Here is a 54,450-nt window from a genome sequence, read left to right as displayed (position 1 = left end):
GAGAACCAGGTGCGCGACATGCTGATCTTCGCCCGCGGCGAGCTGCCGTTGCCGGACCGCCTCGGTCCGCAGGCGCTGTTCGCCGCCCTGCGTGCCGCCGCCGAACCCCATGTGACCGGCATGACGGTGCGTTGGCAGTGCGACGTTCGCGCTGGTGAACTGTTGTGCAATCGCGACACCCTGGTCGGCACCCTGCTCAACCTGATCGACAACGCCATCCAGGCGGGCGGACGCGAGGCGCGGCTGAAGGTCCACCTGTATCGCCGCGACAATCAGTTGCGCCTGTGCATCAGCGACAACGGCCCGGGGATGGATGCCGCCACCCTGGCGCGCCTGGGCGAACCCTTCTTTACCACCAAGACCACCGGCACCGGCCTCGGCCTGGCGGTGGTCAAGGCCGTGGCGCGCGCTCACCAGGGCCAGCTGCTGCTGCAATCGCGGGCCGGTCGCGGCACCTGCGCCATCCTTTCCCTGCCGCTGCTCGATGCAGCGCCCAGTTTGAATCAGGAGTGATCCCCATGGCTGCCAAAGTCCTGTTGGTCGAAGACGACCGCGCCCTGCGCGAAGCCCTGGCCGATACCCTGTGCCTCGGCGGGCACGACTACCGCGCGGTGGACTGCGCCGAAGCGGCGCTGGTCGCCCTGACCGAGGAGCCCTTCGGCCTGGTGGTCAGCGACGTCAATATGCCGGGCATGGACGGTCACCAGTTGCTGGCGCAGATCCGCGGCCGCTACCCGCAATTGCCGGTGCTGCTGATGACCGCCTTCGGCGCGGTGGAGCGGGCGGTCGATGCGATCCGCCAGGGCGCCGCCGATTACCTGGTCAAGCCGTTCGAGCCGCGCACGCTGCTGGAGCTGGTGGCGCGTCATGCCCTGGGTCGGTTGAGCGCGGCCGAGCGCGACGGCCCGGTGGCGCTGGAGCCGGCCAGCCTGCAGCTGCTGGAGCTGGCCGCGCGGGTGGCGCAGAGCGACTCGACGGTGATGATCACCGGCGAGTCCGGCACCGGCAAGGAAGTGCTGGCGCGCTATATCCACCAGCAGTCGCCGCGCGCCGGCGGCCCGTTCATCGCCATCAACTGTGCGGCGATTCCCGACAACATGCTCGAAGCCACGCTCTTCGGTCATGAGAAGGGCGCCTTTACCGGCGCGGTGACGGCGCAGCCGGGCAAGTTCGAGCTGGCCGACGGCGGCACCATCCTCCTCGACGAGATTTCCGAGATGCCCCTTGGCCTGCAGGCCAAGCTGCTGCGTGTGCTGCAGGAGCGCGAGGTGGAACGGGTCGGCGCGCGCAAGCCGATCAGCCTGGATATCCGCGTGCTGGCCACCAGCAACCGCGACCTGGCCGGCGAGGTGGCGGCCGGGCGCTTCCGCGAGGATCTCTACTATCGCCTGTCGGTATTCCCCCTGGCCTGGCGCCCGTTGCGCGAGCGTCCCGCCGATATTCTGCCGCTGGCCGAGCGACTGCTGGCCAAGCACGTCAAAAAAATGAATCAGTCCCCCGTGCGCCTGTCCGAGGCCGCCGCGCAGAGCCTGCTGCAGCACCAGTGGCCGGGCAACGTGCGCGAGCTGGACAACGCCATCCAGCGCGCCTTGATCCTCCAGCAGGGCGGGGTGATTCAGCCGCAGGACCTGTGCCTGCATGCGCCCATCGGCCAGGCGGTGCAGGCTCCGGCGCCGCGTCTGGCGGTGGTGCCGGGTGTGCCGGCGGCCCCGCCGCAGGCGGCCGAGGCGCCGGCCGCGATGGATGCCGGCGCGCTGGGCGAAGACCTGCGTCGCCGCGAGTTCCAGGTGATCATCGATACCCTGCGTGCCGAGCGCGGCCGCCGCAAGGAGGCCGCCGAACGCCTGGGCATCAGCCCGCGCACCCTGCGTTACAAGCTGGCGCAGATGCGCGATGCCGGTATGGACGTGGAGGCCTATCTGTACGCTAGTTAGCAGGCTTGCGGGAATGACGCACGAAATGGCTGGTACTGGATCCCCGCCTTCGCGGGGATGACGGCAATCGGCGTGCGTGTGTCCGGGGTGCCCGGGCTGGATTTCCCGCCTTCGCGGGGATGACGGCAACCTCGGTCATCCCCGCGAAGGCGGGGATCCAGAGTGAAGGCGAGAGGCTCCGGTAATTTCCGGCCAAAGATCTTGCCAATGCGGGTTTAGTTCTTCGATCAGGCGTAATTTCCAGGCTCGATTCCATTTCTTGATCGCCTTTTCCCGGGCAATCGCGCTGTGCATGTCCTCATGCTGTTCGTACCACACCAGCAATTTCACGTTGTATTGGCGGCTAAAGCCTTCGGCGCTGTTTTCTCGATGCTGCCATATTCGTTGCAACAGATTGGAGGTGACGCCGGTATAGAGCGTGCCATTACGCTGGCTGGCCATGATGTAAACAGCCGGTTGTTTCATGCTGCACTCCTTTGCGGGTCTATGGGCGTTCGTTGAGGATAGTGAGCTTTCCAGTGGGCGGCTTGGTCGCTTGCCAGCTGTCTGGATAGGATCTGGATTCCCGCCTGCGCGGGAATGACGGATTCACTCCAGGCCACACGCTACCTCGTCATTCCCGCGCAGGCGGGAATCCAGGTGCGGCGGTTCGTCGATAGGCCGCTTTTTCTTGCCGCTTGAGGCTTGCGGCTTGTAGCTGCTCTTCTTGGCACCCTTGTTGCTATATCCACCTGCAAAGCACCGCAAGTGTCAAAAAGCGGGCAGTGGAGGAAGTCATGAGCCAGGGTGTTGAATTCAATCGCTTGATGCTGGAAATGCGCGCCATGCAGTCCGAGGCGATGGCGCGGCAGAAGCCGGCCGCCAGCGAGCCGGTGCCGGGCGCGCCGAGTTTCTCGGAGATGCTCGGCCAGGCGGTGAACAAGGTCAACGAGACCCAGCAGGCCTCCAACAAGCTGGCTACCGCCTTCGAGATGGGGCAGAGCGGGGTGGACCTCACCGACGTGATGATCGCCTCGCAGAAGGCCAGCGTGTCCTTCCAGGCCATGACCCAGGTGCGCAACAAGCTGGTCCAGGCTTATCAAGACATCATGCAGATGCCGGTCTGAGGGTTGATTCATGGCTGAAGCAGCAGTAGCAAAGGTACCGGCCAAGGCTGACGCGGCGCAGGCCAAGGGCCCGTTGCTGGGCCTGAGTTTCCTGGAAAACCTCTCGGATATGTCGGTGCTGCGCCAGCTCGGCCTGCTGGTCGGCCTGGCCGCCAGCGTGGCCATCGGCTTCGCCGTGGTGCTCTGGTCGCAACAGCCGGATTACCGCCCGCTGTACGGCAGCCTCAACGGCATGGACGCGACCCAGGTGGTGGAAACCCTCAGCGCCTCGGGCATCGATTACACCGTGGAGCCCACCTCCGGCGCGCTGCTGGTCAAGGCCGACGACCTGGCGCGGGCACGCATGCGCCTGGCCGCCGCCGGCGTGGCGCCGACCGACAACAGCGTCGGTTTCGAGATCCTCGACCGCGAGCAGGGCCTGGGCACCAGCCAGTTTATGGAAGCCACCCGCTACCGTCGCGGCCTGGAAGGCGAGCTGGCGCGCACGGTGGCCAGCCTCAACAACGTCAAGGCGGCGCGCGTGCACCTGGCCATGCCCAAGGCCTCGGTGTTCGTCCGCGACGAGCGCAAACCCTCGGCCTCGGTTCTGGTGGAGCTGTATCCGGGCCGCGCCCTGGAGCCGAGCCAGGTGATGGCCATCGTCAACCTGGTCGCCACCAGCGTGCCGGAACTGGACAAGGGCCAGGTCACCGTCGTCGACCAGAAGGGCAACCTGCTCTCCGATCAACAGGAACTGTCCGAGCTGACCATGGCCGGCAAGCAGTTCGACTACAGCCGGCGCATGGAAAGCCTGCTGACCCAGCGCGTGCACAACATCCTGCAGCCGGTGCTGGGCACCGGTCGCTACAAGGCCGAGGTGGCCGCCGACGTCGATTTCAGCGCGGTGGAGTCCACTTCCGAGATGTTCAACCCGGACCAGCCGGCGCTGCGCAGCGAGCAGCAGGTCAACGAACAGCGGCAGAGCAGCCTGCCGCCGCAGGGCGTGCCCGGCGCGCTGTCCAATCAGCCGCCCGGCCCGGCCGCGGCTCCCGAGCAGGCGGCCGCTGCTGCGGCGCCCGCCGGGCCGGTGGCGGCCGGCCAGCCGCTGGTGGATGCCAACGGCCAGCAGATCATGGATCCGGCCACCGGCCTGCCGATGCTGGCGCCGTACCCGGCGGACAAGCGCGAGCAGTCCACCCGCAACTTCGAACTGGATCGTTCGATCAGCTACACCAAGCAGCAGCAGGGTCGCCTGCGCCGCCTGTCGGTGGCGGTGGTGGTGGACGACCAGGTGCGTGTCGATCCGGCCACCGGCGAAACCACGCGGGTGCCCTGGAGCGCCGACGATCTGGCGCGCTTCACCCGCCTGGTGCAGGACTCGGTGGGCTTCGACGCCAGCCGCGGCGACAGCGTCAGCGTGATCAACACCGCCTTCACCACCGCGCTGGGCGAGGAAATTCCGGACATTCCGTTCTACACCCAGCCCTGGTTCTGGGACATCGTCAAGCAGGTGCTCGGCGTGCTGTTCATCCTGCTGCTGGTGTTCGGCGTACTGCGCCCGGTGCTCAACAACATCACCGGCGGCGGCAGGGGCAGGGAACTGGCCGGCGGCGACGTCGAGCTCGGCGAAATGGCAGGCCTCGATGGCGAGCTGTCCGAGGATCGGGTCAGCCTCGGCGGGCCGCAGAGCATACTGCTGCCCAGTCCCAGCGAGGGGTATGATGCGCAACTGAACGCGATCAAGAGCCTGGTGGCGGAAGACCCTGGCCGCGTCGCCCAGGTCGTGAAAGAGTGGATCAACGCCGATGAGTGACAACCGTACCCCCGCCAAGCTGAGCAAGGTCGACAAGGCCGCCATTCTCCTGCTGTCGCTCGGCGAGACCGACGCCGCCCAGGTGCTGCGTCACCTCGGGCCGAAGGAAGTGCAGCGGGTCGGCGTGGCCATGGCCGGCATGCGCAATATCCACCGCGAGCAGGTCGAGCAGGTGATGGGCGAGTTCGTCGAGATCGTCGGCGACCAGACCAGCCTCGGCGTCGGCGCCGACGGCTACATCCGCAAGATGCTTACCGCGGCCCTCGGCGAGGACAAGGCCGGCAACCTGATCGACCGCATCCTGCTCGGCGGCAGCACCAGCGGCCTGGACAGCCTCAAGTGGATGGAACCGCGCGCCGTCGCCGACGTGATCCGCTACGAGCACCCGCAGATCCAGGCCATCGTGGTCGCCTACCTCGACCCGGACCAAGCCGGCGAGGTGCTCAGTCACTTCGATCACAAGGTGCGCCTGGACATCATCCTGCGCGTGTCCTCGCTCAACACCGTGCAGCCGTCGGCGCTGAAGGAACTCAACCAGATTCTCGAGAAGCAGTTCTCCGGCAGCGCCAACACCACCCGCGCCACCATGGGCGGGGTCAAGCGCGCGGCGGACATCATGAACTTCCTCGACAGCTCGGTGGAGGGTCAGCTGATGGACTCGATCCGCGAGGTGGACGAGGACCTGTCGACGCAGATCGAAGACCTGATGTTCGTCTTCGACAACCTCGCCGACGTCGACGACCGCGGTATCCAGGCGCTGCTGCGCGAGGTGTCGTCCGAAGTGCTGGTGCTGGCGCTCAAGGGCGCCGACGAGGCGATCAAGGACAAGGTGTTCAAGAACATGTCCAAGCGCGCCGCCGAGCTGCTGCGCGACGACCTGGAGGCCAAGGGCCCGGTGCGCGTCAGCGACGTCGAGGCGGCGCAGAAGGAAATCCTCACTATCGCCCGGCGCATGGCCGAGGCCGGCGAGATCGTGCTCGGCGGCAAGGGCGGCGAGGAGATGGTCTAAGTCATGGCGGCGGGCAAGGAGTCGGAAAGCGAGCTGATTCGCGCCAAGGACCTGGGCGCCTTCGACCGCTGGGCGCTGCCCAGCTTCGATGCGCCCGGCGAGGCGCCGGCCGAAGTCGAATCGGCGGTGGACGCGCCGACGGCAGCCGCGGCCGAGGTCGAGGCGCAGGACGTCGGGCAGAGCGAGGAGGTGGCGCTCGAGGACGTCAAGCCGCTGACCCTCGACGAGCTCGAGGCCATTCGCCAGGACGCCTACAACGAAGGCTTCGCCACCGGCGAGAAGGACGGCTTCCACGCCGGCCAGCTCAAGGCCAAGCAGGAGGCCGAGGCCGCCCTGGCGCTCAAGCTGGGCAGCCTGGAGCAGTTGATGGCGCAGCTGTTCGAGCCCATCGCCGAGCAGGACCAGCAGTTGGAAGTGGCGCTGGTGCGCCTGGTCAGCCATATGGTGCGCGAGGTGATCCAGCGCGAGCTGGTCAGCGACTCCAGCCAGATCCGTCAGGTGCTGCGCGAGGCGCTCAAGTTGCTGCCGATGGGCGCCGACAACGTGCGCATCCAGGTCAACCCGCAGGATTTCGAGGCCATCAAGGCGCTGCGCGAGCGTCACGAGGAAAGCTGGCGCATCCTCGAAGACGACAGCCTGCTGCCCGGCGGTTGTCGCATCGAATCGGAACACAGTCAGATCGATGCCAGCGTCGAAACCCGTCTGTCCCAGGCGCTCAAGCAGCTGTTCGAGCAACAGCGCGCGCAGCTCACCCAGCCGCCAGAGGCGGATATCAGCCTGGATCTGGATGGCGGCGATGCGCCTTGACCGGGTGAGTTTCGCCAGGCGCCTGGGCGGCTACGCCGAGGCCATCCGCCTGCCCAGTCAACCCATACTCGAAGGCCGCCTGCTGCGCATGGTCGGCCTGACCCTGGAGGCCGAGGGCCTGCGCGCTGCCATCGGCAGCCGTTGCCTGGTGGTCAACGGCGACAGTTACCACCCGGTGCAGGTCGAGGCCGAGGTGATGGGCTTTTCCGGCAACAAGATCTACCTGATGCCGGTCGGCAGCCTGGCCGGCATCGCCCCCGGCGCGCGGGTGGTGCCGCTGCCAGACGCCGGGCGCCTGCCCATGGGCCGCTCCATGCTCGGCCGGGTGCTCGACGGCGCCGGCCGCGCCCTGGACGGCAAAGGCGGGATGAAGGCCGAGGACTGGGTGCCGCTGGACGGGCCGACCATCAACCCGCTCAAGCGCCATCCGATCAGCGAGCCGCTGGACGTCGGCATCCGCTCGATCAACGGCCTGCTCACCGTCGGCCGCGGCCAGCGCCTGGGCCTGTTCGCCGGCACCGGGGTGGGCAAGTCGGTGCTGCTGGGCATGATGACCCGCTTCACCGAGGCGGAGATCATCGTGGTCGGGCTGATCGGCGAGCGCGGGCGCGAGGTCAAGGAGTTCATAGACGAGATCCTCGGCGAGGAGGGCCTCAAGCGCTCGGTGGTGGTCGCCTCGCCGGCCGACGATGCGCCGCTGATGCGCCTGCGCGCGGCCATGTACTGCACGCGCATCGCCGAATATTTCCGCGATAAGGGCAAGAACGTACTGCTGCTGATGGATTCGCTGACCCGTTTCGCCCAGGCCCAGCGCGAGATCGCCCTGGCCATCGGCGAGCCGCCGGCGACCAAGGGCTACCCGCCGTCGGTGTTCGCCAAGCTGCCCAAGCTGGTGGAGCGCGCCGGCAACGCCGAGGCCGGCGGCGGTTCGATCACCGCCTTCTACACCGTGCTCTCCGAGGGCGACGACCAGCAGGACCCGATCGCCGACGCCGCCCGCGGCGTGCTCGACGGCCACTTGGTGCTGTCGCGCCGGCTGGCCGAGGAGGGCCATTACCCGGCCATCGACATCGAGGCCTCGATCAGCCGGGTGATGCCGCAGGTGGTGTCGCCCGAGCATCTCAAGCAGGCGCAGCGCTTCAAGCAGCTGTGGTCGCGCTACCAGCAGAGCCGCGACCTGATCAGCGTCGGCGCCTACGTGCCGGGCGGCGACGCCGACACCGACCTGGCCATCGCCCGCCAGCCGCAGATGGCCCAGTACCTGCGCCAGGGCCTGCACGACAGCGAGCCGCTGGAGGGCAGCAGCCGGCAGCTGGCGGCCATCTTCAACCCGGCGGCGAACAAGGCCTAAGCCATGGCGGCGAGTCGTGCGGCGCGCCTGGCGCCGGTGGTGGACATGGCCGAGAAGGCCGAGCGCGAGGCGGCGCGCCAGCTCGGCCATTGCCAGGGGCTGGTGAGCCAGGCCGAGGCCAAGCTGGGCGAGCTGGAGCGCTTTCGCGGCGACTACCAGCAGCAGTGGATCAGCGAGGGCAGCAAGGGCGTCTCCGGGCAATGGCTGATGAACTATCAGCGCTTTCTTGCGCAACTGGAAACGGCCATCGGCCAGCAGCAGCAGAGCCTCGACTGGCACCGCGCCAACCTGGAGAAGGTGCGCGCCGTCTGGCAGCAGCGCTACGCGCGCCTGGAGGGGCTGCGCAAGCTGGTGCAGCGCTATGTCGACGAGGCGCGGCTGGCCGAGGACAAGCGCGAGCAGAAGCTGCTCGACGAGCTGGCGCAGCGCCTGATCGACCGCGGCGAGCCTTAACTCGAGGTTGTCGCGGGGCAGGGCAGGTGCTACACCTTGGATGCGTACGCCGCCAATCAGGCAAGGTCTCGACAAAGGAGCAGGACATGGCCATCACCTCGCAGCCGTCGGCCGACGGGCAAGAGCTGACCATCGCGATTCGAGGACGCTTCGACTTCGCCTCCCACCAGGAATTTCGCGACGCCTACGAGCGCGTCAACATCACCCCCAGGCGCTATCTGGTCGACCTGCAGGGCACCAGCTACCTGGACAGCTCGGCGCTGGGCATGCTCCTGCTGCTGCGCGATCACGCCGGCGGCGATGCGGCGCAGATCCGCCTGCTCAACTGCAGCAGCGACGTGCGCAAGATCCTGGCGATCTCCAACTTCGAGCAGCTGTTCCGGATCAACTGACCATGGCCGAGCGCCTGTCGATCCTGATCGCCGAGGACAACGCGGCCGATCGCATGCTGCTGTCGACCATCGTCAGTCGCCAGGGCCACCGGGTGCTCACCGCCAGCAACGGCCTGGAGGCGGTCGCGCTGTTTGAGCAGGAGCGCCCGCAGCTGGTGCTGATGGATGCGCTGATGCCGGTGATGGACGGTTTCGAGGCGGCGCGGCGGATCAAGCAGCAGGCCGGCGAGGCGCTGGTGCCAATCATCTTCCTCACCTCGCTGACCGAGGGCGAAGCGCTGGTGCGCTGCCTGGAGGCCGGCGGCGACGACTTTCTCGCCAAGCCCTACAACCGGGTGATACTCGCGGCCAAGATCGGCGCGATGGATCGTCTGCGCCGCCTGCAGGACACCGTGCTGCAGCAGCGTGACCTGATCGCCCGGCACAACGAGCACCTGCTGCGCGAGCAGCGGGTGGCCAAGGCGGTGTTCGACAAGGTGGCGCACTCCGGCTGCCTGGATGCGCCGAACATCCGCTACCTGCAGTCGCCCTACGCGCTGTTCAACGGCGACCTGTTGCTGGCGGCCTACAAGCCCTCCGGCGGCATGCACGTGATGCTTGGCGACTTCACCGGCCACGGCCTGCCGGCGGCCATCGGCGCCATGCCGCTGGCCGAGGTGTTCTACGGCATGACCGCCAAGGGCCACGCCCTGGCCGAGATCCTCCGCGAGATCAACGCCAAGCTCAAACGCATCCTGCCGGTGGGCGTGTTCTGCTGCGCCACCCTGCTCAATATCAGCAGCCAGCGCGGCCTGCTCGAGGTGTGGAACGGCGGCCTGCCGGACGGCCATCTGCTGCACGGCGACGGCCGTTCGCGCCAGCCCCTGGTGTCGCGTCATCTGCCGCTTGGCATTCTCGAGCCGGCGGCCTTCAGCGATCGCTGCGAGGTCTACCCGCTGGCCCCGGGCGACCGCATCTTCCTGCTCACCGACGGCGTGCTGGAGGCCTGCGACCAGCAGGGCGAGCTGTTCGGCGAGGCGCGTCTGCTGGCGCTGCTCGACGCCAACCGCCAGCCGCAGGCGCTGTTCGAGGAAATCCAGCAGGCGCTGCTGGAATTTCGCGGCGAGCTGCAGGACGACGTCAGCATGCTCCAGGTCGGCCTCGCCGAGGACGCCCAGCGCCCACGCCCGCTGGCCTTCGCCGACAGCGGGCAGAGCAGCCCGCTGGACTGGTCGGCCAGCTTCGAGTTCCGCGCGCAGAGCCTGCGTCACTTCAACCCCTTGCCCTTCCTGCTGCAGCTGCTGCTCGACGTGCAGGCGCTGCGGCCGCGCGGCGGCGAGCTGTACACCGTGCTCGCCGAGCTCTATTCCAACGCCCTGGAACACGGTGTGATGGGCCTGGACTCGGCGCTCAAGCAGGATGCCCGCGGCTTCGCCGAGTACTACCGGCAGCGGCGCCTGCGCCTGGCGGCGCTGAGCGATGGTTACGTGCGCTTTCACCTGCAGTTGCTGCCGCAGGCCGGCGGCGGGCGGCTGATCGTGCGGGTCGAGGACAGCGGGCCGGGCTTCGATCCGGCCGCCGTGGCCGCGCTGCAGGACGAGGCCCTGTGCGGGCGCGGCCTGGCGCTGGTGCGCGAGTTGAGCGACGGCTTCGCCTGCAGCGCCGACGGCCAGGGCGTCAGCGTGGAGTTTTGCTGGTTCGCTGGGGCATAATCCCAGCCTTGTTGGCTAGGGTCTGTTGACGTTTCGGCGCAAGCCGCGTTGCTGCGTCAAATGGCGCCAGGCTAGGCGCGGGACGCAGGTAATGGTAATCCCTTGCCAAGTCCCGTAACAACGCATGGCGCCATTTGCCGCGCAACCCGAAGGGACGGGCCTGTTTTTGCGCGGTACGTCGTTACTCGACGGCTCATTTGGGCGACCAAACTTCGCGTCTCGTGCCTAGCCCCGCGCAAAAACAGGTTCCGTCGCGGCCGCGGCGAAACGTCAACAGACCCTATGGAGTGACCCGGTGTCCGATATCCACCTCGACGATGCCGTCCTGGCTGCCCTGCAGGACGTCATGGAAGACGAATACCCGATTTTGCTCGATACCTTTGTCGCCGACTCCGAGGAGCGCTTGCGCCTGCTGCGCCAGGCCGAGCGCGAGGCCGATGCCCAGGGGCTGCGCCTGGCCGCGCACAGCTTCAAGGGCAGCTGCAGCAATATGGGCGCGGTGCTGCTGGCCGGGCTGTGCAAGCAGCTCGAGGACGCCGGCCGCCGCGAGGCGCTGGAGCTGGCGCCGGCGCTGATCGAGCAGATCGAGCGCGAATTCGCCATCGTGCGCATTCTGTTCAAGTCCGAGCGCCAGCGTTATCGCGTCTGAGTCGCGCGCGATCGCCCTGCATCTGCAGACTTTTCCCCGACTTGGCCCAGCCTTTGCTCTGACACCGTCACGACCCATCAGACGGAGAGCGTCCATGTCCGCGATGCCCGATCTACGCCTGCAGGCCACGCCTGAGGTAAAGAGCAAAGCGAAGCCGCCGGCGAAAGCGCCGGAGCCCAGCAAGAACGAGGCCTCCAGCTTCGCCGAGGTGTATGCCAAGGAGCGTCAGGCCAAGCCCGGCGAGCGTGCCGGCGGCGCGGCCACGCCTGGCGAGGAACGCCCGGCCGGCGCCAGCGGCGAGCCGGCGGCCAGCGCCGAGGCTGCCGCCGAGCAGCCGGCCGTTGCCGCGGCCGGCAATTCCTTGCCGGCCGAGGGCGAGACGCCGGCAGAACTCGATCCGCTGCTGGCCATGGCCCTCGGCGGCATCCAGACGCAGGCCGTGCAGGCTGCGCCGACGGGCGAGGCGCTGCCGGCATCCGCCCTGGCGCTGGTCGGCGCGACCGGCGCCGATGGCGAGGGCGGCGAGCCGGCGCTGGAGGCGCAGGCGCTCGATCCGCTGGCCCTGCTGCAGCAGGCGCCGGAGGAGGAGGGCCAGGTCGCGTTGGGCCAGGAGGCGGCGAGCAAGAGCATGCGACTGGCCAGCAGCAGCGATTTCGCCGCGGCCATGGCGGCGATGGGCAAGGGCGAGGAGAAGGCCAAGGCAGGCGAGGAGGCAGGTCTGGAGCTGCCGCTGGACGATCTCGCCAAGGATGCCCTGGACAGCCTCAAGGACAGCGTGCAGCCCAACCGCCCGGATCAGTTCGTCAGCAAGCTCAACGCCCTGACCCAGGCGCTCAACCAGCAGGCCGGGGCGGCGCCGCGTCTGCCGCTGGTGCCCGGGCAGCCGGTGGCGATGCAGCAGGGTGGCTGGAGCGAGGCGGTGGTGGATCGGGTCATGTGGCTGTCCAGCCAGAACCTCAAGTCGGCCGAGATCCAGCTCGACCCGGCCGAGCTGGGGCGCCTGGAGGTGCGGGTGAACCTGTCCCAGGATCAGGCACAGGTGACCTTCGTCAGCCCTAACGCCGGGGTGCGCGAGGCCCTGGAAGGGCAGATGCAGCGTCTGCGCGAACTGTTCGCCCAACAGGGCATGAACCTGGCCGATGCCAACGTCTCCGATCAGTCGCTCAATCGCGGCTGGCAGGGCCAGGGCGAAGGCGGGCGCGGCGGCGCCAGCGGCGGCGGCGACGGCCGGCTGGCCTTGGACGATGCGCTGCCGAGCGCTGCGCAGGAGCTGCGCGGCGAGCGTTCGAGCGCAGGTCTGGGCCTGGTCGATTATTACGCCTGACGGCATCGGCGGAAGGCGGTTGCCGTTTGGTGCGAGAGGTGCCGGGCACCGTTCCCGTAGGGTGGGTTAGCGGCGCCGAATACCGGTCTTGCAGGCGCAGACTAAGGGCGTGCGCCGCGTAACCCACCAGGCGATGGATGGCGCTGCGCCGATGGTGGGGTTACGCCGCCCCAGGCGCAGCGAGTCGATCGACAAACGCAACAGGCGGCTAACCCACGAAGCTGGGTGCGTGGTTTGGGCGCCATTCGCCGCGGGGCGCGCCTCCTGCGGACTGCCTCAGGCCTCAAGTCAAAGGCGCACAGCTCTTCCTTGCCGCTTGTAGCTTGCAGCTTGCCGCCGCTTTTGGATGACAGCCGGCGCGCGCCGCTGTTAAATCCGCAGCCCAGAGTTAGACAAGCGAGCCGCTAGGCTGGCATAACACTTGCTCTCAACCCCCTGAAAGCGGAAAGAACTCCGACAGTGACGGATTATTGGCATGGCTAAGAAAGACGCGGCGACCGGCGACGGCCAGGGTGCCGGCAAGGGCAAGCTGAAGCTCATCCTATTGATCGTGCTGGCCCTGTTGCTGGCCGTTGGCCTGTCCATCGGCGGCACCTGGTTCATTCTCAGCAAGGGCGACAAGGCCGCGGATGCCGAACCCGCGGCGGCGTCCGCCAGCGCGGCGCCGGTGCGCCAGGCGGCGCTGTACCAGGAGCTGATGCCGGCCTTCGTGGTCAATTTCAATCACCAGAATCGTACCCGCTACCTGCAGGTCAGCATGGCCTTGATGAGCCGCGATACCGCCGGCATGGAAAAGCTCAAGGTGCACATGCCGGTGCTGCGCAATCGCCTGGTGATGCTGCTCGCCGGCCAGGATTTCGCCGCCCTGCAGAGCGCACTGGGCAAGGAGATGCTGTTGCAGCAGGCGCTGGCCAGCGTGCAGGAGCTGGCCCAGCAGGAAACCGGCGGCACCGTGGTCGAGCAGGTGCTGTTCACCAATTTCGTATTGCAGTAGCCGGGAGCGAACATGGCCGTGCAAGACTTGCTGTCCCAGGACGAGATCGACGCGCTGCTGCACGGCGTCGACGACGGCCTGGTCGATACCGAGGACGCCGCCGAGCCGGGCAGCGTCAAGCAATACGACCTGACCAGCCAGGATCGCATCGTCCGCGGACGCATGCCGACCCTGGAGATGATCAATGAACGCTTCGCCCGCTACACCCGCATCAGCATGTTCAACCTGCTGCGCCGCTCGGCGGACGTGGCGGTCGGCGGCGTGCAGGTGATGAAGTTCGGCGAGTACGTGCATTCGCTGTACGTACCCACCAGCCTCAACCTGGTGAAGATGAAGCCGCTGCGCGGCACCGGCCTGTTCATCCTCGACGCCAAGCTGGTGTTCAAACTGGTGGACAACTTCTTCGGCGGCGACGGCCGTCACGCCAAGATCGAGGGCCGCGAGTTCACCCCCACCGAGCTGCGCGTGGTGCGCATGGTGCTCGACCAGGCTTTCGTCGACCTGCGCGAGGCCTGGCACGCGGTGATGGACATCAACTTCGAGTACGTCAACTCGGAGGTCAACCCGGCGCTGGCCAATATCGTCAGCCCGAGCGAAGTGGTGGTGGTGTCCACCTTCCATATCGAACTGGACGGCGGCGGCGGCGACCTGCATATCACCATGCCCTATTCGATGATCGAGCCGATCCGCGAGATGCTCGACGCCGGCTTCCAGTCCGACGTCGACGACCAGGACGAGCGCTGGATCAAGGCCCTGCGCGAGGACATCCTCGACGTCAGTGTGCCGCTGGCCGCCACAGTGGCGCGGCGCCAGCTCAAGCTGCGCGACATCCTGCACATGCAGCCGGGCGACGTGATCCCGGTGGAGCTGCCGGACAACGTGATCATGCGCGCCAACGGCGTGCCGACTTTCAAGGTCAAGCTCGGCGCACACAAGGGCAATCTGGCCCTGCAGGTGCTCGACCCGATCGAACGTCAGCGCTGAAAGCGCTGCCTAACCCATTGAGCCAGGCGAGGAAAGACGATGGCAACTGAAGAAAACACCTCACCCGAGGAGCAGGCGCTGGCCGACGAATGGGCCGCGGCGCTGGCCGAGGCCGGCGATGCCGGGCAGGACGATATCGACGCCATGCTGGCTGCACAGAACTCCGCCCAACCGGCGGCGCCGCGTGCGCCGATGGAGGAATTCGGCAGCGCGCCGCCCTCCAGCAACCTGCCGGTCAGCCTGGACGGGCCCAACCTGGACGTGATCCTGGATATTCCGGTGTCGATCTCCATGGAAGTGGGCAATACCGACATCACCATCCGCAACCTGCTGCAGCTCAATCAGGGCTCGGTGATCGAGCTGGATCGCCTGGCCGGCGAGCCGCTCGACGTGCTGGTCAACGGCACCCTGATCGCTCACGGCGAGGTGGTGGTGGTCAACGAGAAGTTCGGCATCCGCCTGACCGACGTGATCAGCCCCAGCGAACGCATCAAGAAGCTGCGCTGATCATGAATCGATTCCTCGTCCTGCCGTTGGCCCTGCCCATGGTGGCCCTGGCCGCCGAGCCCGCTGGCCAGGCGACCACGCCGCTGGCCGGCAGCGATATGGCCGGCCAGCTCGGCCAGTTGCTGCTCGGCCTGCTGCTGGTGATCGGCCTGATCTTCCTGCTCGCCTGGCTGCTGCGCCGGGTGCAGCAACTGGCGCCGCGCGGCGGCCAGGTGATCAAGCTGCTGGCCAGCCAGTCGCTCGGTCCGCGCGACCGCCTGGTGCTGGTGCAGGTGGGCAACGAGCAGATCCTGCTCGGCCTGTCCGCCGGGCGCATCACCCCGTTGCACGTGCTCAAGGAGCCGGTGCACCTGGCCGACGCCGAGCCGGCCACGCCGGAGTTCGCCCAGCGCCTGATGGAGCTGCTGGGCAAGGACCAGAAGGACAAATCCTGATGCTGCGTTTGTTGCTGGTGCTGCTGCTGAGCCTGGGCGCCTCGTTGGCCTATGCCGAAGATCCGCCGCTGGGCAGTGCGCTGATCCAGCAGGGCGGCAACCCGCTGTCGATCCCGGCCATCACCCTGTCCACCGACGCCGAGGGCCAGCAGGAGTATTCGGTCAGCCTGCAGATTCTGCTGATCATGACCGCGCTGAGCTTCATCCCGGCGTTCGTCATGCTGATGACCAGCTTCACCCGCATCATCATCGTGTTCTCCATCCTGCGCCAGGCGCTGGGTCTGCAGCAGACGCCGTCGAACCAGATCCTGGTCGGCCTGGCGCTGTTTCTCACCCTGTTCATCATGGCGCCGGTGTTCGACCGGATTAACAGCGACGCGCTGCAGCCCTACCTCAACGAGGAGATCGTCGCCCAGGAGGCACTGACCCGCGCCGAGGGCCCGATCCGCGATTTCATGCTGGCGCAGACCCGCGAGAGCGACCTGGAGCTGTTCGTGCGCTTGTCCAAGCGCACCGACCTCAACGGCGTCGAGGACGTGCCGCTGACCATCCTGGTGCCGGCCTTCGTCACCTCCGAGCTGAAGACCGCGTTCCAGATCGGTTTCATGATCTTCATCCCGTTTCTGATCATCGACATGGTGGTGGCCAGTATCCTCATGGCCATGGGCATGATGATGCTGTCGCCGTTGATCATCTCGCTGCCGTTCAAGATCATGCTGTTCGTCCTGGTCGATGGCTGGGCGCTGATCATGGGCACCCTGGCGGCCAGTTTCGGCACCCTGTAGCGAGGCGCAGATGACTCCCGAGATCGCCGTAGACCTGTTTCGCGAAGCGCTCTGGCTGATCGTGCTGATCGTCGGCCTGGCGGTGGTGCCGAGCCTGGTGGTCGGCCTGATCGTGGCAATGTTCCAGGCCGCCACGCAGATCAACGAACAGACCCTGAGCTTCCTGCCGCGTCTGATCGTGATGCTGCTGACCCTGATCTGGGCCGGGCCCTGGCTGGTACGCCAACTGATGGAGTACACCCAGACCCTGATCCAGAACATTCCCTACCTGATCGGTTGAGAGCCCGTGAATAAATCTACTGTGCTCGGCATCTCGCGCTTCGGCTGTGCTCGCAATGCTCATGTATTTCAATACACTGCGCTTGCTGCGCGCAGGCGAAACGCGACCTGCCTTCGCTCGCAACGTTTTCTTCACGAGCTCTGAGCCGGACGATGCTGGAGCTGAGCAACGAACAGATCGGCGGCTGGGTCGGCCAGTTCCTCCTGCCGCTGTTTCGCATCGCCGCCATGTTCATGGTCATGCCGATCATCGGCACCCAGCTGGTGCCGATGCGCGTGCGCCTGTACCTGGCCCTGGCGGTCAGCGTGCTGCTGGTGCCGACCCTGCCGCCGCTGCCGCAGGTCGATGCGCTGAGCCTGCGTAGCCTGCTGCTGATCGCCGAGCAGGTGCTGATCGGTGCCATGTTCGGCTTCGTCCTGCAGCTGTTCTTTCACCTGTTCGCCGTGGCCGGGCAGATCATCGCCATGCAGATGGGCCTAGGCTTCGCCTCCATGGTCGACCCGGCCAACGGCGTCTCGGTGCCGGTGCTCGGCCAGTTCATGCTGATGCTGGTGACCCTGCTGTTCCTGGCGATCAACGGCCACCTGGTGGTGCTGGAGATCCTGGCGGAAAGCTTCGTCACCCTGCCGTCCGGGCAGGGCCTGATGGTCAATCACTACTGGGAGCTGGCCGGCAAGCTCGGCTGGGTGATCGGCGCCGGCCTGCTGCTGACCCTGCCGGTGGTCACCGCGCTGTTGATCATCAACCTGGCCTTCGGCGTGATGACCCGCGCCGCGCCGCAGCTGAACATCTTTTCCATCGGTTTCCCGCTGACCCTGGCCCTGGGCCTGGTGATCTTCTGGGTCGGCCTGTCCGACTTCGGCAGCCTGTTCCAGGCGCTGGCCAGCGAGGCCCTGCAGCAGCTGGGCGAATTCGCCCAGGCCAGGTAAGGAGGCTGCATGGCCGAGAGCGAAAGCGGCGCCGACAAAAGCGAGGAACCCACCAGTAAGCGGCTCGAAGAGTCGCGCAAGAAGGGCCAGATCGCCCGCTCCAAGGAGCTCAACACCCTGGCGGTGACCCTCACCGGCAGCGTGGCGCTGATCGTCTTCGGCGCCTATATGGGCGACGTGCTGCTCGACCTGATGCGCGGCAACTTCAGCCTGCCGCGCGAGGTGCTGATGAGCGAAGGCAGCATGGCCCTGTACCTGCTGGCCTCCGGCAAGCATGCGCTGTTGGCCTTGCAGCCGTTCTTCATCGCCCTGCTGATCGCCTCGGTGATCGGCCCCATCGCCCTCGGCGGCTGGCTGTTCTCCGCCGAGGCGCTGCAGCCCAAGGCCAGCCGGATGAACCCGCTGGCCGGGCTCAAGCGGATGTTCTCGGTGCAGGCGCTGGTCGAACTGCTCAAGGCGCTGGCCAAGTTCCTGGTGATCCTGGCGGTGGCGCTGGTGGTGCTGGCGGTGGATCAGGACGACCTGCTGGCCATCGCCAACGAGCCGCTCGAGCCGGCCATCCTGCACAGCCTCGAGGTCGTCGGCTGGAGCGCCTTCTGGCTGTCCTGCGGGCTGATCCTGATCGCCGCGGTGGATGTGCCGTTCCAGCTGTGGAGTCACAAGCAGAAGCTGATGATGACCAAGCAGGAGGTACGCGACGAGTACAAGGACACCGAGGGCAAGCCCGAGGTCAAGGGCCGCATCCGCCAACTGCAGCGCGAGATGGCCGAGCGGCGCATGATGCAGGCGGTGCCGCAGGCCGACGTGGTGATCACCAACCCGACCCACTTCGCCGTGGCGCTGAAGTACGACCCGGACAAGGGCGGCGCGCCGGTGTTGCTGGCCAAGGGCGGCGACTTCCTGGCGCTGAAGATCCGCGAGATCGCCCAGGAGCACCGGGTCATGCTGCTGGAGTCGCCGGCGCTGGCGCGGGCGGTGTACTACTCCACCGAGCTGGAGCAGGAAATTCCCGCCGGCCTGTACCTGGCGGTGGCCCAGGTGTTGGCCTACGTCTACCAGCTGCGCCAGTACCAGGCCGGCAAGGGCAAGCGCCCGGGGCCGCTGCCCGACCTGCCGATCCCGCCGGACCTGCGCCGCGACGAATAGAGCGGGTGGAGCCGTAGGTTGGGCTGAGCGCAGCGAAGCCCAACCGGGGCAGAGTTGGCGCGCGGGAAACGTTGGGCTTCGTCGCTACGCTCCTCAACCCAACCTACGTGCTGGCGCCGCGACGAATAGAGCGGGTGGAACCGTAGGTTGGGCTGAGCGCAGCGAAGCCCAACGGGAGCAGAGTTGGCGCGCGGGAAACGTTGGGCTTCGTCGCTACGCTCCTCAACCCAACCTACGTGCTGGCGCCGCGACGAATAGAGCGGGTGGAGCCGTAGGTTGGGCTGAGCGCAGCGAAGCCCAACGGGAGCAGAGTTGGCGCGCGGGAGGCGTTGGGCTTCGTCGCTACACTCCTCAACCCAACCTACGCCAGCCGCTGCCTTTCTGGAACGCTTCTTGCCATTACCCCAGCAGGGCGCAGTTTCGCGTCAAAAGATTGAATCGGCTGGGGTAGGGACGTGGCAGTAGATCGCGCACAAATCATCGGTGAGGTACGCAGCAACCTGGCGGGCCTGCGCCACGGCAATCTGGGTATCCCCCTGCTGCTGCTGGTCATGCTCGGCATGGTCATGCTGCCGATCCCGCCGTTTCTGCTCGACGTGCTGTTCACTTTCAGCATCGCCCTGTCCATCGTCGTGTTGCTGGTCAGCATCTACGCCCTGCGGCCGCTGGATTTCGCCGTGTTCCCCACCATCCTGCTGGCGGCCACCCTGCTGCGCCTGGCGTTGAACGTCGCCTCGACCCGCGTGGTGCTGCTCAACGGCCACGAGGGCCACGGTGCGGCGGGGCAGGTGATCCAGGCCTTCGGCGAGGTGGTGATCGGCGGCAACTACGTGGTCGGTATCGTGGTGTTCGCCATCCTCATGATCATCAACTTCGTGGTGGTCACCAAGGGCGCCGGGCGCATCTCCGAGGTCAGCGCGCGTTTCACCCTGGACGCCATGCCCGGCAAGCAGATGGCCATCGACGCCGACCTCAACGCCGGCCTGATCGATCAGGCCGAGGCCAAGAAGCGCCGCAGCGAGGTGGCCCAGGAGGCCGATTTCTACGGCTCGATGGACGGTGCCAGCAAGTTCGTCCGCGGCGACGCCATCGCCGGCCTGCTGATCCTGTTCATCAACCTGATCGGCGGTATCGCCATCGGCGTGCTGCAGCACGGCCTGCCGTTCGCCGAGGCGGGCAAGGTCTACACCCTGCTGACCATCGGCGACGGCCTGGTGGCGCAGATTCCCTCCCTGCTGCTGTCCACCGCCGCGGCGGTGATGGTGACCCGGGTGTCCACCTCCGAGGACATGGGCGCCCAGGTCAACCGGCAGATGTTCGCTTCGCCGCGCGCGCTGGCGGTGGCGGCGGCGATCATGATCGCCATGGGCCTGGTGCCCGGCATGCCGCATTTCTCCTTTATCAGCCTGGGCCTGGTGGCCGCCGGCGCCGCCTACTGGATCGCCAACAAGCAGCGCAAGACCAAGGAAGAGGAGGTCAGGGAAGTGCAGCGCCAGCAGGAGCTGCTGCCGGCGCAGAAGGCGCAGGAGGTCAAGGAACTGGGCTGGGACGACGTCACCCCGGTGGACATGGTCGGCCTGGAGGTCGGCTACCGGCTGATCCCGCTGGTCGACCGCAACCAGGGAGGCCAGTTGCTGGCGCGGATCAAGGGAGTGCGCAAGAAGCTCTCGCAGGAGATGGGCTTTCTCATGCCCTCGGTGCATATCCGCGACAACCTCGACCTGGCGCCCAACGCCTACCGCTTGACCCTGATGGGCGTCAGCGTGGCCGAGGCCGAGGTCTACCCGGATCGCGAGCTGGCGATCAACCCCGGCCAGGTGTTCGGTCCGCTCAACGGCATCGCCGCCAAGGATCCGGCGTTCGGCCTGGAGGCGGTGTGGATCGACCCCAGCCAGCGCGACCAGGCGCAGTCGCTGGGCTACACCGTGGTCGACGCCAGCACCGTGGTCGCCACCCACCTCAACCAGATCCTGCACAAGCACGCCCACGAGCTGCTGGGGCATGAGGAAGTGCAGCAACTGATGCAGCTGTTGGCCAAGAGCTCGCCGAAGCTGGCCGAGGAGCTGGTGCCGGGGCTGGTGTCGCTGTCGACCCTGCTCAAGGTGCTGCAGGCGCTGCTGCAGGAGCAGGTGCCGGTGCGCGACATCCGCACCATCGCCGAGGCGATCGCCAACGTCGCGCCGAAGAGTCAAGATCCCGCCGCGATGGTCGCCGCCGTTCGTGTGTCGCTGGCCCGCGCCATCGTGCAAAGCATTGTGGGACTAGAGCCGGAGCTGCCTGTGATCACCCTCGAGCCCAGGTTGGAACAGATATTGCTCAATAGCCTGCAGAAGGCCGGTCAGGGCAGCGAGGATGGCATCCTCCTCGAACCGGGCATGGCCGAGAAGCTGCAGCGTTCCCTGGTGGAAGCGGCGCAGCGCCAGGAAATGCTCGGCAAGCCGGTGATCCTGCTGGTGGCCGGGCCGATTCGGGCGATGTTGTCGCGCTTCGCGCGGATGGCGGTCTCCAGCATGCATGTGCTGGCCTACCAGGAAATTCCGGACAACAAGCAGGTCACCATAGTCGCCACTGTGGGCCAGAACTGAGGTAAAGGGTCATGCAGGTCAAACGCTTCTTCGCCGCCGATATGCGGACCGCCATGAAACTGGTGCGAGACGAGCTGGGCGCCGATGCCGCGATCATCGGCAATCGCCGGGTGGCCGGCGGCGTCGAGCTGACCGCCGCGCTGGATTACCAGGTAGCGCCGGCGCCGGTGCGGCCGAACCCGGCCCTGGAGGCCGAGCTGCGCAAGACCCAGGCGCGCATCGCCAGCGCCCAGGCCGAACTGGCCACCCGCGCCGAGCAGGACGCCGGCAAGGATCGCCAGCTGTTCGCCAACGAGTCGCTGGTGGCGCCGGAATTGCCGGCCACCCCGGTCAAGCCGCAGCGCCCGGCCGAGCCTGCGCCGGCGCAGCCTGCGGTCGATCCGCGCGCGCTGGACGCCATGCGCTTCGAACTACACGGCCTGCGCGAGCTGATCGAAATGCAGCTCGGCTCCATCGCCTGGGGCCAGCTGCAGACCCGCCGCCCGCAACAGGCCAACCTGTGGCGCCGGCTGCAGCGCATGGGCCTGTCCGCCGAGCTGGCGCAGGCGCTGCTGAACAAGGTCGCCGACGTCGCCGAGCCGCGCCAGGCCTGGCGCATGCTGCTGGCCCATCTGGCCCACGCGATCAAGACGCCGAAGCTCGAGCCGCTGGAAGAGGGCGGGGTGATCGCCCTGGTCGGCCCCGCCGGCATGGGCAAGACCACCACCCTGGCCAAGCTGGCGGCGCGTTACGTGCTTAAGCACGGCGCGCAGCAGGTCGCCTTGGTCAGCATGGACAGCTATCGCATCGGCGCGCAGGAGCAGCTCAAGACCCTGGGGCGCATCCTCGGCGTCTCGGTGACCCAGGTCGACCCCGGCCAGTCGCTGCTGCAGGCCCTGGCGCCGCTGGCGAAGAAACGCCTGGTGCTGATCGACACCGCCGGCCTACCGGGCAACGACCCGGCGCTGCGCCTGCAGCTGGAGAGCCTGGCGGCGCGCGGCCTGCAGGCGAAGAATTACCTGGTACTGGCGGCCACCAGCCAGAGCCAAGTGCTCAAGGCCGCCTACCATAGTTACAAGCGCTGCGGCCTGGCAGGCTGCATACTGACCAAGCTGGACGAAGCCGCCAGCCTGGGCGAGGCTTTAGGTCTGGCTATAAGCCAGCATCTGCCGGTAGCCTATGTCGCCGACGGCCCGCGGATTCCGGACGATCTGCAGGTGCCGCGCAGCCACCAGCTGGTCAGCCGCGCGGTGGGCCTGCAGGCCGCCGAGGAGCCGAGCGAGGACGCCATGGCGCAGCTGTTCGCCGGGCTCTACCACAGCCCGACGCGGCGCGCCGGCTGACGCGGCGAGAAGAGAATGTTGCACCCTCGGGCGACGCCGTCGCCGGAGTGAACGGCCGGATGGCCAAGTCGAAGTTAGACAAGGTGTGAAGAAAACATGGGTATGCATCCCGTACAGGTGATCGCGGTGACCGGCGGCAAGGGTGGCGTCGGCAAGACCAATGTGTCGGTGAATCTGTCCATGGCCCTGGCCGATCTCGGCCGGCGGGTGATGCTGATGGACGCCGACCTCGGCCTGGCCAACGTCGACGTTCTGCTGGGGCTGGCGCCCAAGCGCACCCTGGCCGATGTGATCAGCGGCGAGTGCGATCTGCGCGACGTGCTGCTGCAGGGGCCGGGCGGCATCCGCATCGTGCCGGCGGCGTCCGGCACGCAGAGCATGGTCAACCTCTCGCCGATGCAGCACGCCGGGCTGATCCAGGCGTTCAGCGATATCAGCGAGAACCTCGACGTGCTGGTGATTGACACCGCCGCCGGCATCGGCGATGCGGTGGTCAGCTTCGTCCGCGCCGCCCAGGAGATCCTGGTGGTGGTGTGCGACGAGCCGACCTCGATCACCGACGCCTATGCGCTGATCAAGCTGCTCAACCGCGACCACGGCATCAGTCGCTTCCGCGTCCTGGCCAACATGGCCCACAGCCCGCAGGAAGGGCGCAACCTCTTTGCTAAGCTGACCAAGGTGACTGATCGCTTCCTCGACGTCGCCCTGCAGTACGTCGGCGCCGTGCCCTACGACGAGTGCGTGCGCAAGGCCGTGCAGAAGCAGCGCGCGGTCTACGAAGCCTTCCCACGATCCAAGTGCGCCCTGGCGTTCAAGGCGATAGCCCAGAAGGTCGATACCTGGCCGCTGCCGGCCAACCCCCGCGGCCATCTGGAGTTTTTCGTCGAGCGTCTGGTGCAGCAACCGACGGCAGACAGTGCCGTATGACAGCAGCTTCTGGACTTCGTATGTACAACAAGGCGCAGGCGCAGGATTCGCAGCACCAGTTGATCGAGCGCTATGCGCCCCTGGTCAAACGTATCGCCTATCACCTGCTGGCCCGTTTGCCGGCCAGCGTGCAGGTCGACGACCTGATCCAGGCCGGCATGATCGGCCTGCTCGAAGCCTCTAAAAAATACGATTCCAGCAAGGGTGCCAGCTTCGAAACCTTCGCCGGCATCCGCATCCGCGGCTCCATGCTCGACGAAGTGCGCAAGGGCGACTGGGCGCCGCGTTCGGTGCACCGCAACAGCCGCATGGTCAGCGACGCGATCCGCGCGGTGGAAGCGAGAACCGGGCGCGACGCTAAAGATCAGGAGGTTGCGGCCGAACTCCAATTGAGTCTGGAGGATTACTACGGCATCCTTGGCGACACTTTGGGCAGCCGCCTGTTCAGCTTCGACGACCTGGTGCAGGACGGCGAGCATGGCGGGCTGCACGAAGACGCCGGGCACACCCACCTCGAACCTTCGCGGGACCTCGAAGACGAACGCTTCCAGGCGGCCTTGGCCGAGGCCATCGCCGGCTTGCCGGAGCGCGAACGCCTGGTGCTGGCGCTGTATTACGATGAAGAACTGAACTTGAAGGAAATCGGCGAAGTGCTGGGGGTCAGCGAGTCGCGCGTCAGCCAGTTGCACAGCCAGTGCGCCGCGCGTCTGCGTGCGCGCCTGGGCGAGTGGCGCGCCCGCTGAAGGCTGGGCCGGTTTCACGATTGAAGGGCGCGCTCCACTGAAGAGCGTGTTTGGGACTGTACGGAGGTCGACTTGGACAAGAACATGAAAATCCTCATCGTTGACGATTTCTCGACGATGCGACGGATCATCAAGAACCTCTTGCGTGATTTGGGTTTCACCAACACCGCGGAGGCCGACGATGGCACCTCGGCGCTGCCCATGCTGCAGAGCGGCAGTTTCGACTTCCTGGTGACCGACTGGAACATGCCCGGCATGACCGGTATCGACCTGCTGCGTGCGGTGCGCGCCGACGAGCGCCTCAAGCACCTGCCGGTGCTGATGGTCACCGCCGAGGCCAAGCGCGATCAGATCATCGAGGCGGCCCAGGCCGGCGTGAACGGCTATGTGGTCAAACCCTTCACCGCCCAGGTGCTGAAGGAAAAGATCGAGAAGATCTTCGAGCGGGTCAACGGCTGATGTCGGCCGCGAGGGTGCTATGGAACACGATGACTCCACGCTGGGCGACCTCGAGTCGACCCTGAAAAGCAACGCCCGCGAATTGGTCGACAGCCTGGAAAGAGGCAACTTCGGCGCCGCGGTGCAACTGATCAACGAGCTCAACAAGGTCCGCGACCGCGGCCTGTACCACGAGGTCGGCAAGCTGACCCGCGAGCTGCACAACGCCATCGTCAACTTCCAACTCGATCCGCGCATGCCGCATGCCCAGGAGCTGTCGCAGATCGCCGATGCCACCGAACGCCTGAATTACGTGGTCACCATGACCGAGAAGGCGGCCAATCGCACCATGGACCTGGTCGAGCAGAGCGCGCCGCTGGTCAACGACTTGAGCGACGAAGCGCAGAGCCTGAGCGCCGAATGGGGCCGCTTCATGCGCCGCGAGATGGGCGCCGAGGGCTTTCGCGAGCTGGCCAAGCGCATCGAGCTGTTCCTCGCCCGCAGCGAGCGCGACAGCAGCAAGCTGTCCGGCCACCTCAACGACATTTTGCTGGCGCAGGACTACCAGGACCTCACCGGGCAGGTGATCAAGCGCGTCACCCAGCTGGTCACCGAGGTGGAAAGCAACCTGCTCAAACTGGTGCTGATGGCCAGTCAGGTCGACCGTTTCGCCGGCATCCAGCACGACCATGAACAGCTGCGTGCCGAACAGGAACAATTAAAAGAGCCATCTCGGGGTGAAGGTCCGCAGATTCATGCCGATAAGCGTGATGACGTCGCCTCCAGTCAGGACGATGTCGACGACCTGCTGTCCAGTCTAGGATTCTAAGGAGTTCCCCCTATGAGCTTCGGCGCCGATGAAGAAATCCTCCAGGACTTCCTGGTAGAGGCCGGCGAGATCCTCGAACAGTTGTCCGAACAGTTGGTCGAGCTGGAAAGCCGCCCGGACGACATGAACCTGCTCAACGCCATTTTCCGCGGTTTCCATACCGTCAAGGGCGGGGCGGGGTTCCTCCAGCTCAACGAGTTGGTGGAGTGCTGTCATATCGCCGAGAACGTCTTCGACATCCTGCGCAAGGGTGAGCGCCGGGTCGACGCCGAGCTGATGGACGTGGTGCTCGAAGCCCTGGATGCGGTCAACGGTATGTTCGGCCAGGTGCGCGAGCGCAGCGAGCCGACCCCGGCCTCGGCCGAGCTGTTGGCGGCGCTGTCGCGGCTGGCCGAGCCGGCTGGCGCCGAACCCGCGAGCGTGGCGCCGACTGCCGCGCCGAAGGCCGAGCCCGCAGCCGCCGCCTCCGGCGATATCACCGACAGCGAGTTCGAGCAGCTGCTCGATGCCCTCGGCGAAGCGCCGGTCGGCGACAGCGTGGCGGCCAGCGACGAGATCACCGACGACGAGTTCGAATCCCTGCTCGACCAGCTGCACGGCAAGGGTCAGTTCTCCGTGGCGGCCGAGAGCTCCGTCGGCGCGGCCGTGGCGGTCGCGGCCGTCGCGGCGCCGGCCGGCGACGAGATCACCGACGACGAATTCGAGGCATTGCTCGATCAACTGCACGGCAAGGGCCAGTTCGCCGGTGCGGTCGAAGCGCCGGCTCCGGCCGCGACGGCGGTCGCCCCGGTGACGCCGGCCAGCGACGAAATCACCGACGACGAATTCGAATCCCTGCTCGACCAGTTGCACGGCAAGGGCAAGTTCGTGCCACCCAGCGAGGCGCCGGCCGCGCCGGTGGCCAAGCCGCCTGCCGCGGCGAAACCGGCGGCCAAGGCCGAACCGGCCGCACCCCGCCCGCCTGCAGCTCCGGCGCCCGCGGCGGACAAGGCGCCGGCGGCCAGCGAGGCGGAAACCACGGTGCGGGTCGATACCGCGCGCCTGGACGAGATCATGAACATGGTCGGCGAGCTGGTGCTGGTGCGTAACCGCCTGGTGCGCCTGGGCCTCAACAGCGGCGACGAGGCCATGTCCAAGGCGGTGTCCAACCTCGACGTGGTCACCGCCGACCTGCAGACCGCGGTGATGAAGACCCGCATGCAGCCGATCAAGAAGGTCTTCGGTCGCTTCCCGCGCCTGGTACGCGACCTGGCGCGCAACCTGAAGAAGGAAATCAACCTCGAGCTGGTGGGCGAGGAAACCGACCTCGACAAGAACCTGGTCGAGGCCCTGGCCGACCCGCTGGTGCACCTGGTGCGCAACGCCGTCGATCACGGCGTGGAGACCCCGGAAGAGCGTGAGAAGGCCGGCAAGCCGCGCGGCGGGCGGGTGGTGCTGTCCGCCGAGCAGGAGGGCGACCACATCCTCTTGTCGATCACCGACGACGGCAAGGGCATGGACGCCGACGTGCTGCGCGCCAAGGCGGTGGAGAAGGGCCTGCTGGACAAGGATGCGGCCGACCGCCTGAACGAGTTCGAGTGCTACAACCTGATCTTCGCCCCGGGTTTCTCGACCAAGACCGAGATTTCCGACGTGTCCGGCCGCGGCGTCGGCATGGACGTGGTCAAGACCAAGATTTCCCAGCTCAACGGCACGGTCAACGTGTTCTCGCAGAAGGGCGCGGGCTCGAAGATCATCATCAAGGTGCCGCTGACCCTGGCGATCATGCCGACCTTGATGGTGATGCTGCAGAACCAGGCCTTCGCCTTCCCGCTGGTCAACGTCAACGAGATCTTCCACCTCGACCTGTCGCGCACCAACGTGGTCGACGGCCAGGAGGTGGTGATCGTCCGCGACAAGGCGCTGCCGCTGTTCTACCTCAAGCGCTGGCTGGTGCCACAGGCCTTCCACGAGGGCCAGCGCGAGGGCCATGTGGTGATCCTCACCGTGGGTAGCCAGCGCATCGGCTTTGTCGTCGATCAATTGGTCGGGCAGGAAGAAGTGGTAATCAAGCCACTGGGCAAGATGCTCCAGGGCACGCCTGGCATGTCCGGCGCCACGATCACCGGCGATGGGCGCATCGCCCTGATTCTCGACGTCCCGAGCATGCTCAAGCGCTACGCTCGACGTTTCTGATGGTTGCGGCGCGGGCATGGCCGGCGCCGTCTAGGAGTGTGTATGGCAGTCAAGGTATTGGTGGTGGACGACTCCGGCTTCTTCCGCCGGCGCGTTTCGGAAATTCTGTCTGCCGACCCCAATATCCAGGTGGTGGGCACCGCCACCAATGGCCGCGAGGCCATCGACCAGGCGCTGGCGCTCAAGCCCGACGTGATCACCATGGATTACGAGATGCCGATGATGGATGGCATCACCGCGGTGCGGAACATCATGCAGCGCTGTCCGACGCCGGTGCTGATGTTCTCCTCGCTGACCCACGAAGGCGCTCGTGTCACCCTCGACGCCCTGGACGCCGGTGCAGTGGATTTTCTGCCGAAGAATTTCGAGGACATCTCGCGCAACCCGGAGAAGGTCAAGCAGCTGCTGTGCGAGAAGGTGCACAGTATCGCCCGCAGCAACCGCCGTTTTAGTTCGGCCGCGGTCGCTCCGGCGCCGGCCGCGGCCAGTCCTGCGCCTGCGCCGGGCAGCCGGCCGGCGGCGACCACGGTGCGCCCGGCCACCCTGCAACCGCGCCCGGCGATCCCGGCGGCGGCGCCTGGTGCCGGTTCCGCGGCGCCCAAGCGCAAGGCCTACAGGCTGGTGGCCATCGGCACCTCCACCGGCGGCCCGGTGGCCCTGCAGCGGGTGCTGACCCAACTGCCGGCCAATTTCCCGGCGCCGCTGGTGCTGGTCCAGCACATGCCCGCGGCCTTCACCAAGGCCTTCGCCGAGCGTCTGGACAAGCTCTGCCGCATCCAGGTCAAGGAGGCCGAGGACGGCGACCTGCTGCGTCCCGGCCTGGCCCTGCTGGCCCCCGGCGGCAAGCAGATGATGGTCGACGCGCGTGGCGCGGTGAAGATCCTGCCCGGCGACGAGCGCCTGAACTACAAGCCCTGCGTCGATATCACCTTCGGCTCGGCGGCCAAGTCCTATGGCGACAAGGTGCTGGCCGTGGTGCTCACCGGCATGGGCGCCGACGGCCGCGAAGGCGCGCGCCTGCTTAAGCAGGGCGGCAGCCAGGTGTGGGCGCAGGACGAGGCCAGCTGCGTGATCTACGGCATGCCCATGGCGGTGGTCAAGGCCAACCTGGCCGACGCGGTCTACGGCCTCGACGAGATCGGCCGGCACCTGACCGAGGCCTGCTTGTAATGAACCCTCACACGGGCGCGTGCGCATGGATGTACTGAGCCTGATCGGCGTCATTCTGGCGTTCGTCGCTATTCTCGGCGGCAACTACCTGGAGGGCGGCCACGCCGGCGCGCTGCTCAACGGCCCGGCGGCGCTGATCGTGATCGGCGGCACCCTCGGCGCGGCCTTCCTGCAGGCGCCGGTCAGCGTATTCAAGCGCGCCATGGCCATCCAGCGCTGGATCTTCTTCCCGCCGCGCATCGACCTGGTCGGCGGCATCAACCGCGTGGTCGGCTGGAGCATGGTGGCGCGCAAGGAAGGCCTGCTCGGTCTCGAGGCGGTGGCCGACGCCGAGCCCGACCCCTATGCGCGCAAGGGCCTGCAGCTGCTGGTCGACGGCGCCGAGCCGGAATCCATCCGCAGCATCCTCGAGGTCGATCTGTATACCCAGGAGGCGCGCGATATCCAGGCGGCCAAGGTGTTCGAGAGCATGGGCGGCTACGCGCCGACCATCGGCATCATCGGCGCGGTGATGGGCCTGATCCACGTGATGGGCAACCTGGCCGACCCGAGCATGCTCGGCAGCGGCATCGCCGTGGCCTTTGTCGCCACCATCTACGGCGTCGGTTTCGCCAACCTGCTGCTGCTGCCGGCCGGCAACAAGCTCAAGGCCATCGCCATGCGCCAGTCGCGTTACCGCGAGATGCTGCTGGAGGGCATCCTGTCCATCGCCGAGGGCGAGAACCCGCGGTCCATCGAGCTGAAGCTGCAAGGCTTCATGGACTGATGGAGGGTTGGCATGGCGCGTCGGCGGCAGCATGAGGAACACGAGAATCACGAGCGCTGGCTGGTGTCCTACGCGGACTTCATCACCCTGCTGTTCGCCTTCTTCGTGGTGATGTACTCGATCTCCTCGCTCAACGAGGGCAAGTACAAGATTCTCTCCGAGACCCTGACCGGGGTGTTCAACCAGCCGGATCGCTCGATCAAGCCGATCCCGGTGGGCGAGGAACGGCCGCGCACCGGCGAGCCCGAGCGCGCCTCGCTGGACGAGGCCAACAGCGAGACCCCGGACGACTCCCTGCAGGACATCGCCGCCAGCGTGCGTCAGGCCTTCGGCGAACTGATCCGCAGCGAGCAGCTGAGCGTGCGCGGCAACGAGATGTGGATCGAGATCGAGCTGAGCTCCAGCCTGCTGTTCCCCAGCGGCGACGCGCTGCCGAACAACCAGGCGTTCGACATCATCGAGAAGGTCGCCAAGATTCTGGCGCCCTACCAGAATCCGGTGAAGGTGGAAGGTTTCACCGACAACCTGCCGATCCAGACCAGCCAGTTTCCGACCAACTGGGAGCTGTCCTCGGCGCGGGCGGCGAGCATCGTGCGTATGCTGGCCATGGACGGCGTCGATCCGGCGCGGTTGGCGGCGGTCGGCTACGGCGAGTTCCAGCCGGTGGCGGACAACGCCACGGCCGAAGGGCGGGGGCGCAACCGCCGCGTGGTGCTGGTGATTTCGCGCAACCTCGACACCCGGCGCAGCGCCGGCAGCACCGCGGCGCAGCAGTCCGGCGCTGGCACGCAACCTGCACCGACGCCTGTGTCGGAGGTTCCGCAATCGTGAGCCGTCAAATCCCAGTCGCCTGCTGCGTGCCGGCGACAACCATTCTCGGCCTGAACGCCTCAAGCCGGGAGGATGAAAGAAGATGAAAGTCTGGGCAGTAGCCAATCAGAAGGGTGGTGTCGGCAAGACCACCACCTCCATCGCCCTGGCCGGTCTGCTGGCCGACGCCGGCAAGCGCGTGGTGGTGGTCGACCTCGACCCGCACGGGTCGATGACCAGTTATTTCGGCCATGATCCCGATGCGCTGGAGCACAGTTGCTTCGACCTGTTCCTGCACCAGGGCGGCGTGCCCCAGGGCCTGCCCAGGCAACTGCTGCACGGCACCAGCCACGAGAATATCTCCCTGCTGCCGTCGAGCACCGCGCTGGCCACCCTGGAGCGCCAGTCGCCGGGGCAGAGCGGCCTGGGCCTGGTGATCGCCAAGAGCCTGGCGCAGCTGTGGGAGGATTTCGACCACGCCATCATCGACAGCCCGCCGCTGCTCGGCGTGCTGATGGTCAATGCGCTGGCCGCCAGTCAGCAGCTGGTGATCCCGGTGCAGACCGAGTTTCTCGCGGTCAAGGGCCTGGAGCGCATGGTCAGCACCCTGGCCATGATCAACCGCTCGCGCAAGCAGGCGCTGCCCTACACCATAGTGCCGACCCTGTTCGACCGCCGTACCCAGGCTTCGATGAGCACCCTGCGGGTGCTGCGCAACAGCTATCCCGAGCACCTCTGGCAGGCCTACATCCCGGTCGATACCCGTCTGCGCGATGCCAGCCGGGCCGGGCGCACGCCCTCGCAGTTCGATGCCGGCAGTCGCGGGGTGATCGCCTATCGGGCGTTGCTCAAGCATCTGCTGAGCCATCAACCGGCAGCGCAGGTGGCCTGAAATGCCCGTCTGTGTTGAACTGGCGCACTCAAGTCGGGCCGGGCTGCGGCCGATAGGCTGTACAGGCCTCCATCACGGGTTTCAGTCATGAGTCGTACCCTTGCCACCGCCACGCGCTCCCAGCTGGCCCTGCAGTCCTACCTCGACGGTCTGTTGCAGGAGGCCGCGGCCGAGCTGGAGATGTCCGTCAGTCTCGATGAGTTCGAGAGCGCGGTGCTCGAAGAGCAGGTGCGCGATGCGCGCCTGACGGCCCCGGTCGTGACGGCGCCGACCGTCGCCGCACCGCCACCCGCGCCGGTGCTGCCGCTGGTGCAGGCGCCGCCGCTTGCCGCGCCGGCCGCTACGCCGCAGGCGCAGCCCGCCGCGCTGCAGCTGGAGGGGCGGCCGAGCTGGGCCGAGGAGCCGTTCGAGTGTCTGCTGTTCGACGTCGCCGGCCTGACCCTGGCCGTGCCGCTGATCTGCCTGGGCTCGATCTATCCGCTGGAGGGGCAGGAGCTGACGCCGCTGTTCGGCCAGCCGGACTGGTTCCTCGGCATCCTGCCGAGCCAGGCGGGCAACCTCAAGGTGCTGGACACCGCACGCTGGGTGATGCCCGATCGCTACCGCGAGGATTTCCGCGAGGGCCTGCAGTACGTGATCTCGGTGCAGGGCTACGAATGGGGGCTGGCGGTGCACCAGGTCAGCCGCTCGATCCGTCTCGACCCGGCCGAGGTCAAGTGGCGCAGCCAGCGCACCCAGCGGCCCTGGCTGGCCGGTACGGTGATCGAGCACATGTGCGCCTTGCTCGACGTGGCGGCACTCGCCGAATTGATCGCCAGCGGCGGCGCCAAGCGCCTCGCCGCCGGCAAGCTGCACTGAGAATTGGCGGGCCCGCGCGTGCGCCGGGCCCTATAGTTGACGACAAGCGGGTCGACCCGCGCATGCCGCAGCGAGCGGTTTTTGACGAGGCTAGGGACATGAAGAAAAGTTCTGCACAGGGTGCCGAAGATCCGATTCTGCAGTGGGTGACCTTTCGCCTGGACAACGAGACCTACGGCATCAACGTGATGCAGGTGCAGGAAGTGCTGCGCTACACCGAGATCGCCCCGGTGCCGGGGGCGCCGAGCTACGTGCTGGGCATCATCAACCTGCGCGGCAACGTGGTCACCGTGATCGACACCCGCCAGCGCTTCGGCCTGGGCTCGGCACCGGTCACCGACAACACCCGCATCGTCATCATCGAGGCGGACAAGCAGGTGGTGGGCATCCTGGTCGACAGCGTGGCCGAGGTGGTCTACCTGCGCCAGTCGGAGATCGAGACCGCGCCGAACGTGGGCAACGACGAGTCGGCCAAGTTCATCCAGGGCGTGTGCAACAAGAACGGCGAACTGCTGATCCTGGTCGAACTGGACAAGATGATGAGCGAGGAAGAGTGGTCGGAGCTGGAGAGCATCTAGTGCTCGAAGCCGCCCTGATCGCCCTGGCGCTGCTCTGCGTGGCGCTGGGCATTGTCTGCCATGGCCTGTACCGCAACCAGCAGCGCATGCTGGCGGAGCAGGCCAAGCGCGATGCCGTGCGCGACGCGCGGATCAAGGAGCTGGGTAAGCGCCTGGACGCCTACCTGACCGGCAGCATCCGCATGGGCGAGGAGCTGCACGAGCTGCGCCGGGTGGTGGCGCCGCTGCCGGACAAGCTCAGCCAGATCGAGCAGCGCGACCCCAGCAGCCTGTCCTTCACCCAGGCCGCGCGCCTGGTCGGCATGGGCGCCAGCGTCGAGGACCTGACCCAGTCCTGCGGCCTGAGCCAGGCCGAGGCCGAACTGATCAGCCGCCTGCACCAGTCCAAGGCGCCATAACCGACGCATAGTCGTCGGCGTTCTTAAAAGCTCGTCCGATCTTCGCCAATCAATCCTAGTACGCCCCCTGGCCGCGCCTAAGCTGATGCTGTAGGCATCGCAGCGGGGTGTTCGTCATGCATCGCCTGATTCTGCTGTTGCTCGGCGGGCTGTTGTGCCTGCCGCTCGCCGCCCAGGACGCGCCGCTGGAGGTGCGCGGCGCGATCACGGTCAACGTGCTGCAGGCCAAGCACCTGTACGACCACGGCGCGCTGTTCATCGACGTGCGTCCGGCGCGCGAATGGGGCTGGGGCCATGTCCACGGCGCCCTGCACATGGACCTGGCCGGGCGCTTCGCCGGGCTGCAGCAGGGGCACTGGCCGCGCGAGCTGCCGCTGGTGATCTACTGCGACAGCGAGGTCTGCCCGCAAAGCGCGCAGGCGGTGCAGCAGGCGGTGGCCTGGGGCTTCAGTCGGGTGTTCTATTTCCGCGGCGGCTACTTCGCCTGGCAGCTGTTCGACTTCCCCAGCGGCAAGGGCGCGGCCGGCGAGGCGCTGGCCTTCAGCCTGCCGGCCCCTTGAGTTGCGGCAGTGGCGCGCTGACGTCGCGTTCGCCGTCGGCGGTGAAGCCGGGCGGGGTCTTGCCCTGCAGGTACCAGGCGAAGGCGATGATCTCGGCGATGCAGCGGTACAGCGCCTCGGGGATGGCGTCGCCTAGCTCCAGGCGGGCCAGTAGGCGCACCAGTTCGGCGTTCTCGTAGATCGGCACCTCGTATTCGCGGGCGATGGCGAGGATGGCCTCGGCCAGTTCGTCGTCGCCCTTGGCGCTGAGCACAGGGGCGCTGCGCCCGTCGTAGTTGAGGGCGATGGCCTGGCGCGGCTCGGCCTTGCTCTTGCGGCTCATGCGGTTTCGTCCACCCAGCGTTGTTCCAGCGTGGTTTTCGGCCCCTGCGGCGCCGCGCCCTGGCTGCAGGCCAGTTCGCCGACCTCGAGGCCGGCGGCCTGCAGACGTTCGCGCAGGTTGCCGAGCTCGGCGCCGATCAGGTTGGCGGTATCGGCGCGTTCGGCCCACAGCTGGCTGGACAGGCTGCCGCGCAGCAGCTGGGCGCGCACCTGCAACGGGCCGAGGCGGTCGAGGTCGAAGGCCAGCTCGACGCGCCAGAGGGTTTCCTTGTGTTCCGGCTTGTCTGCCTGGCCGCTGTCCTCGCGCTGCAGCTTGATCTGCAGGGGGATCAGCTCCTGCTGGTGGCGCATGGGCAGCTCCAGCTGCCAGGTGGTCAGCAGGTTGCCGTTGGCGTCCACCTGGGTCTGCGTCAGGCTCGACAGCTGGTGGGTCTGCAGGCGCGAGACCGCCGCGGCGGCGAGCTTGAGCAGGGTTTCCAGGTCAGCCTCGCCGTCCAGGTTCTGCAGCAACCGCGAGGGTAGGGGAAAACCCAGGGCCTGCTGGCGTGCGGCGCCGGCGGGGCTGAGACCGCCGAGCATCTGCCGGGCCAGCGCCGGCAGCGCCTGGCCCATGGCGCCCTGCAGGCCGGCGAGGGTGGCGGCGCCGCCGGGCAGTTGCGGCAGCAGCTGGGCGATCAGACGCAGCAGGTTGGCTTTCAGGTCCTGGGGCAGGGCGGCAGTCTGGCCCTGCAGCAGTTTGGCTTCCAGCAGCACGCCGCTGCCTTCCAGGGCCTGGGCCAGGCCCTTGGCCGTGCTCAGCTGGGCGCTGTCGGGCAGGGCGCCGAGCAGGCGCTCGATGCCGCTGCGCAGCTCGCCGCTCAGTTCGGCCTTGCCGGCCAGGCCCTGCAGCCCCTTGAGCAGGCCCTCCAGCGAGGCCTGGCGATTGTGCTGGGCGGCCAGTTGCTGGCCCAGCACCAGTTGATCGAGGCGGCCGCTCAGCGGCAGGAAATTCAGGCTCTGGCTGCCCTGTACCTGGGCGCTGAGCAGGCTGCCCAGAGGCAGCGCCAGCGGGCTGTCGAGAGCCAGCTGGCGGCCGGCCAGCGGGGTGTTGAGCAGGTTGACCAGCAGCCGGTAGAGCGCCTGTGCGCCCTGCGCCGGCAATGGCTCGCGGCTGACCACCTTGCCCTGCACCAAGGTGCCGGGCGGCAGTTGCTGCAAGTCGAGGCTGGTCAGCGGCTTGTCGCCGCCGGCCTGCAGCGCCAGCAGCAGACGCGTGTCGGACAGCGCGGTGACGGCCAGGGCGGTGCCCTGGGCCAAGGGGCGGGCGCTCTCGGCCTGCAGGGTGGCCTGGCGCCCGCTCGCCAGGGTCAGCTTGAGCAGCAGTTGGAAACTCTGCGCCTGCTCCTTGAGGGCGATCACCTCGGCCTTGGCGCTTTCGCCGGCCGCCAGCAGGCCGTCCAGCGGCTGCAGCAGGCGCACGGCCAGGTCGGCGGCGCTGACGGCGGGGCGCAGCGCCGGCGGCGTGGCGGGAAGCGGACGGGGACTGCTGATTTCGCTCATGAGCGCTCGATAGGCCGAAAGTCTATTAACACCCTGTCGAAAATGCTGACTGCGGGGACAGTGATGCGACATGTATAATGCCGCCCCGTTCCGCACCGCACTTCCGGTTCGCGTCAGTATAGCGGCCGGGGCACTGCCGACTTTAACCCTGCCAGGTAGCGATGACCCGTCCCGACCCCCTTCTCGAAGCCGTGGCGCTCAGCTGTGAGCGGGATTGGCGCATGCTCTTCGAACACCTGCATTTTCATCTGCAGGCCGGCGACATGCTGCAGATCAGCGGCCCCAACGGCAGCGGCAAGACCAGCCTGTTGCGCCTGCTGGCCGGGCTGATGCAGCCCACCGCCGGCAGCATCCGCCTGCAGGGCAAGCCGTTGGTCGAACAGCGCGGCGAACTGGCGCGCAATCTCTTGTGGATCGGTCACGCCGCCGGCATCAAGGGCCTGCTGACGGCCGAGGAGAACCTAGCCTGGCTCTGCGCGCTGCACACCCCGGTCGGCCGCGAGGCGATCTGGCAGGCGCTGGAGGCGGTCGGCCTGCGCGGCTTCGAAGACGTGCCCAGTCACACCCTGTCCGCCGGTCAGCAGCGCCGCGTCGCCCTGGCGCGCCTGTATCTGGCCGATGCGCCGCCTTTGTGGGTGCTCGATGAGCCCTTCACCGCGCTGGACAAGCAGGGTGTGGCGCAGCTGGAGCGGCACCTGGCGGCGCACTGCGAGCGCGGCGGGGTGGTGGTGTTGACCACCCACCACAGCCTGCAGCACAAGCCGGCCACCTACCGCGAACTGGACCTGGGGCAGCACGCCGCATGAGCAACGTCTTCAGCCTGCTGCTCGCCCGTGAAATGCGCCTGCTGGCGCGGCGTCCGGCCGAGCTGGCCAACCCGCTGGTGTTCTTCGCCATAGTGGTCGCGCTGTTCCCGCTGGCGGTGGGGCCGGAGACGCAATTGTTGCAAACCCTTTCGCCGGGGCTGGTGTGGGTGGCGGCGCTATTGGCCGTGCTGCTCTCGCTGGACGGGCTGTTCCGCAGCGATTTCGAGGACGGCTCGCTGGAACAGTGGGTCCTTTCGTCGCACCCCCTGCCTCTTCTGGTGTTGGCCAAGGTGCTGGCACACTGGCTGTTCAGCGGTCTGGCGCTGGTGCTGCTGGCGCCCCTGCTGGCGTTGATGCTCGGCCTGCCCGGGCGCTGCCTGCCGGTGCTGCTGCTGTCGCTGTTGCTCGGCACGCCGGTGCTGAGCCTGCTCGGCGCGGTGGGCGCGGCGCTCACCGTCGGTCTCAAGCGCGGCGGCTTGCTGCTGGCGCTGCTGATTCTGCCGCTGTACATCCCGGTGCTGATTCTCGGCAGCGGGGCGCTGCAGGCGGCCCTGCAAGGATTGCCGGCGACCGGCCACCTGTTGTGGCTGGCCAGCCTCACCGCCCTGGCGGTGACCCTGACACCTTTTGCCATTGCCGCCGGCCTGACCATCAGCGTCGGCGAATAATAACGAACCCTGAACCCTGGCCCGCGCTTCCCCGGATTGCATCCGGGCCAGGTTTGAATGATGAGTCGAGCGATGAACTGGACGTGGTTTCACAAGTGGGGTTCGCCCAAGTGGTTCTATGAGATCAGCGGCCGCTGGCTGCCCTGGCTGAGCGTCGCCGCCGTGCTGCTGATGGTCGCCGGACTGGTCTGGGGGCTGGCCTTCGCGCCGCCGGACTACCAGCAGGGCAACAGCTTCCGGATCATCTACATCCACGTGCCGGCCGCCTTCCTCGCTCAGTCGATCTACGTGATGCTGGCGGTCGCCGGCCTGGTCGGCCTGGTGTGGAAGATGAAGCTGGCCGACGTCGCCCTGCAGCAGGCCGCGCCCATCGGCGCCTGGATGACCGCCATCGCCCTGCTCACCGGCGCCATCTGGGGCAAGCCGACCTGGGGCACCTACTGGGTGTGGGACGCGCGCCTGACCTCGATGCTGATCCTGCTGTTCCTCTACTTCGGCGTGATCGCCCTGGGCAACGCCATCAGCAACCGCGACAGCGCGGCCAAGGCCTGCGCGGTGCTGGCCATAGTCGGGGTGGTCAATATCCCGATCATCAAGTACTCGGTGGAGTGGTGGAACTCGCTGCACCAGACCGCCACCTTCAAGATCACCGAGAAGCCGGCCATGCCGGTGGAGATGTGGCTGCCGCTGCTGCTCGCCGTGCTCGGCTTCTACTGTTTCTTCGGCGCCGTGCTGCTCTACCGCATGCGCACCGAGGTGCTCAAGCGCGAGGCGCGCAGCAGTTGGGTGAAAGCCGAGGTCGAATCCCTGGTGGAGGGCAAGGCATGAATTTTTCCTCCTTCGCCGAGTTTCTCGCCATGGGCAGCCATGGCGCCTACGTGTGGAGCGCCTACGGCATCAGCCTGGCGGTGCTGGCGCTGAATGTGGCGTTGCCGATCCTGGCGCGCCGCCGTTACCTGCAAGACGAGGCGCGCCGTTTGCGCCGGGAGAAGTCGAAGTGAATCCGGTCCGCAAGAAACGTCTGTACATCGTCCTGGCCATCCTCTGCGGCGTCAGCATCGCCGTGGCCCTGGCGCTGACCGCGCTGCAGGAGAACATCAACCTGTTCTACACCCCGACCCAGATCGCCGAGGGCGAGGCGCCGCTCGATACCCGCATCCGCGCCGGCGGGCTGGTGGAGGAGGGCTCGGTGAAGCGCTCGCCGGACAGCCTGGAGGTGGACTTCGTGGTCACCGACGGCGCCAAGGGCATCACCATCCGCTACCAGGGCATCCTCCCCGACCTGTTCCGCGAGGGTCAGGGCATCGTCGCCCTGGGCAAGGTCAACGAGCAGGGCGTGCTGGTGGCCGACGAGGTGCTGGCCAAGCACGACGAGAACTACATGCCGCCGGAAGTGATGCAGGCGCTGGAAAAGAGCGGCATGAAGCAGCAGCACGACGCCGCCACCGCCGGCAAACAGGCCTACCAGCAGGAGAGTGCGCAATGATCCCCGAACTCGGCCATCTGGCGATGATCCTGGCGCTGTGCCTGTGCCTGGTGCAGGCCACGCTGCCGCTGATCGGCGCCTGGCGCGGCGACCACCAGTGGATGAGCCTGGCGCAGCCGGCCGCCTGGGGCCAGTTCGCCTTCCTGCTGTTTTCCTTTATCTGCCTGACCTACGCCTTCATGGTCGACGACTTCTCCGTCGCCTACGTGGCCAGCAACTCCAACAGCGCGCTGCCCTGGTATTACAAGTTCAGCGCCGTATGGGGCGCCCACGAGGGCTCGCTGCTGCTGTGGGCGCTGATCCTGGCCGGCTGGACCTTCGCCGTGGCGATCTTCTCCCGCCACCTGCCGGAAGAGATGCTGGCCCGCGTGCTGGCGGTGATGGGCATGATCAGCATCGGCTTCCTGCTGTTTCTGATCGTCACCTCCAACCCCTTCGAGCGTCTGCTGCCGAATGCGCCGATGGACGGCCGCGACCTCAACCCGCTGCTGCAGGACTTCGGCCTGATCGTCCATCCGCCGATGCTGTACATGGGCTACGTCGGCTTCTCGGTGGCCTTCGCCTTCGCCATCGCCGCCTTGCTCGGCGGCAAGCTGGACGCCGCCTGGGCGCGCTGGTCGCGGCCCTGGACCATAGTCGCCTGGGCCTTCCTCGGCATCGGCATCGCCCTCGGCTCCTGGTGGGCCTACTACGAGCTGGGCTGGGGCGGCTGGTGGTTCTGGGACCCGGTGGAGAACGCCTCCTTTATGCCCTGGCTGGTCGGGACGGCCTTGATCCATTCGCTGGCGGTGACCGAGAAACGCGGCGTGTTCAAGAGCTGGACCGTGCTGCTGGCCATCGCCGCCTTCTCCCTCAGCCTGCTCGGTACCTTCCTGGTGCGTTCCGGGGTGCTGACCTCGGTGCATGCCTTCGCCACCGACCCGGAGCGCGGCGTGTTCATCCTCGCCTTCCTGCTGCTGGTGGTGGGCGGCTCGCTGGCGCTGTTCGCCCTGCGCGCGCCGGTGGTACGCAGCCAGGTCGGCTTCGGCCTGTGGTCGCGCGAGACGCTGCTGCTGGTCAACAACATCGTGCTGGTGGTGGCCGCGGCGATGATCCTGCTCGGCACCCTCTACCCGCTGGTGCTCGACGCACTGACCGGGGCCAAGCTGTCGGTCGGCCCGCCTTACTTCAACGCGCTGTTCGTGCCGCTGATGGCGCTGCTGATGGCGGTGATCAGCGTCGGCGTGCTGGTGCGCTGGAAGGACACCCCGCTGCACTGGCTGGGGCGCATGCTGGCGCCGGTACTGGTGGCCAGCGTGGTGCTGGCGCTGCTCGCCACCTTCGTCCACGGCGACTTCCACTGGGCGGTGCTCGCCGTGTGCCTGCTGGCGGCCTGGGTGGTGTTGGCCGGCGCCCGCGACATCCTCGACAAGACCCGCCACAAGGGCCTGCTCAAGGGCTTGCCGAGCCTCGGTCGCAGCTACTGGGGGATGCAGATGGCGCATTTCGGTTTCGCGGTGTGCGCCCTCGGCGTGGTGCTGACCAGCCTGGGTAGCTACGAGCGCGACCTGCGCATGGCGCCGGGCGATTCGGTGGAACTCGGCGGTTATCGCTTCCAGTTCGACGGTGCGGTGCACCATGAGGGGCCCAACTTCATCTCCGACAAGGGCACGGTGCGGGTGTTCGACGGCGAGCGGCAGATCAAGGTGCTGCACCCGGAGAAGCGTCTGTACACCGTGCAGCAGGCGACCATGACCGAGGCGGGCATCGACGCCGGCTTCACCCGCGACCTCTTCGTCGCCCTCGGCGAGCCGCTGGAGCAGGGCGCCTGGGCGGTGCGCGTGCACATCAAACCCTTCGTCCGCTGGATCTGGCTGGGCGCGCTGCTGATGGGCTTCGGCGGCTTCCTCGCTGCCAGCGATTCGCGTTACCGGATCAAGGTGCGCACCCGCGTGCGCGAGGCGCTCGGCATGGCGGGGCAAGGAGCGAACTGATGAGTACATACATGCGTGTAGTTTTTGTCGCTTTTATCGCCGGTATTCTGGGTTCGTTTGCATATATCTCTTGGCTGCAGATGCAGAAGGAAGACATTACCGAGTTGCCCTCTCCATTGATCGGCAAGCCCTTTCCGGCGTTCAGCCTGCCGTCGCTGGACGATCCGGCGCGCATCCTGACTCAGGAGGACCTCAAGGGCAAACCGGCGCTGGTCAACGTCTGGGCCACCTGGTGCCCGGCCTGCCGCCACGAGCACCCCGTGCTGAACAAGCTGGCCGAGGCCGGCGTGGTGATCCACGGGGTCAACTACAAGGACGAACGCGAGCCGGCGCAGAAATGGCTGCGCGACCTGCACAACCCCTACCAGCTCAATATCGAGGACGCCAAGGGCAGCCTCGGTCTCGATCTGGGCGTCTACGGCGCGCCGGAAACCTTCTTCGTCGATGCCCAGGGCATCATCCGCCACAAGTTTGTCGGCACCATCGACGAGCGTGTCTGGCGCGAGAAGCTGGCGCCGATCTACCACCAGTTGGTCGACGAGGTGCAGCCATGAAGCGCCTACTCACCAGTGCCGCGCTGGCGCTCGGTCTGCTGACCAGTGCCCAGGCCGCCATCGACACCTTCGAGTTCGCCAACGAGGCGGAGCGCCAGCGCTACCGCAACCTGATCGAAGAACTGCGCTGCCCCAAGTGCCAGAACCAGAACATCGCCGATTCCGACGCGCCGATCGCCATGGACCTGCGCCGCGAGATCTTCCGCATGCTGGAGGAGGGCAAGAGCAACGACGAGATCATCGACTTCCTGGTCTCGCGCTACGGCGACTTCGTGCTCTATAACCCGCCCGTCACCGGACGCACCCTGCTGCTCTGGTACGGCCCGGCCGGCCTGCTGCTGATCGGCTTCGGCGTGCTCGGGGCCATCGTCCTGCGCCGCCGCAAGCAGCAGAAGGCGCGCCCGGCCGCCGGCCTCTCCGCCGATGAGCAGCAGCGCCTCGCCGCGCTGCTCGAGCAAAACTCTCAGGACAAGAAAGACCCATGATCGATTTCTGGTTGCCCGCCGGGTTGCTGCTGTTGACCGCCCTGGCGTTTCTGCTGATCCCGGTGTTGCGCATTCGCAAGCTGCAGGCCGAGGAAGACCGCACCGCCCTCAACGTCACCCTCTACCAGGAGCGCCTGCAGGAGCTGGAAACCCAGCGCCAGGCCGGCGTGCTCGACGATGCCCAGCTGGAGGCCGGCCGCGCCGAGGCCGCGCGCGAACTGTTGGCCGACACCGAAGGCGTGCAGCGCCGCAGCGGCGTGCTCGGCGGCAGGATTCCGCTGCTGGCGGCCTTGCTGGTACCGCTGCTGGGCGTCGGCCTGTATCTGCACTGGGGCGCCCTGGCTCAGGTCGAGCAGACCCGTCTGCTGGCCGCGCAGCAGCCGCAGAGCATCGAGGAAATGACCGCGCGCCTGGAACAGTCGCTCAAGGCCAACCCGGAGTCGGCCGAGGCCTGGTACTTCCTCGGCCGCACCTATATGGCCCAGGAGCGCGCGGCCGATGCGGCCAAGGCCTTCGAACAGGCGGCGAAGCTGGCCGGCCGGGCGCCGGAGCTGCTCGGCCAGTGGGCGCAGGCGCTGTATTTCGCCGGCGGCAAGCAGTGGAACGACCAGTTGCAGGCGCTCACCGACGAGGCGCTGAAGGCCGACCCGCAAGAGGTGACCAGCCTCGGCCTGCTCGGTATCGCCGCCTACGAGAGCCAGCGTTACGCCGATGCGGTGCGCTACTGGGAGCGGCTGGTGGCGGTGCTGCCGGAGCAGGACCCGTCGCGCGCGGCGATCGCCGGCGGCATCGAACGCGCCCGTCAGCAGATCGGCGCGGGCGAGCAGCCCAGCGCCGCTGCCGAGCCGGGCGCCAAGGTGCATGCCCTGGAAGTCAGCGTGGCGCTGTCGCCCGAGGTGCAGGCGCAGGTCAAGCCGGACGACAGCGTGTTCGTCTTCGCCCGCGCCCTGAGCGGCCCGCCCATGCCCCTGGCGGTCAAGCGCCTGAAGGTCGCCGACCTGCCGGCGCAGGTCAGCCTGTCCGACGTGGATGCGATGATGCCCGAGCTCAAGCTGTCCGGCTTTGCCCAGGTACAGCTGGTGGCGCGGGTATCGCGCGAGGGCAATGCCACCCGTGGCGAGTGGATCGGCCAGCGCGGGCCGGTGTCGAACACTGCGCGCGACACCCAGGCGCTGCTGATCGACAGCCGCGACGGCCAGGCGCAATGAAGCGCCTGGCGCTGCTCGGCGTACTCAGCCTGGGTCTGGTCGGTTGCGCCGTGCAGCCGAGTGCGCCGGTCGGCTCGCTGCCGCCGGTGCAGCAGCCGTCCCACCCGCGCTACGCGCCGCCGCCGGGCGTGGCCAGCCACTGGAGCCCGGCGCTGGGCGTCTACGTGGTCGAGGGCGCACGCGACCTCTACTACCGCGAGCGCATCTTCTACCGCTGGGCCAGCGGTTGGAGCTGGTCGCCGCAGCCCGGCGGGCCCTGGCGCGCCACCGACAGCAGCGGCATCCCGCCGGGGCTCTACCGGCATTACCAGAGCCGCTGAGTCGGCTTCTCCGCTCGACGCACGGCGCCCCAGGGCGCCGTTTTGCGTACTGGGCATCGGCCTGGCCGAGACTGTTCAGGGGTGGCGCCGCGGCGCGCTGTCCTTCACCGCCTGACGCCAGCGTTGCACGCTGGCCTTGACCAGCCAGCAGGCGAGGATAAAGGGCATGGTCAGCGCCGGTATTTCCAGAGCGGCGAAACCCGGTTGCAGCAGCAGGGCCAGCAGCAGGCCGCACAGCGGCGCGAGGGGGTTGCGCTGCACCTGGGCCAACGCGATGGCGGCGAGGCTGGCGTTGTAGCCATGGAGTCCGGCCAGGGCGCCGTCGCTGGGCCAGCCCTGCAGCAGGGCGAGGGCGAAGCCGGCGCTCGAACCCAGCACGGCCCACAGCGCGGCGCGGCGGTCGGCCAGCAGCAGGCCGAGTAGCAGGGCGAGGCCGGCCAGCGGCGCGTCGAGGAAGATCACCTGGCCCAGGCCGCGCAGCACCGCCAGCAGCAGTTCCACGCCAATCAGCTCGGGCGTGGCGGGCGCTGCCGCTGGCGCCGCCGGCGGCAGGCCCAGCGGGGCGGCCAGGGCCAGCAGCGCCCAGCCCAGCACGACGAACGGGAAGGTGAAGGCCGGCAGCCAGCCATGCTGACGCATGCGCCGCATCCAGGGGGCCAGCAGCAGGCTGGAGAGCCCGGCGCTGGCGACGATCAGCAGCGGCAGCAGCGGCGTCCAGGCCAGTTTCAGGCTGAGCAGCAGGCCGAGCAGGATGCCGTTGTAGCCGTACAGGCCGATGGCGATATCCGCCTGCGGGTAGCCGCGGCGCTGCGCCACCAGCATCGAGGCCAGGCCGCCGAGCAGCGCGCCGCCGAGCAGGTCGGGTGCGCCGAGCACAATCGCCAGCAGCACCAGCAGGCCGCAACCGGGGTGCTGCTGCAGGAAGATCTGGGCGAAGCCGCAAAGCAGGGCGCGTAGGCCCTGCAGGGCGTGCTGGGAAGAGAGAGGCGACATGCTGGACTCGAAACAAAAAGAGGCGCCCGATGGGCGCCTGCAAACTGGTTATGCCCGCGGGGGCTCGGGGAGCGCGTTCTTCCTGGATTCATTCGCGGCTGAAGCCGCTCCCACAAGGCCGCGTGTAGTGCGGATTAAGTCGGGGAAACAGGGGGATTTCCCCGGATTTCATCCGGGCTACGGTGCTTTATTGCGTTGGGCGCCGCAGGCTCAATGCAGGGTTTCGATCCTCAGGCTGTTGGTGCTGCCGGGCTGGCCGAAGGGTTCGCCGGCGGTGATCACCACGGTGTCGCCGCGCTGGGCCATGCCCTGGGCCTGGGCGATCTCCAGCGCGGTGCTGGTGACTTCCTCGACCTTGTGCAGGCGCTCGTTGACCACCGAGTAGATGCCCCAGGCCACGGTCAGGCGGCGCGCGGTGGTCAGGCTCGGGGTCAGGCTGAGGATCGGCGCCTTGGGCCGCTCGCGCGAGGCGCGCAGGCTGGAGCTGCCGGATTCCGTGTAGTTGACCAATGCCGCCACCGGCAGGATCGCGCTGATGCGGCGAATGGCGCAGCTGATGGCATCGCTGGCGGTGGCCTCGGCCTGCGGGCGGCCGACGTCGAGCTGGCTCTGGTAGTCCGGGCCGTTCTCCACCTGGCGGATGATCTTGCTCATCATCTGCACGGTTTCCAGCGGGTAGTCGCCGGAGGCGGTCTCGGCCGACAGCATCACCGCATCGGCGCCTTCGGCCACGGCGTTGGCCACGTCGGTGACCTCGGCGCGGGTCGGCGCCGGGGAGAAGCGCATGGATTCGAGCATCTGCGTGGCGACGACCACCGGGCGACCGAGCTGGCGGCAGGTGCGCACGATGTCCTTCTGAATGCGCGGCACGTTCTCGGCCGGCACTTCCACGCCCAGATCGCCGCGGGCGACCATGATGGCGTCGCACAGCTTGGCGATTTCTTCCAGGTGGGTCACCGCCGAGGGCTTTTCGATCTTGGCCATCAGGAAGGCTTTGCCGCCGATCAGCTCGCGCGCTTCGACGATGTCTTCCGGGCGTTGCACGAAGGACAGCGCTACCCAGTCCACGCCCAGCTCCAGGCCGAAGGCCAGGTCGCGGCGATCCTTCTCGGTCAGCGGCGATAGTTGCAGCACCGCCTCGGGAACGTTGACGCCCTTGCGGTCGGACAGCTCGCCGCCGGCGATCACCTCGGTGATCACCGCATCGGCCTGCTTGGCGGTCACTTTCAGGCGCAGGCGGCCGTCGTCCAGCAGCAGGCTCATGCCCGGCTGCAGGGCTTCGATGATTTCCGGGTGGGGCAGGTTGACCCGGCTGGCGTCGCCGGGCGTGGCGTCCAGATCCAGGCGCAGGCTCTGGCCGTTGACCAGTTGCACCTTGCCGCCTGCGAAGCGGCCGACGCGCAGCTTCGGCCCCTGCAGGTCCATAAGGATGCCGATCGGCTGGCCCAGCTCGCGCTCCACCTCACGCACCCACTGGTAGCGCTGGGCGTGATCGGCGTGCTCGCCGTGGCTGAAGTTGAGGCGGAACAGGTTGACCCCGGCTTCCACCAGCTGGCGGATATGCGCGGCGTCGCGGATCGCCGGCCCGAGGGTGGCGAGGATCTTCACTTTCTTGTCGGCGTTCATTGGGCAGGGCTCTCAAGGATCAGAATGGCGCGGAAATCGTTGACGTTAGTACGGGTCGGCCCGGTGACGATCAGCTCGTCGAGGGCGGCGAAGTAGCCGTAGCCGTTGTTGTTGTCCAGCTCGTCGCGGGCGGACAGGCCCTTGATGCCGGCACGGGCATGACTGTAGGGCGTCATGATGGCGCCGGCGTTGTCTTCGGAGCCGTCGATGCCGTCGGTGTCGCCGGCCAGCGCGTAGACGCCGGGCAGGCCCTTGAGGCTGTCGGTGAGGCTGAGGAGGAATTCGGCGTTGCGCCCGCCGCGACCGTTGCCGCGCACGGTGACGGTGGTTTCGCCGCCGGAGAGGATCACGCACGGCGGCTTGATCGGCTGGCCATGCAACTGCACCTGGCGAGCGATGCCGGCATGCACCTTGGCCACGTCGCGCGACTCGCCTTCCAGGTCGCCGAGAATCAGCACCGGCAGCCCGGCCTCCTGGGCCTTGGCAGCAGCGGCGTCGAGCGATTGCTGCGGCGTGGCGATCAGCTGGAAGTGGCTGCGGGCGAGCACCGGGTCGCCCGGCTTGACCGTCTCCGAGCGCGGGTCCTGCAGCCAGGCGCGTACGTTGGCCGGGATGTCGATGGCGTAGCGGGCGAGAATCGCCAGGGCTTCGGCCGAGGTGGTCGGGTCGCCCACGGTGGGGCCGGAGGCGATCACCGTGGCCTCGTCGCCGGGCACGTCGGAGATGGCGTAGGTGTAGACCGTGGCCGGCCAGCAGGCCTTGGCCAGGCGGCCGCCCTTGATCGCCGAGAGGTGCTTGCGCACGCAGTTCATCTCGCCGATGGTGGCGCCGGATTTGAGCAGCGCCTTGTTGATCGCCTGCTTGTCCTTAAGGCTGATGCCCTCGGCCGGCAGCGCCAGCAGCGAGGAGCCGCCGCCAGAGAGGAGGAAGATCACCCGGTCGTCTTCGGAGAGGTTCGACACCAGCTCCAGCACGCGGCGAGCGACGCGCTCACCGGCGTCGTCCGGCACCGGATGGGCGGCTTCCACCACTTCGATCTTTTGGCAGTCGGCGCCGTGCTCGTAGCGGGTCACCACCAGGCCGCTGACCTCGCCTTGCCATTCCTGCTCGATCACCTCGGCCATGGCCGCGGCGGCCTTGCCGGCGCCGATGACGATGACGCGACCGCTGCGGTCGGCGGGCAGGTGGTCGGCCAACACCTGGCGCGGATGCGCGGCGGCGATGGCGGTGGCGAACAGGTCGCGCAGCAGGCGTTGCGGATCGAAGGTCATGGCGGTGTTCTCTTGTTCTGGGGTGACGCTGGATCGATTCCAGTCCGCAGGCGCCGCGTGGCAGCGCCTGGGGAGTGGAATCGACCGACCTGGCAATCGGGCCGTGACACCTCCTGCCAGGAAGGTCGAAAGGGTGGGCGAAGGGTTCAGAGGATCTGTGGGAGGGGCTTTAGCCGCGACAGTCGCCGCTAAAGCGCCTCCCACAAGGTGTGTTTCTGAACTGGCCTCAGGCCTTTTCGCCGCGGATATTGAAGTTGGCCATATGCTCCAGACCCTTGATCAGGCCAGAGTGATCCCAACCGCTGCCGCCGAGGGCCGCGCAGGTGCTGAACACTTGCTGGGCGTTGGCGGTGTTGGGCAGGTTCAGGCCCAGCTCGCGCGCGCCGGACAGCGCCAGGTTGAGGTCCTTCTGGTGCAGGCTGATGCGGAAGCCCGGATCGAAGGTGCCCTTGATCATGCGCTCGCCGTGCACTTCGAGGATCTTCGAGCCGGCGAAGCCGCCCATCAGCGCTTCACGCACCTTGGCCGGGTCGGCGCCGTTCTTGGCGGCGAACAGCAGGGCTTCGGCTACTGCCTGGATGTTCAGCGCGACGATGATCTGGTTGGCCACCTTGGCGGTCTGGCCGTCGCCGTTGCCGCCGACGCGGGTGATGTTCTTGCCCATGGCCTGGAACAGCGGCAGGGCGCGTTCGAAGGCGTTCGGGCAGCCACCGACCATGATCGACAGGGTCGCGGCCTTGGCACCGACTTCGCCACCGGACACCGGGGCGTCCAGGTAGGCGGCGCCGGTGGCCTTGATCTTCTCGGCGAAGGCCTTGGTCGCGGTGGGGGAGATCGAGCTCATGTCGATCACCACCTTGCCGGCGCCGACGCCCTGGGCGATGCCGTTGTCACGGAACAGCACGTCTTCGACCTGCGGGGTGTCCGGGACCATGACGATGATGAATTCGGCTTCCTGGGCCACTTCCTTCGGGTTGGCCAGGGCGATGCCGTTGTCGCCCAGCAGGTCGGCCGGCGCCTTGTCGAAGTGCTCGGAGAAGAACAGGGTGTGGCCGGCCTTCTGCAGGTTCTGCGCCATGGGCTTGCCCATGATGCCGGTGCCGATAAATCCGATTTTAGCCATGAGTAGAGTCTCCTCAGATTGCGTTGTGCGCTTTCATCCAGCCGAGGCCGGCAGCGGTGGTGGTTGCCGGCTTGTATTCACAGCCGATCCAGCCCTGGTAGCCGATGCGATCCAGGTGCTCGAAGAGGAAGCGGTAGTTGATCTCGCCGGTGCCCGGCTCGTTGCGGCCCGGGTTGTCGGCCAGCTGCACGTGGTTGATGGCGGCCAGGTTGCTCTCAACCGTGCGGGCCAGGTCACCTTCCATGATCTGCATGTGGTAGATGTCGTACTGCAGGTACAGATTGGTGCTACCGACCTTGTCGCGGATGTCCAGGGCCTGCTTGGTGGTGCTGAGGTAGAAGCCGGGAATATCGCGGGTGTTGATGGCTTCCATCACCAGGCGAATACCGGCGCCAGCCAGCTTGTCAGCGGCGTAGCGCAGGTTGTCGACGAAAGTCTTCTCGACGGTCGCGCAGTCCAGGCCCTGCGGGCGGATGCCGGCCAGGCAGTTGATCTGCTTGTTACCCAGCACCTTGGCGTAGGCGATGGCCTTGTCGACGCCGGCGCGGAATTCCTCGACGCGATCCGGATGGCAGGCGATGCCGCGCTCGCCCTTGCCCCAGTCACCGGCGGGCAGGTTGAACAACACCTGTTCCAGCTTGTTGGCGTCCAGGCGGGCCTTGATCTCTTCCACCGCGAAGTCATAGGGGAAGAGGTATTCCACGCCGCTGAAACCGGCTTCGGCGGCGGCGGCGAAACGGTCCAGGAAGTCCACTTCGGTGAACAGCATGGACAGGTTGGCAGCAAAACGGGGCATGGTGTGCTCCTTGTCGTAGCCCGGATTCAATCCGGGGCGGTGTTGCGGTCTTCCCGGATTGCATCCGGGCTACGTCGTGGTGGCCGGGTGCGCGTGGCGCACCCGGCGGACGGATCAATCCAGCAGCGAGATGGCGGTCGGTGCGTCGACGCCGCGCTCGGCCAGTTCCTCGAACTCGTTGATCGCGTTGATCTCGGTGCCCATGGAGATGTTGGTGACGCGCTCCAGGATGATCTCCACCACCACCGGCACGCGGTGCTCGGCCATCAGGCGCTTGGCTTCGGCGAAGGCGTTCTGCAGCTCGTTCGGGTCGAACACGCGGATCGCCTTGCAGCCCAGGCCCTCGACCACGGCGACGTGATCGACGCCGTAACCGTTGAGCTCCGGTGCGTTGATGTTCTCGAACGCCAGCTGCACGCAGTAATCGATGTCGAAGCCGCGCTGCGCCTGACGGATCAGGCCCAGGTAGGAGTTGTTCACCAGCACGTGGATGTACGGCAGGTTGAACTGCGCGCCGACGGCCAGCTCCTCGATCATGAACTGGAAGTCATAGTCGCCGGACAGGGCCACGACCTGACGCTGCGGGTCAGCCTTGACCACGCCAAGGGCCGCCGGAATGGTCCAGCCCAGCGGGCCGGCCTGGCCGCAGTTGATCCAGTGGCGCGGCTTGTACACATGCAGGAACTGCGCGCCGGCGATCTGCGACAGACCGATGGTGCTGACGTAGCAGGTGTCCTTGCCGAAGGCTTCGTTCATTTCCTCGTAGACGCGCTGCGGCTTGGCCGGCACGTTGTCGAAGTGGGTCTTGCGCTGCAGGGTGCGCTTGCGCTCGCGGCAGGCTTCGACCCAGGCGCTGCGGTCCTTCAGCTTGCCAGCGGCCTGCCACTCGCGGGCGACTTCGAGGAAGGCGTCCAGCGCGGCGCCGGCGTCGGAAGCGATACCCAGGTCCGGGTTGAACACGCGGCCGATCTGGGTCGGTTCGATGTCGACGTGGATGAACTTGCGGCCCTCGGTGTAGACGTCGACCGAGCCGGTGTGGCGGTTGGCCCAGCGGTTGCCGATACCGAACACCAGGTCGGAGGCGAGCAGGGTGGCGTTACCGTAGCGGTGCGAAGTCTGCAGGCCGACCATGCCGACCATCAGCTTGTGGTCGTCGGGGATTGCGCCCCAGCCCATCAGGGTCGGCACCACCGGTACGCCGGTCAGCTCGGCGAATTCCACCAGCTTGTCTTGCGCATCGGCGTTGAAGATGCCGCCACCGGCGACCAGCAGCGGGCGCTCGGCCTCGTTGAGCATGGCGATGGCCTTCTCGGCCTGGATGCGGCTGGTGCTCGGCTTGGCCACCGGCAACGGCTCGTAGGCGTCGATATCGAACTCGATCTCGGCCATCTGCACGTCGAACGGCAGGTCGATCAGCACCGGGCCGGGGCGGCCGCTGCGCATTTCATGGAAGGCACGCTGGAAGGCGCGCGGCACCTGGCCGGGCTCCATCACGGTGGTGGCCCACTTGGTCACCGGACCGACGATGCTGGTGATGTCGACAGCCTGGAAATCTTCCTTGTGCATGCGCGCACGCGGCGCCTGGCCGGTGATGCACAGAATCGGGATGGAGTCGGCGGACGCCGAGTACAGGCCGGTGACCATATCGGTGCCGGCCGGGCCGGAGGTGCCGATGCACACGCCGATATTGCCGGCATTGGTGCGGGTGTAGCCCTCGGCCATGTGCGAAGCGCCTTCGACGTGACGGGCCAGGACGTGATCGATGCCACCGAGTTTCTTCAGTGCGGCATACAGGGGGTTGATGGCAGCGCCGGGGACGCCGAACGCGGTATCGACGCCTTCGCGGCGCATCACCAGTACGGCTGCCTCGATTGCTCTCATTCTGGCCATAATCTTGTGCCTCTTTTGTTATCAGATTGTATACAAAACACCTGGCTCGGATTCTATGCAGGCCATGACTTCGCGGTCAACAATTTTTCCGATGCAGTCTGTCGCCTGGGCCAATTTCTTTTGAAACGCCCGTTTGACGGGGTTGGTAGTACAGGTGAAGAGGTGTGTCGCACTAACTGTATACAATAAAAAATAATATTGTATGTAGTGGTTGAATTTTTTGTTTCTGGTGGGATAGTGAGGGCGAGCTTTGGATTGCCCGCGGCTGTCGGCATGCGCAGTGCCGGCCTCGCTCCGGGCGTTTCGTTCCCTTCGTCACTTCAGGAGTCATCCGCATGAGCCACTTGAACCTGCAAACCGCCAACGCCATCGGTAACCGCGCGCTGGCCGTGGGCCGCGAGATAAAGGCGGCGCCGCTGACCGTCGCCGTACTGGATGCCGGCGGGCATCTGATCTGCCTGCAGCGCGAGGACGGCGCCAGCCTGCTGCGCCCGCAGATCGCCATCGGCAAGGCCTGGGGCGCGCTGGCCCTGGGCAAGGGCTCGCGCCTGATCGCCGCCGACGCGCAGCAGCGCCCGGCCTTTATCGGGGCGGTGAACAACCTGGCCCAGGGCAGCCTGGTGCCGGCGCCGGGTGGCGTGCTGATCCGCGACGAGCGCGGCGAAGTGATCGGCGCCGTCGGCATCACCGGCGACACCTCGGATATCGACGAGCAGTGTGCGGTCAGTGCGCTGGAGTCGCTGGGGCTGAAGGCGGATGCGGGGGCGTAGGGAGGCGGGCTTCGTAGGGTGTGCCGTGCGCACCGAGTTTACGACACGGATGTTCGGGAAGACCTGGTGCGCACAGCGCACCCTACGGGATCGGCGTATGCCGCGGATTCGAGTTAGGCGCTGGTAACCAACTCGGAAGCCGTGGACGGCGCCGGGGCCACTTCGCAGCCCTTGAGCACCAGGCGGATGATGGTCTGCGCCGCGGCTTCGTAGTCGGCATCGTCCAGGCTGGCCTTGCCGGTGACGGTGGAGATTTGCCAGTCGAAGTCGGCATAGGTCTGGGTCGCGGCCCAGATGCTGAACAGCAGGTGGTGCGGATCGACCTGCGCCATCAGGCCCTGGTCGACCCAGCGCTGGATGCAGGCAATGTTGTGCTTGGCCTGGGCATTGAGCTGTTCGGTCTGCTCCGGCGACAGGTGCGGTGCGCCGTGCATGATCTCGCTGGCGAATACCTTGGAGGCGTAAGGCAGCTCGCGGGAGATGCGGATCTTCGAGCGGATGTAGGCGGTCAGCACCTCGCCCGGGTGGCCCGCCTGGTTGAACGGCGCGGAGGCGGCCAGCAGCGGCTCGATGATGCTTTCCAACACCTCGCGGTAGAGGTTTTCCTTGGACTTGAAGTAGTAATAGACGTTGGGCTTGGGCAGGCCTGCCTTGGCCGCAATGTCGCTGGTCTTGGTGGCGGCGAAGCCCTTGTCGGCGAACTCTTCGCTGGCCGCGCGCAGGATCAGCTCTTTGTTACGTTCGCGAATGCTGGTCATATGGCCCTGTGATCTGCTCTGCCGCCGGGCGGCGGTCGGGCATGGTAGCACCGGCCTTGCGCGGGGCTCAAGCCAGCGGCCACGGGCCGCACAGCGGCTATCTGACCCATGGGTCAAATTCCTGTATACAAAATTTCGCTTTTCTGTTTCTATCGCTGTCGGCGATATCCATAACAAAAAGTCTCGGCGCGCGACGCTGCAGGAGACCGGCTGTGCACACGACCCAACTCGTCGACCCTTTCGGCCGGCGCATCACCTACCTGCGGCTGTCGGTCACCGACCGCTGCGACTTTCGCTGCACCTACTGCATGAGCGAGGACATGATCTTCGCCCCGCGCCAGCAGATTCTCAGCCTGGAAGAACTCTACGCCGTGGCCGACGCCTTTATCGGTCTCGGCGTGCGCCGCGTGCGCATCACCGGCGGCGAACCGCTGGTGCGCAAGAATCTGCTGAGCCTGCTGCAGCGCCTGGGCGCGCGCGCGGAGCTGGACGACCTGGCGATCACCACCAACGGCACGCAGTTGGCCGAGCTGGCGCCGCAGCTGCGCGCGGCCGGCGTGCGCCGCCTGAACGTCAGCCTGGATTCGCTCAAACGCGAGCGTTTCGCCGCCTTCACCCGGCGCGACAAGCTCGACCAGGTGCTGGCCGGCATCGACGCGGCGCGCGCCGTCGGCTTCGACAGGATCAAGCTCAACAGCGTGGTGCAGCGCGGGCGCAACGACGACGAGGTGCTCGATCTGCTCGAGTTCGCCACCGCCCGCGGCCTGGACATCAGCTTTATCGAGGAAATGCCGCTGGGCAGCGTGGTCAGTCACAGGCGCGAGCAGACCTTCTGCTCCAGCGACGAGGTGCGCGCGCGCATCGAGCAGCGCCATGCGCTGGTGCGCAGCAGCCAGGTCACCGGCGGGCCGTCGCGTTACTGGCAGGTGGTCGGCAGCGAGACGCGGGTCGGTTTTATCTCGCCGCACAGCCACAACTTCTGCGGCGACTGCAACCGCGTGCGGGTCACCGCCGAAGGCAAGCTGGTGCTCTGCCTCGGCCACGACAACGCGCTGGACCTCAAGCGCCTGCTGCGCGCCCACCCCGGCGACGGCGCGCGCCTGCGTCAGGCGCTGATCGAGGCGCTGCGCCTGAAACCCGAGCGGCACCACTTCGCCAGCGACGAGCAGGTGCAGGTGGTGCGCTTTATGAGCATGACCGGCGGCTGAGCCGCCTGACCGGATTCCCAGAACAACAATAAGGAGGCTTGCAATGAAGCCCGTACCACTGTGCCTGTTTTCCACCCTTTTGCTGACGCCTGCTGCCCTGGCGCAAACCTATGTGGTCGGCGTCGAGGACCTGCCGTTCGCCCCGCACTATAGCCTCGACGCCCAGGGCGACTACCGCGGTTTCGCCCGCGAGGTGCTGGATGCCTTCGCCGCCGACAGCGGTATCAGCCTGAGTTACAAGGCGCTGCCGGTGGAGCAGTTGCTGCCGGCGCTGCGTCGCGGCGAGATCGATTTCAAGTACCCGGACAGCCCGCACTGGGCGCAGGCGCAGAAGGCCGGCATGACCCTGCACTACAGCCAGGCGGTGGTCGATTACGTCGACGGCGTGCTGGTGGCGCCGCAGCGCCAGGGCCAGGCGCTGGAGGGCATCGCTCGCCTGGCCATGGTGCAGGGCTGGACGCCGCGCGGTTACGAGCAGCGCATCGACAGCGGACAGATCCGCCTGAGCTACAGCGACGATCTGCGCCAGATGATTCGCCAGGCGCTGAAGCAGGACACCGATGGCGCCTACTTCAACGTGGTGGTGGCGACCCATTACCTCGACAACATCCGCGCCCGCCCCGGCGCCCTGGTGTTCGACCCCAAGCTGCCGCACACCCGCGGCAGCTTCCATCTGTCGAGCGCTCGCCAGCCCGCGCTGATCGCGCGCTTCGACCGTTTTCTCGGCGAGCGCGCGGCGCAGGTCGCGGCGCTGAAGGACAAGCACCGGGTCGAGGCCAATCTGGACAGCGAGTACATCGGCCTGGAGCAGTGGAAGGTGGACTTTCTCGAACGCCAGAAAGCCAAAGCCGGCGCACGGGCGCCGGCTTCGTCCACCCCGTGAGGCTTCAGACGACAGCGCTGGCGCGCTTCAGCGCCTGGGCCTGACCACGCATCAGCCCGTAGTGCAGGGCCGCGCCGAGCAGCGCGCCGAAGATCCAGGCGTAGCCGGACAGCTGGCTCAGGCCCGGGGTCCATACCGAGGCGACGGAGAACAC

59 protein-coding genes (2 of these 59 cut by a window edge) are annotated in these 54,450 nt (G+C 67.3%); 48 read left to right on the top strand and 11 right to left on the bottom strand.

The genetic code is table 11. From position 1 onward, the window contains the following. Both ACIGKL_RS02345 and fleR read left to right on the top strand, forming a co-directional pair. Positions 1–513, top strand: partial view of a sensor histidine kinase gene (locus tag ACIGKL_RS02345; protein ID WP_397485115.1) — the final stretch only. Its footprint begins 702 nt before the window's first position; only the last 513 of its 1,215 coding nucleotides appear in the window; its start codon lies off the left edge, out of view; its stop codon occupies positions 511–513. Between the two features lie 5 nt (positions 514–518). Then, positions 519–1,934, top strand: coding sequence for a sigma-54-dependent response regulator transcription factor FleR (fleR, locus tag ACIGKL_RS02340; RefSeq protein ID WP_397485114.1), 1,416 nt, complete (start codon positions 519–521; stop codon positions 1,932–1,934). A 135-nt stretch (positions 1,935–2,069) separates the two neighbouring features. On the opposite strand, the gene ACIGKL_RS02335 is transcribed toward fleR, so the two are convergent. Continuing rightward, on the bottom strand, positions 2,070–2,399 hold the full coding sequence (locus ACIGKL_RS02335; protein ID WP_397485113.1) for a GIY-YIG nuclease family protein: 330 nt from the start codon (positions 2,397–2,399) through the stop codon (positions 2,070–2,072). A 311-nt stretch (positions 2,400–2,710) separates the two neighbouring features. On the opposite strand from ACIGKL_RS02335, the gene fliE reads away from it, so the two are divergent. The 33 genes from fliE (at position 2,711) to ACIGKL_RS02170 (ending at position 33,618) form a co-directional block, all read left to right on the top strand. Further along, the gene (gene fliE / locus ACIGKL_RS02330) at positions 2,711–3,040 is read left to right on the top strand and encodes a flagellar hook-basal body complex protein FliE (protein WP_397485112.1); all 330 of its coding nucleotides are present in this window, start codon (positions 2,711–2,713) and stop codon (positions 3,038–3,040) included. 10 nt (positions 3,041–3,050) lie between these two features. Further along, positions 3,051–4,832: a flagellar basal-body MS-ring/collar protein FliF gene (gene fliF / locus ACIGKL_RS02325; protein WP_397485111.1), complete on the top strand. Its 1,782-nt coding sequence runs from the start codon at positions 3,051–3,053 to the stop codon at positions 4,830–4,832. Then, positions 4,825–5,841, top strand: a complete 1,017-nt coding sequence (gene fliG, locus ACIGKL_RS02320; RefSeq protein ID WP_021444795.1) for a flagellar motor switch protein FliG — start codon at positions 4,825–4,827, stop codon at positions 5,839–5,841. Before fliF ends, fliG begins: the two co-directional genes overlap by 8 nt. 3 nt (positions 5,842–5,844) lie before the next feature. Beyond that, the gene (gene fliH / locus ACIGKL_RS02315) at positions 5,845–6,648 is read left to right on the top strand and encodes a flagellar assembly protein FliH (RefSeq protein WP_397485109.1); all 804 of its coding nucleotides are present in this window, start codon (positions 5,845–5,847) and stop codon (positions 6,646–6,648) included. Then, the gene (gene fliI / locus ACIGKL_RS02310) at positions 6,638–7,999 is read left to right on the top strand and encodes a flagellar protein export ATPase FliI (RefSeq protein WP_397485108.1); all 1,362 of its coding nucleotides are present in this window, start codon (positions 6,638–6,640) and stop codon (positions 7,997–7,999) included. Before fliH ends, fliI begins: the two co-directional genes overlap by 11 nt. A gap of 3 nt (positions 8,000–8,002) precedes the next feature. Continuing rightward, complete coding sequence (fliJ, locus tag ACIGKL_RS02305) at positions 8,003–8,452, top strand: flagellar export protein FliJ (RefSeq protein WP_397485107.1); 450 nt, start codon at positions 8,003–8,005, stop codon at positions 8,450–8,452. An 86-nt stretch (positions 8,453–8,538) separates the two neighbouring features. Then, the gene (locus tag ACIGKL_RS02300) at positions 8,539–8,844 is read left to right on the top strand and encodes an STAS domain-containing protein (protein ID WP_397485106.1); all 306 of its coding nucleotides are present in this window, start codon (positions 8,539–8,541) and stop codon (positions 8,842–8,844) included. A gap of 2 nt (positions 8,845–8,846) precedes the next feature. Beyond that, entirely contained in the window at positions 8,847–10,535 is a 1,689-nt protein-coding gene (locus ACIGKL_RS02295; RefSeq protein ID WP_397485105.1) for a SpoIIE family protein phosphatase, read from the top strand. Between the two features lie 295 nt (positions 10,536–10,830). After that, on the top strand, positions 10,831–11,184 hold the full coding sequence (locus ACIGKL_RS02290; RefSeq protein WP_021444189.1) for an Hpt domain-containing protein: 354 nt from the start codon (positions 10,831–10,833) through the stop codon (positions 11,182–11,184). Positions 11,185–11,278: 94 nt separating this feature from the next. Next, complete coding sequence (locus tag ACIGKL_RS02285; protein ID WP_397485104.1) at positions 11,279–12,508, top strand: flagellar hook-length control protein FliK; 1,230 nt, start codon at positions 11,279–11,281, stop codon at positions 12,506–12,508. A 475-nt stretch (positions 12,509–12,983) separates the two neighbouring features. Continuing rightward, a complete protein-coding gene (fliL, locus tag ACIGKL_RS02280) occupies positions 12,984–13,502 on the top strand; it encodes a flagellar basal body-associated protein FliL (RefSeq protein WP_397485103.1) in 519 nt (172 codons plus the stop codon). A 12-nt stretch (positions 13,503–13,514) separates the two neighbouring features. After that, a complete protein-coding gene (fliM, locus tag ACIGKL_RS02275) occupies positions 13,515–14,486 on the top strand; it encodes a flagellar motor switch protein FliM (protein WP_397485102.1) in 972 nt (323 codons plus the stop codon). 39 nt (positions 14,487–14,525) lie between these two features. After that, on the top strand, positions 14,526–14,993 hold the full coding sequence (gene fliN, locus ACIGKL_RS02270) for a flagellar motor switch protein FliN (RefSeq protein WP_397485101.1): 468 nt from the start codon (positions 14,526–14,528) through the stop codon (positions 14,991–14,993). A 2-nt stretch (positions 14,994–14,995) separates the two neighbouring features. Continuing rightward, on the top strand, positions 14,996–15,427 hold the full coding sequence (fliO, locus tag ACIGKL_RS02265; RefSeq protein ID WP_397485100.1) for a flagellar biosynthetic protein FliO: 432 nt from the start codon (positions 14,996–14,998) through the stop codon (positions 15,425–15,427). Further along, positions 15,427–16,212 carry a flagellar type III secretion system pore protein FliP gene (gene fliP, locus ACIGKL_RS02260; RefSeq protein WP_397485099.1) on the top strand — a complete coding sequence of 262 codons (786 nt, stop codon included), beginning with the start codon at positions 15,427–15,429 and terminating at the stop codon, positions 16,210–16,212. Before fliO ends, fliP begins: the two co-directional genes overlap by 1 nt. Positions 16,213–16,222: 10 nt before the next feature. Next, positions 16,223–16,492, top strand: a complete 270-nt coding sequence (gene fliQ, locus ACIGKL_RS02255) for a flagellar biosynthesis protein FliQ (RefSeq protein ID WP_021441781.1) — start codon at positions 16,223–16,225, stop codon at positions 16,490–16,492. Between the two features lie 152 nt (positions 16,493–16,644). Then, the gene (gene fliR, locus ACIGKL_RS02250) at positions 16,645–17,421 is read left to right on the top strand and encodes a flagellar biosynthetic protein FliR (RefSeq protein WP_397485098.1); all 777 of its coding nucleotides are present in this window, start codon (positions 16,645–16,647) and stop codon (positions 17,419–17,421) included. Between the two features lie 9 nt (positions 17,422–17,430). After that, positions 17,431–18,567 carry a flagellar biosynthesis protein FlhB gene (gene flhB / locus ACIGKL_RS02245; protein WP_397485097.1) on the top strand — a complete coding sequence of 379 codons (1,137 nt, stop codon included), beginning with the start codon at positions 17,431–17,433 and terminating at the stop codon, positions 18,565–18,567. A gap of 455 nt (positions 18,568–19,022) precedes the next feature. Further along, a complete protein-coding gene (gene flhA / locus ACIGKL_RS02240; protein WP_397485096.1) occupies positions 19,023–21,152 on the top strand; it encodes a flagellar biosynthesis protein FlhA in 2,130 nt (709 codons plus the stop codon). Positions 21,153–21,163: 11 nt separating this feature from the next. Next, the gene (gene flhF / locus ACIGKL_RS02235; RefSeq protein ID WP_397485095.1) at positions 21,164–22,474 is read left to right on the top strand and encodes a flagellar biosynthesis protein FlhF; all 1,311 of its coding nucleotides are present in this window, start codon (positions 21,164–21,166) and stop codon (positions 22,472–22,474) included. Between the two features lie 96 nt (positions 22,475–22,570). After that, positions 22,571–23,401: a flagellar synthesis regulator FleN gene (gene fleN, locus ACIGKL_RS02230; protein WP_397485094.1), complete on the top strand. Its 831-nt coding sequence runs from the start codon at positions 22,571–22,573 to the stop codon at positions 23,399–23,401. Further along, positions 23,398–24,144, top strand: a complete 747-nt coding sequence (gene fliA / locus ACIGKL_RS02225) for an RNA polymerase sigma factor FliA (protein WP_397485093.1) — start codon at positions 23,398–23,400, stop codon at positions 24,142–24,144. The genes fleN and fliA overlap by 4 nt, the downstream gene beginning before the upstream one ends. 84 nt (positions 24,145–24,228) lie before the next feature. Beyond that, complete coding sequence (locus ACIGKL_RS02220; protein ID WP_169968482.1) at positions 24,229–24,603, top strand: chemotaxis response regulator CheY; 375 nt, start codon at positions 24,229–24,231, stop codon at positions 24,601–24,603. 19 nt (positions 24,604–24,622) lie between these two features. Next, on the top strand, positions 24,623–25,411 hold the full coding sequence (locus ACIGKL_RS02215; RefSeq protein WP_397485092.1) for a protein phosphatase CheZ: 789 nt from the start codon (positions 24,623–24,625) through the stop codon (positions 25,409–25,411). 12 nt (positions 25,412–25,423) lie between these two features. Beyond that, positions 25,424–27,586 carry a chemotaxis protein CheA gene (locus ACIGKL_RS02210; RefSeq protein ID WP_397485091.1) on the top strand — a complete coding sequence of 721 codons (2,163 nt, stop codon included), beginning with the start codon at positions 25,424–25,426 and terminating at the stop codon, positions 27,584–27,586. 42 nt (positions 27,587–27,628) lie between these two features. Then, complete coding sequence (locus tag ACIGKL_RS02205) at positions 27,629–28,756, top strand: chemotaxis response regulator protein-glutamate methylesterase (RefSeq protein WP_397485090.1); 1,128 nt, start codon at positions 27,629–27,631, stop codon at positions 28,754–28,756. A gap of 25 nt (positions 28,757–28,781) precedes the next feature. Beyond that, the gene (locus ACIGKL_RS02200; protein WP_397485089.1) at positions 28,782–29,522 is read left to right on the top strand and encodes a flagellar motor protein; all 741 of its coding nucleotides are present in this window, start codon (positions 28,782–28,784) and stop codon (positions 29,520–29,522) included. A 12-nt stretch (positions 29,523–29,534) separates the two neighbouring features. Next, positions 29,535–30,353 (top strand): flagellar motor protein MotD, encoded by an 819-nt coding sequence (motD, locus tag ACIGKL_RS02195; protein WP_397485088.1) that lies wholly within the window; start codon positions 29,535–29,537, stop codon positions 30,351–30,353. A gap of 82 nt (positions 30,354–30,435) precedes the next feature. Further along, on the top strand, positions 30,436–31,224 hold the full coding sequence (locus ACIGKL_RS02190; protein WP_397485087.1) for a ParA family protein: 789 nt from the start codon (positions 30,436–30,438) through the stop codon (positions 31,222–31,224). Positions 31,225–31,311: 87 nt separating this feature from the next. Next, a complete protein-coding gene (locus ACIGKL_RS02185; RefSeq protein ID WP_397485086.1) occupies positions 31,312–32,082 on the top strand; it encodes a CheW domain-containing protein in 771 nt (256 codons plus the stop codon). Positions 32,083–32,180: 98 nt separating this feature from the next. Next, the gene (locus tag ACIGKL_RS02180) at positions 32,181–32,660 is read left to right on the top strand and encodes a chemotaxis protein CheW (RefSeq protein ID WP_003243242.1); all 480 of its coding nucleotides are present in this window, start codon (positions 32,181–32,183) and stop codon (positions 32,658–32,660) included. Next, on the top strand, positions 32,660–33,058 hold the full coding sequence (locus ACIGKL_RS02175; protein ID WP_397485085.1) for a DUF2802 domain-containing protein: 399 nt from the start codon (positions 32,660–32,662) through the stop codon (positions 33,056–33,058). The genes ACIGKL_RS02180 and ACIGKL_RS02175 overlap by 1 nt, the downstream gene beginning before the upstream one ends. A gap of 116 nt (positions 33,059–33,174) precedes the next feature. Further along, a complete protein-coding gene (locus ACIGKL_RS02170; protein WP_397485084.1) occupies positions 33,175–33,618 on the top strand; it encodes a rhodanese-like domain-containing protein in 444 nt (147 codons plus the stop codon). On the opposite strand, the gene ACIGKL_RS02165 is transcribed toward ACIGKL_RS02170, so the two are convergent. Beyond that, entirely contained in the window at positions 33,599–33,940 is a 342-nt protein-coding gene (locus tag ACIGKL_RS02165; protein ID WP_397485082.1) for an EscU/YscU/HrcU family type III secretion system export apparatus switch protein, read from the bottom strand. The two genes, ACIGKL_RS02170 and ACIGKL_RS02165, sit on opposite strands and share 20 nt — an antisense overlap. Then, positions 33,937–35,478 (bottom strand): flagellar hook-length control protein FliK, encoded by a 1,542-nt coding sequence (locus tag ACIGKL_RS02160; protein ID WP_397485081.1) that lies wholly within the window; start codon positions 35,476–35,478, stop codon positions 33,937–33,939. The genes ACIGKL_RS02165 and ACIGKL_RS02160 overlap by 4 nt, the downstream gene beginning before the upstream one ends. Positions 35,479–35,639: 161 nt before the next feature. Between ACIGKL_RS02160 and ccmA the strand changes: the two genes are divergently transcribed. The 10 genes from ccmA (at position 35,640) to ACIGKL_RS02110 (ending at position 42,978) form a co-directional block, all read left to right on the top strand. Continuing rightward, the gene (gene ccmA, locus ACIGKL_RS02155) at positions 35,640–36,284 is read left to right on the top strand and encodes a cytochrome c biogenesis heme-transporting ATPase CcmA (RefSeq protein ID WP_397485080.1); all 645 of its coding nucleotides are present in this window, start codon (positions 35,640–35,642) and stop codon (positions 36,282–36,284) included. Beyond that, a complete protein-coding gene (ccmB, locus tag ACIGKL_RS02150; protein ID WP_122108401.1) occupies positions 36,281–36,952 on the top strand; it encodes a heme exporter protein CcmB in 672 nt (223 codons plus the stop codon). Before ccmA ends, ccmB begins: the two co-directional genes overlap by 4 nt. Before the next feature lie 72 nt (positions 36,953–37,024). Continuing rightward, positions 37,025–37,780: a heme ABC transporter permease gene (locus ACIGKL_RS02145; protein WP_397485078.1), complete on the top strand. Its 756-nt coding sequence runs from the start codon at positions 37,025–37,027 to the stop codon at positions 37,778–37,780. Further along, a complete protein-coding gene (ccmD, locus tag ACIGKL_RS02140; protein WP_397485077.1) occupies positions 37,777–37,953 on the top strand; it encodes a heme exporter protein CcmD in 177 nt (58 codons plus the stop codon). The genes ACIGKL_RS02145 and ccmD overlap by 4 nt, the downstream gene beginning before the upstream one ends. Next, positions 37,950–38,438, top strand: coding sequence for a cytochrome c maturation protein CcmE (gene ccmE / locus ACIGKL_RS02135; protein ID WP_397485076.1), 489 nt, complete (start codon positions 37,950–37,952; stop codon positions 38,436–38,438). The genes ccmD and ccmE overlap by 4 nt, the downstream gene beginning before the upstream one ends. Then, entirely contained in the window at positions 38,435–40,411 is a 1,977-nt protein-coding gene (locus ACIGKL_RS02130) for a heme lyase CcmF/NrfE family subunit (protein WP_397485075.1), read from the top strand. Before ccmE ends, ACIGKL_RS02130 begins: the two co-directional genes overlap by 4 nt. Next, a complete protein-coding gene (locus ACIGKL_RS02125; RefSeq protein WP_397485074.1) occupies positions 40,411–40,965 on the top strand; it encodes a DsbE family thiol:disulfide interchange protein in 555 nt (184 codons plus the stop codon). Before ACIGKL_RS02130 ends, ACIGKL_RS02125 begins: the two co-directional genes overlap by 1 nt. Then, positions 40,962–41,450, top strand: a complete 489-nt coding sequence (locus ACIGKL_RS02120) for a cytochrome c-type biogenesis protein (protein ID WP_397485073.1) — start codon at positions 40,962–40,964, stop codon at positions 41,448–41,450. Before ACIGKL_RS02125 ends, ACIGKL_RS02120 begins: the two co-directional genes overlap by 4 nt. Continuing rightward, complete coding sequence (ccmI, locus tag ACIGKL_RS02115) at positions 41,447–42,658, top strand: c-type cytochrome biogenesis protein CcmI (RefSeq protein ID WP_397485072.1); 1,212 nt, start codon at positions 41,447–41,449, stop codon at positions 42,656–42,658. Before ACIGKL_RS02120 ends, ccmI begins: the two co-directional genes overlap by 4 nt. Then, complete coding sequence (locus ACIGKL_RS02110; protein WP_397485070.1) at positions 42,655–42,978, top strand: hypothetical protein; 324 nt, start codon at positions 42,655–42,657, stop codon at positions 42,976–42,978. The genes ccmI and ACIGKL_RS02110 overlap by 4 nt, the downstream gene beginning before the upstream one ends. A gap of 75 nt (positions 42,979–43,053) precedes the next feature. Here the strand turns inward: ACIGKL_RS02110 and ACIGKL_RS02105 are convergent, their stop codons facing one another. The 6 genes from ACIGKL_RS02105 to gcl form a co-directional block, all read right to left on the bottom strand. Beyond that, positions 43,054–43,971 carry an urea transporter gene (locus ACIGKL_RS02105; RefSeq protein WP_397485069.1) on the bottom strand — a complete coding sequence of 306 codons (918 nt, stop codon included), beginning with the start codon at positions 43,969–43,971 and terminating at the stop codon, positions 43,054–43,056. A 210-nt stretch (positions 43,972–44,181) separates the two neighbouring features. Next, positions 44,182–45,597: a pyruvate kinase gene (gene pyk / locus ACIGKL_RS02100; RefSeq protein ID WP_397485068.1), complete on the bottom strand. Its 1,416-nt coding sequence runs from the start codon at positions 45,595–45,597 to the stop codon at positions 44,182–44,184. After that, positions 45,594–46,868, bottom strand: coding sequence for a glycerate kinase (locus ACIGKL_RS02095; RefSeq protein WP_397485067.1), 1,275 nt, complete (start codon positions 46,866–46,868; stop codon positions 45,594–45,596). Before ACIGKL_RS02095 ends, pyk begins: the two co-directional genes overlap by 4 nt. Before the next feature lie 226 nt (positions 46,869–47,094). Then, entirely contained in the window at positions 47,095–47,991 is an 897-nt protein-coding gene (locus tag ACIGKL_RS02090; RefSeq protein WP_397485066.1) for a 2-hydroxy-3-oxopropionate reductase, read from the bottom strand. Between the two features lie 13 nt (positions 47,992–48,004). Further along, positions 48,005–48,787, bottom strand: a complete 783-nt coding sequence (hyi, locus tag ACIGKL_RS02085) for a hydroxypyruvate isomerase (protein ID WP_074916055.1) — start codon at positions 48,785–48,787, stop codon at positions 48,005–48,007. A gap of 114 nt (positions 48,788–48,901) precedes the next feature. Further along, positions 48,902–50,677, bottom strand: coding sequence for a glyoxylate carboligase (gene gcl, locus ACIGKL_RS02080; RefSeq protein ID WP_397485065.1), 1,776 nt, complete (start codon positions 50,675–50,677; stop codon positions 48,902–48,904). A gap of 335 nt (positions 50,678–51,012) precedes the next feature. On the opposite strand from gcl, the gene ACIGKL_RS02075 reads away from it, so the two are divergent. Beyond that, positions 51,013–51,447, top strand: coding sequence for a heme-binding protein (locus ACIGKL_RS02075; protein WP_075748349.1), 435 nt, complete (start codon positions 51,013–51,015; stop codon positions 51,445–51,447). A gap of 113 nt (positions 51,448–51,560) precedes the next feature. On the opposite strand, the gene ACIGKL_RS02070 is transcribed toward ACIGKL_RS02075, so the two are convergent. Then, positions 51,561–52,205, bottom strand: coding sequence for a TetR/AcrR family transcriptional regulator (locus ACIGKL_RS02070; protein WP_397485064.1), 645 nt, complete (start codon positions 52,203–52,205; stop codon positions 51,561–51,563). Positions 52,206–52,417: 212 nt separating this feature from the next. Between ACIGKL_RS02070 and moaA the strand changes: the two genes are divergently transcribed. Next, the gene (gene moaA / locus ACIGKL_RS02065; protein ID WP_397485063.1) at positions 52,418–53,413 is read left to right on the top strand and encodes a GTP 3',8-cyclase MoaA; all 996 of its coding nucleotides are present in this window, start codon (positions 52,418–52,420) and stop codon (positions 53,411–53,413) included. 43 nt (positions 53,414–53,456) lie between these two features. Next, positions 53,457–54,296 carry a substrate-binding periplasmic protein gene (locus tag ACIGKL_RS02060; RefSeq protein ID WP_397485062.1) on the top strand — a complete coding sequence of 280 codons (840 nt, stop codon included), beginning with the start codon at positions 53,457–53,459 and terminating at the stop codon, positions 54,294–54,296. Positions 54,297–54,300: 4 nt separating this feature from the next. Here ACIGKL_RS02060 and ACIGKL_RS02055 read toward each other — a convergent pair whose 3' ends face one another. Further along, positions 54,301–54,450 carry the 3' end of an NCS1 family nucleobase:cation symporter-1 gene (locus ACIGKL_RS02055; RefSeq protein WP_397485061.1) on the bottom strand. The gene runs 1,317 nt beyond the window's last position, so only the last 150 of its 1,467 coding nucleotides appear in the window; the start codon falls outside the window, past its right edge; its stop codon occupies positions 54,301–54,303.

The sequence above is a fragment of the Pseudomonas sp. NPDC077186 genome, assembly GCF_044543505.1.
Lineage (GTDB): Bacteria > Pseudomonadota > Gammaproteobacteria > Pseudomonadales > Pseudomonadaceae > Aquipseudomonas.
This window is presented reverse-complemented; position numbering and strand designations above follow the sequence as displayed.

Bases quoted from the DNA above. Each gene is read 5' to 3' on its own strand.
- fleR (WP_397485114.1), top strand. From the start codon at position 519: ATGGCTGCCAAAGTCCTGTTGGTCGAAGACGACCGCGCCCTGCGCGAA.
- ACIGKL_RS02335 (WP_397485113.1), bottom strand. From the start codon at position 2,399: ATGAAACAACCGGCTGTTTACATCATGGCCAGCCAGCGTAATGGCACG.
- fliE (WP_397485112.1), top strand. From the start codon at position 2,711: ATGAGCCAGGGTGTTGAATTCAATCGCTTGATGCTGGAAATGCGCGCC.
- fliF (WP_397485111.1), top strand. From the start codon at position 3,051: ATGGCTGAAGCAGCAGTAGCAAAGGTACCGGCCAAGGCTGACGCGGCG.
- fliG (WP_021444795.1), top strand. From the start codon at position 4,825: ATGAGTGACAACCGTACCCCCGCCAAGCTGAGCAAGGTCGACAAGGCC.
- fliH (WP_397485109.1), top strand. From the start codon at position 5,845: ATGGCGGCGGGCAAGGAGTCGGAAAGCGAGCTGATTCGCGCCAAGGAC.
- fliI (WP_397485108.1), top strand. From the start codon at position 6,638: ATGCGCCTTGACCGGGTGAGTTTCGCCAGGCGCCTGGGCGGCTACGCC.
- fliJ (WP_397485107.1), top strand. From the start codon at position 8,003: ATGGCGGCGAGTCGTGCGGCGCGCCTGGCGCCGGTGGTGGACATGGCC.
- ACIGKL_RS02300 (WP_397485106.1), top strand. From the start codon at position 8,539: ATGGCCATCACCTCGCAGCCGTCGGCCGACGGGCAAGAGCTGACCATC.
- ACIGKL_RS02295 (WP_397485105.1), top strand. From the start codon at position 8,847: ATGGCCGAGCGCCTGTCGATCCTGATCGCCGAGGACAACGCGGCCGAT.
- ACIGKL_RS02285 (WP_397485104.1), top strand. From the start codon at position 11,279: ATGTCCGCGATGCCCGATCTACGCCTGCAGGCCACGCCTGAGGTAAAG.
- fliL (WP_397485103.1), top strand. From the start codon at position 12,984: ATGGCTAAGAAAGACGCGGCGACCGGCGACGGCCAGGGTGCCGGCAAG.
- fliM (WP_397485102.1), top strand. From the start codon at position 13,515: ATGGCCGTGCAAGACTTGCTGTCCCAGGACGAGATCGACGCGCTGCTG.
- fliN (WP_397485101.1), top strand. From the start codon at position 14,526: ATGGCAACTGAAGAAAACACCTCACCCGAGGAGCAGGCGCTGGCCGAC.
- fliO (WP_397485100.1), top strand. From the start codon at position 14,996: ATGAATCGATTCCTCGTCCTGCCGTTGGCCCTGCCCATGGTGGCCCTG.
- fliP (WP_397485099.1), top strand. From the start codon at position 15,427: ATGCTGCGTTTGTTGCTGGTGCTGCTGCTGAGCCTGGGCGCCTCGTTG.
- fliQ (WP_021441781.1), top strand. From the start codon at position 16,223: ATGACTCCCGAGATCGCCGTAGACCTGTTTCGCGAAGCGCTCTGGCTG.
- fliR (WP_397485098.1), top strand. From the start codon at position 16,645: ATGCTGGAGCTGAGCAACGAACAGATCGGCGGCTGGGTCGGCCAGTTC.
- flhB (WP_397485097.1), top strand. From the start codon at position 17,431: ATGGCCGAGAGCGAAAGCGGCGCCGACAAAAGCGAGGAACCCACCAGT.
- flhF (WP_397485095.1), top strand. From the start codon at position 21,164: ATGCAGGTCAAACGCTTCTTCGCCGCCGATATGCGGACCGCCATGAAA.
- fleN (WP_397485094.1), top strand. From the start codon at position 22,571: ATGGGTATGCATCCCGTACAGGTGATCGCGGTGACCGGCGGCAAGGGT.
- fliA (WP_397485093.1), top strand. From the start codon at position 23,398: ATGACAGCAGCTTCTGGACTTCGTATGTACAACAAGGCGCAGGCGCAG.
- ACIGKL_RS02220 (WP_169968482.1), top strand. From the start codon at position 24,229: ATGAAAATCCTCATCGTTGACGATTTCTCGACGATGCGACGGATCATC.
- ACIGKL_RS02215 (WP_397485092.1), top strand. From the start codon at position 24,623: ATGGAACACGATGACTCCACGCTGGGCGACCTCGAGTCGACCCTGAAA.
- ACIGKL_RS02210 (WP_397485091.1), top strand. From the start codon at position 25,424: ATGAGCTTCGGCGCCGATGAAGAAATCCTCCAGGACTTCCTGGTAGAG.
- ACIGKL_RS02205 (WP_397485090.1), top strand. From the start codon at position 27,629: ATGGCAGTCAAGGTATTGGTGGTGGACGACTCCGGCTTCTTCCGCCGG.
- ACIGKL_RS02200 (WP_397485089.1), top strand. From the start codon at position 28,782: ATGGATGTACTGAGCCTGATCGGCGTCATTCTGGCGTTCGTCGCTATT.
- motD (WP_397485088.1), top strand. From the start codon at position 29,535: ATGGCGCGTCGGCGGCAGCATGAGGAACACGAGAATCACGAGCGCTGG.
- ACIGKL_RS02190 (WP_397485087.1), top strand. From the start codon at position 30,436: ATGAAAGTCTGGGCAGTAGCCAATCAGAAGGGTGGTGTCGGCAAGACC.
- ACIGKL_RS02185 (WP_397485086.1), top strand. From the start codon at position 31,312: ATGAGTCGTACCCTTGCCACCGCCACGCGCTCCCAGCTGGCCCTGCAG.
- ACIGKL_RS02180 (WP_003243242.1), top strand. From the start codon at position 32,181: ATGAAGAAAAGTTCTGCACAGGGTGCCGAAGATCCGATTCTGCAGTGG.
- ACIGKL_RS02170 (WP_397485084.1), top strand. From the start codon at position 33,175: ATGCATCGCCTGATTCTGCTGTTGCTCGGCGGGCTGTTGTGCCTGCCG.
- ACIGKL_RS02165 (WP_397485082.1), bottom strand. From the start codon at position 33,940: ATGAGCCGCAAGAGCAAGGCCGAGCCGCGCCAGGCCATCGCCCTCAAC.
- ACIGKL_RS02160 (WP_397485081.1), bottom strand. From the start codon at position 35,478: ATGAGCGAAATCAGCAGTCCCCGTCCGCTTCCCGCCACGCCGCCGGCG.
- ccmA (WP_397485080.1), top strand. From the start codon at position 35,640: ATGACCCGTCCCGACCCCCTTCTCGAAGCCGTGGCGCTCAGCTGTGAG.
- ccmB (WP_122108401.1), top strand. From the start codon at position 36,281: ATGAGCAACGTCTTCAGCCTGCTGCTCGCCCGTGAAATGCGCCTGCTG.
- ACIGKL_RS02145 (WP_397485078.1), top strand. From the start codon at position 37,025: ATGAACTGGACGTGGTTTCACAAGTGGGGTTCGCCCAAGTGGTTCTAT.
- ccmD (WP_397485077.1), top strand. From the start codon at position 37,777: ATGAATTTTTCCTCCTTCGCCGAGTTTCTCGCCATGGGCAGCCATGGC.
- ACIGKL_RS02130 (WP_397485075.1), top strand. From the start codon at position 38,435: ATGATCCCCGAACTCGGCCATCTGGCGATGATCCTGGCGCTGTGCCTG.
- ACIGKL_RS02125 (WP_397485074.1), top strand. From the start codon at position 40,411: ATGAGTACATACATGCGTGTAGTTTTTGTCGCTTTTATCGCCGGTATT.
- ACIGKL_RS02120 (WP_397485073.1), top strand. From the start codon at position 40,962: ATGAAGCGCCTACTCACCAGTGCCGCGCTGGCGCTCGGTCTGCTGACC.
- ccmI (WP_397485072.1), top strand. From the start codon at position 41,447: ATGATCGATTTCTGGTTGCCCGCCGGGTTGCTGCTGTTGACCGCCCTG.
- ACIGKL_RS02110 (WP_397485070.1), top strand. From the start codon at position 42,655: ATGAAGCGCCTGGCGCTGCTCGGCGTACTCAGCCTGGGTCTGGTCGGT.
- ACIGKL_RS02105 (WP_397485069.1), bottom strand. From the start codon at position 43,971: ATGTCGCCTCTCTCTTCCCAGCACGCCCTGCAGGGCCTACGCGCCCTG.
- pyk (WP_397485068.1), bottom strand. From the start codon at position 45,597: ATGAACGCCGACAAGAAAGTGAAGATCCTCGCCACCCTCGGGCCGGCG.
- ACIGKL_RS02095 (WP_397485067.1), bottom strand. From the start codon at position 46,868: ATGACCTTCGATCCGCAACGCCTGCTGCGCGACCTGTTCGCCACCGCC.
- ACIGKL_RS02090 (WP_397485066.1), bottom strand. From the start codon at position 47,991: ATGGCTAAAATCGGATTTATCGGCACCGGCATCATGGGCAAGCCCATG.
- hyi (WP_074916055.1), bottom strand. From the start codon at position 48,787: ATGCCCCGTTTTGCTGCCAACCTGTCCATGCTGTTCACCGAAGTGGAC.
- gcl (WP_397485065.1), bottom strand. From the start codon at position 50,677: ATGGCCAGAATGAGAGCAATCGAGGCAGCCGTACTGGTGATGCGCCGC.
- ACIGKL_RS02075 (WP_075748349.1), top strand. From the start codon at position 51,013: ATGAGCCACTTGAACCTGCAAACCGCCAACGCCATCGGTAACCGCGCG.
- ACIGKL_RS02070 (WP_397485064.1), bottom strand. From the start codon at position 52,205: ATGACCAGCATTCGCGAACGTAACAAAGAGCTGATCCTGCGCGCGGCC.
- ACIGKL_RS02060 (WP_397485062.1), top strand. From the start codon at position 53,457: ATGAAGCCCGTACCACTGTGCCTGTTTTCCACCCTTTTGCTGACGCCT.